Origin of the sequence: Legionella pneumophila subsp. pneumophila str. Philadelphia 1 (assembly GCF_000008485.1) — a bacterium.
GTDB classification, from domain to species: Bacteria; Pseudomonadota; Gammaproteobacteria; order Legionellales; family Legionellaceae; genus Legionella; species Legionella pneumophila.
Genome location: NC_002942.5, coordinates 2,224,803 through 2,282,473 on the forward strand (window position 1 = coordinate 2,224,803; position 57,671 = coordinate 2,282,473).

Genomic DNA, 57,671 nt, shown 5'->3' on the forward strand with positions numbered 1-57,671 from the left:
GAAAGCTCTGCCAGAGGATAGTTATTCCTGTCATCCAGGATAATCAAATCCGCCTTTTTACCTGCTTCAATGCTGCCAATTTGCTTCTCTAATCCCAGCAATTTCGCTCCTCCAAGAGTAGCATGATATAGCCAGGTTTTAGCATCAATCAAAGCTGTCTTTTTATCAAGCCTCCATAATGCTTTATTAGTAAAACTCGCTGAACGCATTTCATCAAAAAGAGAAAGACTGTCCCCTCCACCACTGTCTGAGCCCAATCCAACCTCAATCCCCAAGCCTTTAAAAAAAGAAACCGGTGCCATTCCCATAGCAAAAGAAAAATTACTGGAGGGACAATGGCTAATTCCAACTTGCTTGGCATAGTCTCCCATGCGTTTCATTTCGTGAAGTGATAACAAAGTGCCATGGGCAAACACAGTCTTATCAGCAATACATTGTGTGGATTCAAACACATCAAAATAATCATGAGCTGTACTAAACAAGCTTTGAATCAATTCATCAAACCCTTCATCCTTATCAAGATGGGTATGCAATATCAGCTTGTTTGCACGGGCGAACTCACCTGCTTGCCTCAACATAGCCGCAGAACAAGTCACTGCAAACCGGGGAGAAACAGTGATATGTATATTATTTTTACCGTGGTAACGATCTTTTAAAACAGTCAGATCTTTAAATGCCTGAGCACAATCAACAAGCAAATTATCAGGTGCGTTTCTATCCATCAAAACCAAGCCTATAAACGCTCTGATACCAAGGCGGGCTGCCACATCACAAACTATTTCTGTCGCTTGGCGACTGCTGGTTACCATCGTATTGATAGTCGTTGTGCCAGAACCCAGGCAAGCATGCATATAAAGCTCAGCGTGACGTTGGCATCTTTGCAGATTACTCGAGAAAGCGGTTTCAGCGGGAAAAACCAAAGTGTTTAACCAATCCATCAATGGCAAATCACCAGCTCCACAAATAGCGTATTGGGAAAGATGGCTGTGTGTATCAATTAAACCAGGAAGGATTAAATGATCAGGATAATTTGACACCGTATAGGATATTTCTTTATTGAAATGAGCCTGCTCGCCCACCTCAATAATGCTATCACCATTGATCAAGACATAGCCTTTCTTGATAAGAAGACTCTGCCCAGCTTGTGTAGGAGTGATAATATCCCCTAAAATCAGATGAGGAATGCTATTCAATTCATATCCTGAGATTTATTTCTTACTATCAAAAAGTATAGACAACCTCCTGGATTAACTGAAATTCGGATTAAAAATACGATAGTGAAAAGAACTCCTTCTTTTCAATTTAGATATGAAGGAGCTCTTTTGTAAGATAAATAACCTGAATTATTCATCCAATGAACTTTATTGGCCTCTCATAGGTAAAATCAAGCTCTCTCGTTCAGCTGTTCTTGCTTTTGAAATTTCATCAATACGCTGATGAGCTACCGCTTCATTTCCTTTGCTAGCCTGTGAAAAACGCAGTGAAACGCCACCCGGGATTAAACTACGATTAAAGAACAATCCACGGTAATCTGTTGCTGAGTAGGCATTAGGCCTATTGACATTGAACTCCAAAGTCAAGTTTTGCAATGCTTTAACAACCATTGATTTAGCAGCATTAACCAAGTGCTCTTGCATTTCCGAAGTAAAATTCTCACTGTACCAATTCAAAGGTTTCGGCACATCAATATCAATAAATTTTTCGGGATGAGATTGGGATTTTAATTCTGCAATCATATTTTTCAAGACAAAATCATGCTTGGAGACAATTTTTTGCTGACAAAAATTGCGTTGAAACAACCCTGGACCTGTACCATCATTTGTTTTACGCTCAATAATAGTTAGTCCTTTTTCCCGTAAAGCAAGGCCATCAAATTCCTGTCTTTCACCACTTTCTGGAGAAATAACCTCAAAAGATTTGTAAAGACTCACTGCCAACCGCTCGGAAAAATCCTTGATAGTCAAATACAACTGCAGATCACTGGTTTTCAGGCTGGAAGGTTGAACAGATTGCATCAAACCCTCAGCAAGGTGACTTGGGCCACTCATAACCTGCGGATTAGAATCACCTGCTTTTCCTTCCAGTTTTGCCTTTCCTTTCTCACGATCATTGATTGGAGACTCTAGTAAACTCTCTTCATCATCAAAGATTTTCTTGCGCAAATCATCCAAGGTTTTTTCTTCATCAGAATCATAATCAATCAAATCTACCCCTTCCACGGTTGCACCCTCTTGAGGAGGATAATAAATTAATGGAGACACAGTTTTGAAATTTTCAAGATTATTCAACCAGTCTTGTAATAGTTTATCCACTCCTTCAGATTGACTCAACTCTTCCATAGCGCGTAAATATCGCTCTTGATAATTACGCGATTCAGAGGCTGAAGCTGTATTCTCTTTCTCTTGACTTTTTTTGCCGTCTATTTCCTTACTTCTCTCTTTCACAATCACTCTTAATGCTTCCAGATACTCAATCATAGGAGGAATTGCCTTTTTTCTTTCGCTGACAAAATGTTGCCTGGCTGCGTCAATTCGTTTTTTATAGTCCTCTTGTAATTCCTGCTTTCTGTTGGCCCATACACCTGTTAGCTCCTCCCGGATAGCCTTTGTTTGGGTCTTGCCTTTCATCATGATAGAGTTCGCCTCTTCGACAAACTGTTTATAGTAGTTTGCATAAGGAGTATTGCCTTTCGGATGTGCGCTTCTCAGAAGATGCAATTGTTGTTTCATTTCATGGAATTCCTGGGCATAGAGTTTTCTTTCCAGTTTCAGACTTTTTAGTTTATTTTTCAGTTGCTTAATTACGAACTCATCATCACTGCCAAATTCAGAAATTAGCTGCGGAATTCTTTTGATTTCATTATCAATATTGTTCAACCTTCTCTCATAAAACCCTAGAATTTCGCTGTGTTTTTTCAAATCAAAAACATCACTAGGATTTAAAGTTTGAAGGTGCTTAAGACAATGCCTCATAACATAAGAGTAGGCTTTAAATAAATCACCATTACTATTGGTTTGCGGATCTGTCGAAAAATCAATATCCTCATCTTCCCGTAAACTATCACGACGTCTATCTTCAAGGAATTTGAGTTCTTTTAGTGCTCGACGAAGCCCTCTTAATTGATACGGGATGTTCTTAGTTTCAGGTAAAAGTGTACGAACCCCTTCTGTAGTTCTAGCCACTTCATCAATCTCTTTAATGGTCTTGTGCAAATCATCACTCGATTGAGTTTTCTTCAATTTATCAATCAATTGCCCAATTAATTTATCCAAAAGACCATAAACAACTTGCTCTTCTGCCAATTTTTCATTCTTTAAAAGATCAGCATACAGTGTTTTGAAGTGGGGTGTTACCTTGCTATTTCTAGCAGGGGTATCCGATGCAATTAGAACAGGATTGTCAAGATTAAACTGACGAGTTAAAAGTTCTACTCCTCCCCTTACTATAACGTCGTTCCAATCATCATTAAGATTTGGAGGCTCTTTGACTATCACTTTATAACCAGCAAACACTAATGCTTTGCAAGCCTTTTCAAATTCTAAATTAGCCAGAGGATTCGCTACAGGATCATCATGATCTTTCAGTAAAACAACCGTTGACCCGGGAGGATAATGAGTTTTGACATAAGCCAAGGTGGCGGGTAGTTGAGATACACCCATTGACGCCAATACCGAATAGTTATTTCTGACCTCATCCAGACTCGCCACACTGGCCGCTGTTTCAACTCCTTCGGCAATAAAAACAACATCGACGTTATCTGTTTTATTAATAACAGCTGCTTTGCCTTCTCGCAGAGGATTGGTCTGTCCTAAATATCTCTTGCAAAAAAAATGTGAATTTTCAGGGTTTGTTGCTTTGTTGCCATCGGGGTCAATTTGTATTATCTGTAGACCAACGAGTTCATCATCCAGATTATAAACAGGGGCAACCACATAATCTTTATAAGGTTTGTTTTTATCAAACTCTGGAATACCAATAGGGCCTTTTAAGCTTCGTATCTGTAATTTTTCGGCCACGTCTATCGGGATTTTTCGAGTTCCTACGATATACCTTTCAGCAGGAGTGCCTTTTAAAGGAACACTTCTTGCCCATAAATCATTGGCTAATTTAATGCTTTTTTTATCGATGACATATTTATTCAACTGATTAATTTCTGGAGTTGTTGTCTTGCCCATACTGATTACCTCACTTAAATGAAGTGAAAATTTTGGCATATTTAGCTTAAGGAAATATTAAAAAAACAACACAAAATGAATATAAATTAATCAAATAATTTGCAATTGCTGGTAAAAAATAGAAGTAACTTATCTAATATCAAATTATAATTGTCTCTGATGTAAATCATGGATAAAACATAGGCAGCGAGCTATGAAGATGAGAACAGTATTCTTCATTCTCTTAATAACTCAGGACAAATCATCCAGGCAATACACCAATCAATCCCGTCTGCTTTATCGAGGCAAACAAGACTGCCAGGTTTAAATGAAACCAAAATGCGATGTTCCTCTTCCACAACAAGTTGGCTGACCAGTTTATTCATAAATGGCAAATGCCCTACAAACATCATGTTTTGTTTTAATTGATTAATCTCTTTTGCCAATGGTATGACATCATCAAGCGGCTCAAGCCCTGCCCTGGACTCAACGCCATTTTTGCTGAAAATATGACCAGACAAACTCTCTGCTGTTTGTTGTGCTCTTAATTTTCCACTGTGGTATACACAGGACACTTCGATTTTAAGCAGGGAAAGGAAGTTACTTAACAATTGAATATCTTTCTGACCCTGATCACTCAAAGGTCTTTCAGGATCAATATCTTTATCCAAACTGTCACCATGTTGAACAAGATAAATTTTCATCTCACCCTTTTAATTCATTAGCTAATTTATTAAAGTGTAGACTCATTTGAAATAACAGATAAGAAAAGCTTGTAATGAAACCTAAAATTTCAGTATTTATTGCAACAAGTCTCGACGGTTATATTGCAAGGAATGATGGCTCAATCGATTGGCTTATAGAAGCAAATTCTCTCGCCTCTCCTGGAGAGGATTGTGGATATCGATCATTTATTGCCACCATAGATACGATAATTATGGGTCGATATTCCTATGAAAAAGTTATTACATTTGATGAATGGCCATATGCTTCCATACCGGTAATAGTACTGAGCTCAAAACCCATACAGATACCAGAACATTTGAGACATATCATTTCAGTTTCTAACCAGAGCCCTATAGAATTAGCTAGCGAATTGGCTCATTATGGCATTCAACACGTATACCTTGATGGCGGGATTACTATCCAGAGATTCCTTCAAAATAATCTGATTGATGAGATAACCATCACTATGATACCTGTTTTGATCGGTTCTGGCCGCCCTTTATTTGGTTTTCTTGAGAATGATATTAAACTCAAACACTTGTCAACCACTAGCTATCCAGGTGGTTTTGTCCAAATTAAATACCATATTGGTGAATAGCCAGATACTTTAGTCCTGTTTACTCTGTAATTGTAATGCAGCATGCAATTGCTATGTTATGATGATATAGTGCCAATTTATCAGTAACAGGATACGAAATGGACATTCGCTATTTGATCTATGCTTGGGGCAGCAGTATTTTATTCTTTATTTATCTTTATTTAAGTTATTTGGTTATTATTCAACGTCGTAAATATCATGTGCTCTATTTAACCAATGATGATAAAGCATTTATTGCCCGCTTTCGCGCGCATGCCAACTTTGCTGAATACGTACCATTTACTTTAATTCTGATGGGAATATCTATTATACTTAAGATTCCCCCTTTATTATTAACTGTTTTAATGTTTTCTCTGATTATAGCACGCTTGGGACATGCCTATGGTCTAATCAAAAAGGAAGCAGAAAAACAATTTAAACCCCGCATTTATTCGGTTGCAACAACTTTCATTATCATGGGTATTTTAGCGCTCTTCAACATATTTAAAGCAACCATACTGTATATAGCTATATAAGTATTTAGATTATTTTGCTTGAGATTTTTTGACGATTTGACCTCTATGATTTATGAGCGAACCTATGAAGATACTCATAAAAAGTAATGAACAAGTATAAATTGGCTTACACTTATTTCAGAAGCACTGCCTTACTAAAACAACCCCTATTAAGTTGGAGCATGACAGATTAGTTCATTAGGGAATCGTATTATTAAATGAAATAACAGGCTCATCATACTCCTCATCATCCCCGCTACTGCAATTGTCATAGCTCCAATCTTCCCATACATCGCCTATAGAAAGCTCATCTTTAAACTCATCATATCGATTACTTAATAAAGAATACGTTTGCTCAAACCATTCATACATCGCAGAGGGTAAGTCACTATAAATATCAATTTCAATACCTTTCATCAGACCTATCTTATCATTGAGATCTTCGAGTTGATTATGTAAATGCTTAACCACCAGTTTGTAGTGCTCAAGGTTGTATTTATCAGGATTTAACAAGACATGGCTTATCATAAATTTTGTTTTTAATCTCAATATATCTACTTTGAACTGACAAATTTCTTTGTTCAAACCTTGCTTATCCTTTTTGAATAAGAAGAACCAATTAAAAAGGACATACTTTAACCTGAACTCCAGTTCTTTCATTTCTACTTGCAACGCCGAATTGAAATCTTTATCTTTGAGTAGTTCACTATAAGAGGACTCGATATGGTTTAAATCCTTCTCGAATTCTTTCTTAACCGATTGGTAAATACTCATACTTTTCTTATCATACGGATTGATAGCAAAAAATTTTGTGTAAGCCACTAAAACTCCAAACATTAAAGAATTAAAAATGTCCTGATAATATAATACAAACACCAGATTGGCACTTAATTTTTCAATTTGATTCTTTAAAGCAATTATTTTATTTAGCAAATTGGTTTATATAATTCATAAGTAATTCTTTTAATAAAGACTACAAGAGTAGTAAAAAAGTATTTAACTTGATGAACACTTTTTATGTTATCTGAATAATAAATTCATCAACCCCCTTTTTCATATAATCTGACCAGACCAAAAGTTAATAAGAATTGAGCTACGTAATAGGTAAACATAACAAAAATCCTTACATCAGCCTGAGTATAAATAAACAAGTTAAGTGCCAAAGTTAAATCAGAAATCAAAAAGAACAAGGCTCCACTGCTAATCGTTAAAGTTTCCTTTTTTACCTGAAAAGCACTAAATACCATAAGCATCAAGACACAGAAATAAATCATTACTGGAATTAATAAATTGCCAAGATATGGAATCATGGTAAATGCGGCAAACCCCATGAATAAAAAAATAGGAAGATAGTAAAATAAATGTAACCTATTGAATTCAAATGATTTTAAAAACAAAGTGATATAAAAACAATGAGCTAACAAGAAGCAAGCGATACCTAATTCCAACTGCAATGAAAAGGGTAAAGTCAATACCACATCCCCTGCCAAGGAAAATACAAGTGCCAAGATCAGGAGAATTTTAGCCGATGAGGAGAGAGATGTTCTGAATACCCCAACAATTAAACAAACTATTGGAATAGGTTTTAAAACAGTAGTGGCAGGATATTGGATAAACGAAAGACTGACCAAATAAATGACTGCGGTAAACAAAAACACCCAAGACACTGGTTTGGAAAAAGAATAAGTCATAAATAGTCCTTTATTTTAAAATCAAAGTAATTGATTTAAGCTGCTTTATATCTCAACCCTGTTAGCCTTTTTATTATATTCAATCAATCTTAGGGCTTGTTATTGATGTTGGTTTGGCTGATCCATCCCCATATAAATAGGAGTTGATTAAAATTAAAGCGCTTTCGGTTAACGTTAACGCCACCCCACTTAGTTTTACCACATTGAGCAAGGGGCTTGTTTCTCCAGTATCTGTAAACACCTCAAATGCCTGTAATGCCAACAGTGTGAATCCGGCAGTAAATTGCACCGCACCAACAATTTGTCCCATATAAGTATACGCGGAATCATCACCCTTGTTTCGATAAAAACGATTACCAAAAAAACCTACCGCCCCAACAACCATGCCACCAACCGCCGTTACAACATTTCCATTAGTTACTTGCTCACTGGCTTTACCTAATGCATACAGTATGGCAGGCCCTCTTGTTGCCAATTGAATATTTAGCTTTCTTGCATTCTCATAAACATCCGGGCCTAAAGTACCATGTTCTTCTGAATTTGATGGTGAATTTCCTGATTCAGATTTTTCTTTTGTCATTATCAACTCCTGTTTAACAAAATTCCGGGTAAGGCAGTATCCTTTCAATTTCTCAGATTATATCCACGGCCTTGTCTTATTGTTTGACATGATCAGCCCTAATTTCATGTGAGTTATGGATAAGATCAGCCGTTATCTTGAATCGCTCACGCTGAGGAGACATTTATGCCATCTCGAAGCCTAGTATGGAATGTAATATTTCATGCTTAGGCTTTGAGAGGATGCTTACACATCTCCCTGCCCCAAACGGACCCGGGATATCGAGTGCTCCTTATATAACCCTTATGCATAACTCAAATTAATTTAAGTAATTCTCTATTTGTCACTTTAATAAATTATCCAATAGCCGAAAAATCGAAGTATTTATTGTACCTAAACCCTCTCAAAATACATACATATTTTCAAACAGGTGGAAATTTAATTTATCGTCTATAGTTAAATTAAATGCCTAAAATAATAAGAAATTTTCCAAATTGAAAAGAGGGGAAAATATGTTAAAACGTCTACTCGGTGTAGCATCATTATTTTTAATATTGAACCACCAATGCTTCGCTGAAGATCATGAAATTGCCATTACTATTGACGATTTACCTTTTGTGGGCTCTGGAACAAATACTCCAGGAAATCTGAAGCGAACCCAGGAAAGATTTATGGCCATAGTGAACACTTTGGTTGACAATCAGGTTCCTGCCACAGGTTTTGCCATAGGAGGGGCTATAGCGAAAAATGAATGGGAGCTTCTGGAAATTTTTCGTAATCAAGGTTTTTCAATTGGCAATCATACCTATAAGCATCGAAGTTTAAATTCAATGACTGCAGAAAATTATATTGCTGATATCGAAAAAGCGGATACCGTTCTATCCCCTGTTATGACTGAGCCAAAATATTTCCGTTATCCTTATCTTGCTGAAGGCAGTGGAGAAAAGAAGCAAAAAGTGCATGAGTGGCTGGCTGCCCATCAATACACGATTGCTCCTGTCACTATAGATAGCAAAGATTATGAATTCAATGCGCAATTTTATAGAATACCATATAGACAAAGACCACAACGTTTAGCTCAATTTAAAAAACGCTATCTTGCTTTTATCTGGCAACAGACCCTGAGAGCAGAAAAAAAAGTCAAGAAAGTAGAAGGACAACCTGTTAAACATATTTTACTCATCCATGCGAATCTGATTAATAGTTTGTGTTTGGCGGATATCATTGAAATGTATAGAAGCAACGGTTATAAATTCATTACTCTGCAAGAGGCTCTAAAAGGGAATACAGCTACTCCAGTTAATGATTCATCACCAACTGAAGCTTTGAAATCGGAAACCGAAAAGAAAGAAATTAATGAGCCTCAATCTTAAAAACATAGAGTTATTTCTTGAAACAAATGATTTACAATGCTATCCGGGATTCATTGTCACAGGACTGGTGAATCCCAATAGCCAAATAAAAAATTGCAAAGACAGGACTTACGCCCCTACTTCAACTGTGCCAAGCGCGATAATGCATGTGCCGGCAGAAGAAGCCAATAATGACCCTCGTTCTTCATATGGCCAGCAATCAAAGTAGCTTTGTCACCACCACCCCAAAATACATCACCTCTTACTTTACCACGAATAGCCCCACCAGTGTCTTGAGCTATCATCAAACGTTGCATAGGTTTATTGACGTCAGGATTTTTACTATCTGGTCTTGTAGTGTTTAACCACAGAGGCGCTCCCATTGGTATCCATTGTTTATCAATAGCAAGAGAATAACCGGGTGTTAATGCCACACCCTGTGAACCTAAAGCCGCTTCTAATGACAACTTGCGGAAAAAAACAAATGATTTATTTTGATTGATTATTTTATCCATTTGTTTGGGATGAGCTTCCAGATACTTTTTAATCCTTTGCATGGAGGCATTGTGCTTGGTCATAATACCTTTTTTTATCAGTACACCAGCAATAGCAGTATAAGGAGCACCATTTTGGCCATCATAGCCTATAAAAATTCGTTTACCATCCTCAAGCTCAATGATTCCTGAGCCCTGAATTTCTAAAAATAACCTGTCAACAGGACTATTGATCCAGACCAAAACACGAGCTGTGTCTTTAATTGCCCCTTTATTAATTTGCTCTCGAGTGTAAAATGGTACGACTTTATTACCTGCAATTCGTCCAATGATTTTCTTGTTTTTTAAATTAGGAAGAAATAAACCCAAATCAACAGTTACCAGATTACTAGGTAATTCATAAATAGGAACACTAAATTCCTTTGATTTGGTATAACTGCCTTTAATCAAAGGCATATAATAGCCCGTAAATAAACCTTTCACTGGTTTATCATCATAGAATTCCACAGGGGCAAACCACTTCTCAAAAAATACTTTTGCTGATTGTTCATCAACAGGATTTATTTTTAAAGCAGCACGACAGGCTGGATGCCAATCTTTTGCTTGTAAATCAATCTGCTCTGTGCCAACAACACGTTCAGGATTTTGTTTTAGAAAGGCTCGACAAGATGTTTGAAAAGTTTCTAACGATTTTTTAAGTTGTGCATTCTCCCACCCAGGTAAATGCTTAAAGCTTACCTGCCTGAAAGTTGGTTTGGGAGATTGCAACCACCACACTGCTGCGCTTAAGATAATTGCAGCCAAGGCTACTGTCAGATAAATTAATTTCGATTTCATAGGAGGTCAATTTTTACACGTGATGGAGAAAAATGCAACTAAAAATTATTGTTATTAGTCCATCTTACTACAAAAAACATCCGGTTATAATAGCTTTTTTTCAATAATTTCAACCAGTTAATATTTCAAAATTTTTATAATCTGGCAAGTATCTCCAGCTGCTTACCCCTTCCTTCACCTGTATTTCCCCCTCTGGACAAGAGGACAAATTGCTACCCAATTTGATAAACCTTAATTGCATGACAGTAGATTCGCCATGCTCCTCGTCTTGTAATACGGTGAATCTAAAATGGTGAGAAGCATATTTTTGCCCATCCTTATTAAGAACCAAACAAGAAAATTCATTCAGGTCCTCAATAAAATATCTGTATTTTTTCTGATTTAATATGAGCACACATCCTTTATTGTTAACTAACTCGTTTGCTATTTTATTAGCTCCATAATCCTTTTGCAGATAACAATCCATACCTGCATACAATAACGGTGAACGAGCGAGTTGCATCATCCAATGTTCCAACTGATAGAAATTTTGATGAAATGTCTCCTGTGAATTGAGTGCTTTGAATTGCAAGAATATCTGCTGGAGGCTTGCCAAAACCAATAAGCTCATCAAGAAAGTTATACAGAGCGTCATTAAAAGAATGAAACCGGAATCGGTTTTTTTCATAAATTTCGTACCGAAACACTAATTTTGCGTAGCGTTTCCTTATCGCTACCAATTGAAAAATCCAATACTGACCTCTGTTTAATAAGACGTCTGGTAACATAAAATTCATGAATGAATGGACTTAATTCTTCTGTTTGAAACAGTTTGTAATGTAATGTCTTTTCACCCTTTTCATTTTGTTTAGTAAACCATGTTTCTTCAAGCCACTCTCCCAAGTAAGTAATTTCGTCGTATCGAAACTGCATTGGTTTTTTTAAAGTAATTTGATATCCATTACTTAGTTTATCTATTTTTGAAACCGTATGTACTTCTCCTTGCCGGCAATCAGAAATAATTAATGGGTGTTTTATATTTGATATTACTGATTCTTCAATCACTATTTGTGTTGGGCTCATAAAATTCGCCACTTCGGTATAAACATCACTCATTCTGTTAATACGAAGTTGAACTTGTGGCATATTTTCAATTTGAAAATTAATTATTTTCCTCTCTGCATGTCGAGAATCAAAAGTTTTTAATTTTTCGACACTTACGCATGGAGTAAATCCAGCCTTTCTAATACTGTCGCTTAGTAGATCACCAATCCACAGCAAATCAAAATTAATTTCTAACTGTTCTTGTGTTTTTAGGTATTGAGACTTGCTTCTTATATAAAACTGAGTAAGGGTTATCGTTATAATACTTGCCAGAAAAAGACTAATTAGCATCTCAGATAAACTAAATCCTGTTTGTCTTCCCATTTCAATGAGCATCCAGATCATAGGAGCGAATAATTGACTGGCTTTTTTTAAACCACGTAACATTCAAAATGATTTTCTTTTGAGATCTCCTGATATCAAAATGATAATTTGAAGGCGGCAGAGGGAGTCTATTCTCACTAATATATAATGCTTCATCTACTTGATCTAGATATTGGGAACCTTGAATTCGCCAAATAAGATGATTGATTATATCTCTGGTTTTCAACTGTTGTTCCACTAACATCAGAACTACCGTTGTCATTAGCATTAATGACACAAGTACTTCCATTAGAGTGAAACCCTGATGCTTGCTCATAATAAATCTCTTCCTGAGGTTGGACTGCCCATGAAGGTTAACTGTTCGCTTATATAAATTCAATATAACGATTTATAAATTCTAAAAAATAAATTCATTCGTGACAGCTGGCATATGCTTAGGTAATATAAAAACATTTTTCTGTCTAGGAATAGAGTTATGTCTATTGATTTTCAACAATTACCCCATGCCGGAATACGTTCTTTAATTCCTTATGTACCAGGTAAATCCATCGAAGAATTGGCAAAAGAAAAGGGAATAACTGACATTATAAAGCTGGCTAGTAATGAAAACCCATTGGGATGCAGCCCATTAGCCCTTTCCGTCATTCAGACTATGTCATCGCATTACATAGCAACCTACCCATCGCCCTGGAACCATCCTTTAATGTCCAAACTTGCAAGTTACTTAAAAGTAAAACCTGAGCAATTGTTTCTAAGCAATGGGTCTGATTACCTGTTTAATATTTTATTAAATTGTTTCGCTCTTCATACCGACAGACATATCCTTACTCATGATTACGCTTTTAGCACTTATGCCATCCAAGCCAATTCCCTGCAAATACCAATAAATAGTGTGCCTATTGGCCACAACTGGGAGGTTAATATCACTGATATCGTTAATGCTTGCAATCAACAAACAGGAATTATTTTTATAGCTAATCCAAATAATCCAACTGGGGTGCTAATCCAACAAGAAGAAATTAAATATTTATTGGAACAAATTCCGAAAAGTACTTTGTTAGTTTTAGATGAAGCCTATTATGAATTTGCTGCTAGCCAATTAACTGTCAATAGTTTGGATTGGCTTGAAGAACATCCTAATTTGGTTGTTACTCGTACGTTTTCAAAAATCTATGGTATGGCAGGTTTGCGTTTAGGTTATGCTATTGCCAACCCATCCATTATTAATATTTTAAAACGAGTACAATTGCCATTTATAGTCAATCAAGTTGCTCTTGCAGCAGCCTATGCTGCCATCGATGACGATGACTTCATCCAGTCTAGCCTCAAAATGAATAATGAAGGGATGTTGCAGCTACAGGCGGGCTTTAATGAATTAAACATAAAATACTTACCCTCTTCCTGTAATTTCCTTACTTTTGACTGCGAAGAGGATAGTATGGCTCTTTATAATTATCTATTGGATAATGGCATAATAGTAAGGCCTCTGCATGCTTATAAGATGAATAATTTCATCAGGGTTACTATTGGGACCAAAGAACAAAATTCCAGATTTCTAACAGCACTGAAAAATTTTTATTTGTAACTCTTTTTAAATTAAAAATAAAATTAAGGAATCAAAATGACTAGTGATTTAAGTAGTAAGCATTGTGAATCTTGCGAGGGAATTGGCGCTGCGCTCAACTCTGAGCAAATCAAAAATTTACTACCTCAATTAAACACAAAATGGGAAGTAACAGAGGACAACCGAATTATCAAGCGTGCTTTTTCATTTAAAAATTTTTATGAAACGATGGCTTTTGTCAATGCGATTGCCTGGATAGCAAATATTGAAAATCACCACCCTGATTTAGAAGTCGGCTACAATTATTGCCGTGTTCACTTTATGACGCATGCACTTAATGGTTTAACTCATAATGATTTTATTTGCGCAGCAAAAATAGATAAGTTACTGGTTGATTAAAAGTTATTGACTCTTTTTAAGAGGATACATTTTAACAAAATTTTGTAATTGTTTATTATCCGCTCCCTGATGGTCGCGGCTCCGATTATGGCTGACTTTGAATTTCGTCGAATTGGGCAAAGCCGAGCCGCGACTGTCAGGAAGCGGATACTACGCGGATAATAATTCGACCTCAGGGCCTATCATCCACCTCCCTGCGATGACTGGGTAGAAAATCCTTGTTATCCAAACCCATGGCTACTGCTAAAGCGCCAGCAACATAAATTGAAGAGTAAGTACCTATCACTATTCCTATAATCAATGCCAATGAAAACCCATATATCGCCTCACCCCCATAGACAAAAAGCGCAACCACAACAAACAGCGTCAACACAGATGTCATGATCGTTCTTGAGAGAGTTTGATTGATTGAAATATTCATAATATCTATTGGACTTGTTCGGCGAATTTTTACAAAATTTTCTCGAACACGATCAAAGACAACAATGGTATCATTCAAGGAATAACCAATAACGGCCAACAACCCAGCAAGGGCCTTCAGATCAAATTCAATTCCGAACAAAGCAAAAACGCCCAGAATCAATACCGGATCATGAATCAAAGCCACTGCTGAACTTACAGCGAGTTTATATTCAAACCGCATAGCGATATAGATCATCGTGGCTAACAAGGACACAATAATCGCAAGAGCCCCTTTCGTTGCTAATTCTTGTCCAACTTGCGGACCAACAAAATCAACTCGTTGTTTTACTGCTCCAGGCAGTACTTCCATCACCTGATCTACCAGCATGCTCTGCTGTTTATCCGCTCTCGGTGCAATGCTGATAAGTACATCTTTTGATGTACCATAACTAACCACTTGAGCTTCTTTAAAACCCGCTTTATTCAGATTTTCTCTAATTAAAGGTAAATCAGCCGCTTTGGAGTAACTGATTTCAATTTGCGTTCCACCAGTAAAATCTAATCCCCATTTCAAACCATTAATCATCAATGCGCCAATAGACACTACAAAAATCAATATAGAAAACAATGCAGTCCAACGGCGCGCGCCCATAAAATCTATTTTTGAATTTGGATTAAAAAATTCCATCTGAGTATCGCCTTATATGCCTATAGATAATTTTTTGACATTACGCCCACCATAATACCAATTCACAATAGCCCTAGTGTAAGTAATACCAGTTAACATAGAAGTTAACAAACCTAGAGAAAGGACAACCGCAAACCCGCGCACCGGTCCTGTGCCCACCGCGAATAGAATGATAGCTACAATTAAAGTAGTCACGTTGGCATCCAATATAGTTGAAAATGCTCGCTCATATCCTGCATGAATAGCAGCTTGAGGAGACAATCCATTACGCAACTCCTCTCTAATCCGCTCATAAATCAGGACATTGGCATCAACAGCCATGCCCACGGTCAAAACAATCCCCGCAATTCCCGGTAAAGTCAGAGTCGCATCAATTATGGATAACAATGCGCAAAGAAAAACTAAATTCAGCATCAATGCAATATCAGCAATTAAACCAAAAAAATGATAATACACGAGCATTAGTACCAAAATTAAACCCATACCAACTTCCAGGGAAATAAGTCCTCGGCGAATATTTTCCTTTCCAAGAGTTGGGCCAACGGTACGCTCTTCAACAGGATAGATTGCAGCGGGTAAAGCGCCAGCTCTTAATAATAAAGCCAGATTACTTGCTTCTTTACTATCGGTCAGTCCGGTAATCTGGAAATTGCTACCTAAAGCATTTTGAATCACTGGCGCACTAATAACTCGCTCTTCTTTCTTTGTTACTCGTTTTTCCTCGCCATTAATTGTTTGTGTAGTCGTTTTGGTTTCCACAAAAACGATCGCCATGCGCTTACCGATATTTTCACGCGTAACTTTAGTAAACAAGCTCTCGCCCCCACCACCCAACTGAATTTGAACAGATGGAGAAGCCGTTTGTTGATCAAAACTGGACACTGCTGACGTAATAGAGTCACCACTTAAAACAACCTGTCTCTTTAATAAGATAGGATGACCATCCATCATATACAGCTTATCATTGACAGGAACTACGCCAGTTTGCTTTGCAATGAAAGGGTCATTTTCCTGATCAACCAAATGAAATTCCAAAGTAGCAGTACCACCAAGTATTTGTTTTGCTCTGGCCGCGTCTTGAATGCCTGGCAAATCAACGGCGACTCGAGTCGCCCCTTGTTGTTGTACGACAGCTTCACCAACTCCGAGCTCGTTGACACGATTTCTCAAGATACTCATTGTCTGCTCAATAGTATTTTGTCTTATGGAATTTAATTCTGCTGGAGAAATGGCGCCTAAAATTGAATTTTGTGTTTTAGTTTTAACAAAAACCACATCAGATATTTTTTGTCTTAACTCAACTAAAGCATTTTCCATTGAGTCAGAATCTCTGAAACGCAATTCAATCCCTTTATCTGATAAATAACGTATGCCTGAATAACGAATACCTGCTTCACGTAATTCTTGGCCAATATTTTTCATTATTCCTTCATAACGCCGACTTATAACACTCTCGACATCCACTTCAAGAAGAAAATGAACACCGCCTCTTAAGTCCAATCCTTGTTTCATAGGATCAGCATGAATTGCTTCAAGCCAAGCTGGTGTGGAAGGCGCTAAATTCAAAGCCACTGTGTAATCAGATCCCAGGCTATTCTTGATAACATCACGAGCTAATAATTGAGAATCAGTAGAAGAAAATACTACCTCTACCCCATCCCTCTCCACAACCAGAGATTTATAATCCATATTGGCATTTTTTAATATGGACTCTACCTGATTTTTTATTGTCTCTGTATCTTCATCTGTACCCGCAGAAATTTGAACAACGGGATTTTCCGTATACAAATTCGGTATAGCGTAAACAAATCCAATGACTGCAATCACTATCAGCATTAGATTTTTCCATAGAGGATATTTATTTTGCATTTCTGATTCCCTATGCCTAACTTAAAGTGATTTGATTGTGCCTTTTGGTAATACTGCAGTAACTGCGCCTTTTTGCAAATTAATTTCTATACCTTCTGCTGGGCTTACTTTGATGTATTGATCATCCAGGCTCACAACTTTTGCCAAAATCCCTCCGGATGTTACTATTTCATCCCCCTTTTTTAAGCGATTTATCAATTCTCTATGCTCTTTGGCTCTTTTGCTTTGCGGCCTTATTATCATAAAATAAAACAAGACAAAAATCGCAACGATCATAATCAGTGAAAAAGTTCCATCAGTTTGAGCAGCTGGCGCATTTCCTGCTGCAGCTAATGCATCACTAATAAAAAAACTCATAAAATCTCCTCAAATCGGGTATTAATTTCCTGGTTTTCTTTCGAAGATGGTCGATAAACCAATTTCAAAAGATAGTTCTAAGAACTCTTGTATGGATTACCAGCGTGACATCATATAGCGAATTTACTCGAAGGTAAATGAATAGTTAATTACCTTGAACGTAATACGCATTATGTTGAATCAAGAATCTCTGGCATAGCAATGGGGTATTAGCTAACAAATGATGCAGATAAGCTCTTGTCAACTGTGCTGAACAAGTAGGACATGAGCAATTCTCATCAATCAGTTGAAAATTGAAAGCCTGGCTTTCATCCGTTAAATCAACATTCCCTTCGCGGCCGTATACAATGCCCCGCATAGCATTTTTTGCAGGCTCATCCGATTCGATTAAAATCGATTTCTTCCTGTTTAAATCCTCGATTAAATCAGCTCCGATAGGACCAGAGACATAAAGAGGAAATTCAGACCATTTTTGCAATTGACTCAAGAAATCATCATTATATTTTGCTTCACTGAAATTGAAATACACACCATGTTTTCCAGGCACCTGCAAGGTTTCAAGTTGCTTCGCTGACAAAAAAGGTAATATAGTATCATCCCATTGCTCCCATAGCCCGGAAAAACCATTCATAATCGTTTCAGGTAAAAGCACTGCGACAGGCTTAATATGCAAAATCAAATGCACTAACTCTGAGTTAGTTAATTTGATTCGACTTCCGTCATAAGGTGAAATCAATATCACCATCCCGTTTTTATCGGATACAAGGCGGCTTGCATTGAGGATGAGATGACCTGACCACCCTAGATATTTGGTGAAATCAGTAATATTTTTCAATAATGAATATCCTGGCTTTAATAACAATAAATCCAGATAACAAGATGCAATAGTAATCTTAATTTCTTGCCAATTGGCCGCAGTAAGACATAGTCCTGCTTCAGTATTTAAAACAGGAACAAAATTTTGATTTGTACTCAACATCCACTACCCTCTAACTGTAGCCAAAATTATTATATTCCAGAGCACTTTATAACAATAAACTGGCATCTCCATAACTAAAAAAACGATACCTTTTATCGATTGCTTCTTGATAAAGAGCCATACACTCCTGGTGCCCAATAAAAGCCGACACCAACATCACCAGAGTTGATTCAGGCAAATGAAAATTAGTTATTAATCCATCACAAACTTTAAACTGGTAGCCAGGATAAATGAAAATATCGGTATCACGACTACATGGAATTAGCTCTCCTCCCATAGCAGCGCTTTCAAGGCTGCGCAATGCAGTAGTCCCAACAGCAATTACTCTATTTCCCATAGATTTGGCAGCCTTCACTGCAGTGCACAGATCAGGACTAACCGTAAACCACTCACTATGCATTTTATGATCCTGAATGCGTTCACAGCGAACTGGCCTGAATGTTCCTGCCCCTACATGGAGAGTGACATAAGCAATATTAACTCCTCGCGCTCTAATACTGGATAAAACAGCATCATCAAAATGCAATCCTGCTGTAGGCGCAGCAACAGACCCCGCGCACTTGGCATAGACGGTTTGATATCTCTCCTTATCCAGTGATTCATCTTCTCTGGCGATATAAGGTGGTAAAGGAATATGCCCAAGATCATTTAAAAGATCTAAAATATTTTCGCACGCCTTACAAAGAAATAAATCATCCTGCCTTTGTAATACTTCAAGCCGCTTACCAGCATCAAGATAAATGAGATCGTTTGATTTTAATGATTTGCTCGCTTTGATATGGGCCAGGAAAGTAAAATCGCCAGTTATCCTCTCTACTAACAGTTCAACCTTACCGCCAGTGGCTTTGTGGCCGTATAAGCGTGCTGGTATCACTTTGCTGTCATTCATTACCAATAAGTCCCCTGGCTGTAAGAAATCTGCAATTTCCCGGAATTGATAATGGCCATATTCTTCTGTCTGTCGATTATAAATTAAAAGCCGTGAATCACTTCTATTCGCCAGAGGATATTGGGCTATTAATTCGGAAGGCAAATCAAAATAAAAATCTTGCTTATTCATAGAACAACCTAAAAACAAATTGGTGCAATTATACACCGAACTTTAGTCTTAAAATCAATTATCAGGAATTTATTCATTTTATTAGAAAATTAACATCATTTGTTTTTTTTATCTGTTTAAGAGACTACGAGCAAGATCAGCGTACAGAAAATTAAAATCAGTGTGCTTGTTAAATAGGGATAAGCATAACCCTTGTAAGTTCGTTTGCGGTAGATTAGGTCCAGTAATAATACAGGTCCCACTGAAACAGTAGTGAGTAGTATAATAAGTGCTATCGATGTGGAATATGGCTTAAAAGGCATAATCCGCGTCAAAAAAGCTAACACAGCTTGCAATACTTCTCGAATATAATAAATTACCCAGATAAATAAATAATCAAAATTATAAATTAGCCAGGAAGCGATGCCTAAGGGAATGAGTAACTTAGCCCCTCTGATTGCCAAAATTTTTTTAAAGGTTCTAATGAATTCTTGAGAGAAGAAAACCATAATTGTTGCAAATAAAATAACCAAAGCCAAGGTTAAAAGCATTTTAAATCCTATTTTTAATTTTATTTAAAGATATCTTTTTATTGTTTTTCACTTTAACTTATCAATTAACCAAATACTTTTTTATTTTTTCTCTTCCAGCTCTTCCCATCGAGCAAAATATTGATTTAACAATGCCTCTTCCTTGGCTAACAGCTGAGTTACCTCTGAAATAAGCTTGGCATCTTGCTGATAAAATTCAGGTGAGGCCATTTGCGAATGCAGTGCTTCAATTTTTTTCTCTACGGCTTCAATCTGTTGCGGCAACTTCGATAACTCACGTTGTTCATTAAAAGATAAATTTTTGGCTTTCTCTGGGCTGCTCCGTTTTGAAACTGGAGATTTCGTTTGCTGCTCATTTCGTGTTAATTGATGTTTTTTATAATCGTCATAACCACCAACAAATTCATTAAACTTACCATTTCCTTCATAAACCAACACACTGGTTACTACTTGATTAATAAACGCTCTATCATGACTGATTAGTATTAAAGTACCAGGATAATCAGCTAATACAGCTTCAAGAAGTTCCAGAGTTTCTATATCCAAATCATTAGTTGGTTCATCCATTACGAGTAAATTAACCGGTTTGGCAAAAAGTTTTGCCAGTAATAATCTGTTTCTTTCCCCTCCAGACAAGGAAGATACTGGCTGATTAAATCGATCAGAGGAAAATAAAAACTCTTTCAAATAACTGGCAACATGTTTTTGCTTACCATTAATTGTTACATAATCAGCCCCTTCCCCCACATTAAACATGACTGTTTGATCTTCAAGCAAATGTCGGCGTAACTGATCAAAATAGGCTACCTGAAGCCCTGTCCCTAATTTTATAGTTCCAGCATCAGGCTTAATTTCTCCCAGAAGTAATCGAACTAAAGTGGTTTTGCCACAACCATTGGGGCCGATAATCCCAAGCTTGTCTCCTCTTGTCATTAATAAAGAAAAATCTTTTATAATGGGCTTGTCATTAATTGTATAACTCACTTTGTTTGCTTCTACTACAAGAGCACCAGAACGGCTTACATCCAAATTTAAGGATTTCACTGTTCCTAATTGATTACGACGTGCTTTGTACTGCTCTCTCATTGCCTTTAAGGCCCTGACTCTGCCCTCATTACGTGTGCGTCTTGCCTTGATACCTGTACGTATCCAGGCTTCTTCTTCTGCAAGCCGTTTGTCAAACAAATCATTTTGTTTTTGTTCGCTAAGCCTTATCGATTCACGCCTGTCAAGGTAAGCTTCATAATTACAATGGTGTAGATACAATTTTCCACGATCGATTTCAAGGATGCTTGTTGCTATCTGGCTTAAGAATTCCCTGTCGTGAGTTACTACTATTACAGCACCAGAAAAGGATTTTAAATAATTCTCTAGCCATTCAATTGCTTCGACATCCAAGTGGTTGGTAGGTTCATCCAGTAACAATAAATCAGGCTTGGCAAGCAGTGCCGCACCTAATAATACGCGTCGTTTCATACCGCCTGAGAGATTAGACATCTGCTCATGAATATCTATTCCCAATCGGCTTGCCATCGTTTCAATTTCAGGTAATAAATGCCATGCATTCAAGTTGTCCATTCGCTGCTGACATTTGGCCAATTTGTCCATATCTCCTTGTTTCGTAAACTCATGAAACTGGGACAATACTTCCCCTGTTTCACCTAAGCTTTTAACAAGAAAATGGTACACTGACTCTCCCTCAGCACTTGGGACTTCCTGAACTAAACCAGCAATACGCAAGCCGGATGAGCGTTGAATTTGTCCACCATCAAGCACCAACTCGCCTTGTAGTATTTTCAGCAATGTTGATTTTCCAGCGCCATTGCGTCCAACAAGAGCAATTCTATCCTGTGGCTGAATCTGTAAATCTGCACGGTCCAGAATACAATTGCCAGCCAAGATTAAAGAGGCACCGTTAAGGGAAACTATACTCATCAAAACTCTCTATTTAAATAAATCTGTTTGATCTCATTTTATTGAAAACATACAGTCAGTTCACTGTCTTTTTAATATCAATTGTTTGCCCTGCTGAATCATATGAAATTGTGATAGGACATTCATTCCTAATAACACCGTATTATCATCATTTTGCGGGATTATGACCGCTTTGACATTCTGTAAGTGAAACTCTCCAAATGACAAATGTTGCAAACGAGTTAAAAATCCAGTTACCTTGCCATTGGCGGTTTCTATGGTAACAGGATATCGCCCGGTAATTTTTAAATCCTTAGCCAGGCCTTGCGGTATTGCTACCAAAGTAGCGCCAGTATCCACTAAAAACTCTACAGGATATTCATTAATCTTACCTTTTATCCAATAATGTCCTTCATTATCAGCGCTTAATACATACTCGGTACGACTAGCTACAAAAATGGTACTTTCTGGCTTATCGTAATAGTAAAAGAATAAAAACAACCCTATAAAAAATATAATCCAAACAAATAAGAACATCAGACGCCCTGTGCGAGCGTATTGATCATCACTCATGATTATGCGGATTCAGACAAAACCAGAATCCCATCCATTTCAACCTTGGCACCCTTTGGTAATGCGGAGACTTCGATTGCCGCTCTTGCAGGATAAGGCTCTGAAAAATATCGACTCATCGCTTCGTTAATTAAGGGAAAATGACTTAAATCAGTGAGATAGACGTTTAATTTGACAATATTGGCCAGACTACCACCAGCCTCTTCACATACAGCTGATAAATTTTCCAGGACTTGAGTAATTTGTAATTTAATATCATCGCTGCAGATTTGCATTGTTTCAGGATCTAATGGGATCTGCCCTGAAAGAAAAACGATCTCACCACTTTTTATCGCTTGACTGTACGTGCCTATCGCTTTTGGCGCCAATTTTGTATTGATTGGTTGCATTAAATCTCCCCTTGTTTTTTTCGATATAACCGCATAACTACTTTATTTGCCCTTAATCGACGCATGACTCGAGCCAAATGGGTTCTGTCGCGAACACTGATGGAAAAAGTGACCGCATTATGACGACCATCTCTGGGATCCACATTAATATTCCCTATATTAGAGTCTGCTTCTGAAATAGCAGTTGCTAAAGCAGCCAATACACCTCTTTCGTTGGCTACATCTACAGTAATGTCTACCCAATATTCACCCTGAACCTGCTCATCCCAACGCAAAGCAATAAACTGTTCCGGATTACTACGAGTTGTTTTTAGTGTAGTGCAGTCACTGGCATGAACAATAATGCCTCTGCCTTGTTGAAATTTACCAACTATATTATCTCCAGGTATTGGTTGGCAGCATTCACCAAAATGCACAACCATCCCTTCAGTGCCTTTAATAGCCAAAGGTTTTTTATTGCCCTTATCCGATTCATTGGCGTCTTGCGAAACCACCAACCGCTTGGCAATAACCATTGCCATCTGATTACCTATTCCTATGGCATACAATAAGTCATCAACCGTTTTATAGTGTAAATCGCTGAGCAATGCCTGTAATGTTTCCGGAGGCACTTTGGCGTAATCACTGGATAATTCAGCCAAAGATTGCTCCAATAATCGTTTGCCTAAAACAATAGACTCAGCGTGTTGTTGGCTTTTCAGAAAATGACGAATATTTGATCTTGCCTTTCCAGTCACAACAAAATTCAGCCAAGCCGGGTTGGGGTGTGCTCCCGGGGCTGTAATAATCTCTACGGTTTGACCATTGGATAAAGGAATGCTTAAAGGAACCAAACGCCTGTTCACTTTCGCTGCAACACAACTATTTCCCACTCCAGAGTGTACCGTGTAAGCAAAATCCACAGGAGTGGCTCCTTTCGGCAACTCCATAATGTGCCCTTTAGGAGTAAAAACATATACTTCATCAGGAAATAAATCTATTTTAACGTTTTCGATAAATTCAAGAGAACTGCCTGTGCTCCTTTGCATTTCAAGCAAACTTTGAACCCACTCTCTGGCACGAAGTTGAGCTTCATTGACTTCCAATCCGGAAGATTTATAGATCCAGTGCGCTGCTACACCATTATCAGCTACTTTATCCATCTCTCTTGTGCGTATTTGAACCTCAAGAGGAACACCAAAAGGCCCAAACAAAGTGGTATGCAATGACTGATAGCCATTGGCTTTGGGAATTCCGATATAGTCTTTAAAGCGTTGTGGTACAGGCTTATAAGTACAGTGCAAAGCTCCCAAAATTCTATAACAGGAGTCAATGTCTTCTGTAATGATGCGAAATGCAAACACATCCGTAATTTCTGTAAAGGATGCTTTCTTTTGCTTCATTTTTCTATAAATACTATATAAATGCTTTTGCCTGCCAAATACTTGCTCATAGGGAATGTTCAACTGCGATAAGGCGTGTTGCAAATCTTTCTCTATGGTCTGTGTCAACTCTCTTCGATTACCCCGAGATTTTTCAACAGCAGATTTAATTGCCCTGTAACGCATAGGATATAAAGCTTGAAACCCTAAATCCTCAAGGCCGATATAAATAGAATGCATACCCAAACGATTGGCAATAGGGGCATAAATCTCGAGCGTTTCAATTGCAATTCGTCTGCGCTTGGCTGCGGGCATTGATCCTAAAGTGCGCATATTATGTAAGCGATCAGCCAATTTAACGATAATAACGCGAATGTCCTTAACCATAGCCAAAACCATCTTGCGAAAATTTTCCGCTTGAGCTTCGGCCTTTGATTCAAATTTAATTTTGGTGAGTTTGGTGACGCCATCAACAAGGGCAGTGACTTCTTCACCAAATTGATTAACCAGTTCTTCTTTACTTATGGAGGTATCTTCAACGACGTCATGAAGCAGAGTAGCCATGATAGTTTGATAGTCCAGTCTCATTCTTGCCAGAATGAGGGCTGCTGCTACAGGGTGTGTAATATAAGGCTCACCTGAACGACGCATTTGGCCATGGTGTGCTTTTTCAGCCACCAAATAAGCTTGATAACATTTCTCTATTTGCGCCTGCTCAAGGTAGCATTTAAGCTCTTCATCGAGCTCTTTAAAGTAGCTCACGCAGTACTCCCTAGTATCCAACATGGCTATTTATACCTCACATTACTCAAAATACGGTTTTATGCCTCGCCCTTGTTCCCTTTGCTTTGCTTAAATACCATAACTTGATTACCAAGAGGTATATTTTAGAATGGCTAATATTCCCAAGGCAAAGTCAATAACTCATTTTAATCTTCATCCAAAATGTCCGCTGTAACATAACCTTCGGCAATTTCCCTAAGTGCTACTACAGTAGGCTTATCATTTTCCCATTCAACCATGGGTTGATCGCCACGAACTGCAATTTGCCTTGCTCGTTTGGTAGCAACCATAACCAGCTCAAACCGGTTTTTAACATGTTCTAAACAATCTTCAACTGTTACTCGTGCCATAAAATCCACCTCTAGGTTATTAGAACAAATACTAACTCAAATCTTTTATTTTACTGCGATGACAAGAGGAAAGAAAGCAATTTGGCTTGTTTATTTACCTGTTTTTCAATTCGAAGCCTATTGGCAATTACTATCGACTGTAATTCCATTGCCGCCTTTTCAAAATCATCATTAACAATCAGATAATCAAATTCAGGATAATGGCCAAGTTCATCCTGTGCTTTTGTCATTCTCTCACTAATCACATGATCTTTATCTTGTCGCCTGTTCATCAAGCGTTCTTTTAATGCGTCTAAAGAAGGAGGAATGATAAATACACTCACTGCATCCGGATAGGCATGTCTAATTTGCTCCGCTCCTTGCCAATCAATATCAAGAACGACGTCAATTCCAAATTGTAACCGTTTGTTAATTTGAGCAACTGAGGTACCATACCAATGATTAAATACTTTGGCATGCTCAATAAACGCCCCCTCATTCACCATAGAAATAAATTGTTTCTCATCAATGAAAAAATAATCCACCCCTTCTTTTTCTCCAGGTCTCATAGGTCTGGTCGTATGAGAAACTGACACTTCAATCTCACCCACCATTTCAATGAGTTTTTTCACCAAACTTGTTTTCCCTCCTCCGGAGGGTGCTGCAACAATGTATAAATTTCCTGAATTATCACTAACCATATCATTTACTCAAAATTCTGAATTTGTTCACGCATCTGCTCAATCAATACTTTCATTTCAACAGCACATAAAGTTAACTCTGCTGAATCCGATTTTGAGCTTAGGGTATTCGCCTCTCTATTTAATTCTTGCATTAAAAAATCCAGTCTTCTACCCGTCACCTTTTCTGCATTCAAAGTGCGGCTTACTTCCGCTATATGAGTCTCTAACCTGTCCAACTCTTCACTCACATCAAGTTTGGCTAGTAGCAAGGCAATTTCTTGCTCTACACGCGCCTCTGGAACGTCCATTTGCAATTCATGCAAACGCGTAAGTAATTTATCTTTAGTCTTGGCACTCATTGAAACCACAATGCTTTTGGATTTCATTACTTCTTGGCGCAAAGCCTGCAATCGGTCTTCAACATATGCCTTTAATGACCTGCCTTCCCCAGCTCTGACTTCACACAATTTATCGATACTTTTCTGAAATAACTCCAAAGCAATTTGAGACAATTCCTCCATATCCAGCAGATTAGCCTCCACAACGCCTGGCCATGAAAGCACTTGACTGACAGTCATATCATTAGCCAGATGATGAGAAGCAGATAATTTACTGCTTAAATCAAGTAATGCATTAATCGTACCTATATTTATAAGCATAGACCGATTATCACAACTTGTATCCTTGTACTTTAGATGGCACTCCAGTTTACCCCGATGTATCTTATCCCGAAGCAAAGTTCTTAATTCTGCTTCAAGAAATCGAAAGGACTCCGGCAAACGAAAAGAGACATCGAGATAGCGATGGTTAACAGACCTGATTTCCCAACAAAAATCACCTACATCAAACTGCTTTTGTATTCGAGAAAAAGCCGTCATACTATGAATCATAAAGAATACCTACTTTTTAACCTTGCGCGAATATACCTGAAATTAAAAGAATTGCACAGGGATTGCCCATCAATTAATTGCAACAAACTTCTGTATCAGGTCCTGAAAGTCAGGCCTTAAATCAAACTTGAAACTTAAAACAAACTGTTTCTAACGTAAAGAATGGAAACAAATCGAATGGTTTGATTAAAAATATTTTTCAGCAAAAATAGAGAGGAACGTACAAATAGCGTATGTATTTAGGGTGCAACTCAAGTATTAAAGAGTTATACTTGGGCATTTTACAGAGGAGTATCTCTAATGCGTCCCAGTAATCGTGAACATGATCAACTTCGTCCCGTTACAATAACACGTAATTTTACCAATTATGCCGAAGGCTCTGTATTAGTCGAATTTGGTCAGACAAAAGTGATTTGTAACGCATCAATCGTCGAAGGAGTTCCCCGGTTTTTAAAAGGTAAAAACCAAGGGTGGATAACAGCTGAATATGGCATGCTCCCACGTGCAACTCATAGCCGTACCGAAAGGGAAGCCAGTAAAGGTAAGCAAGGTGGCAGAACATTGGAAATTCAACGTCTCATAGGGCGTTCATTGAGAGCATGTATCGATTTAAAGGTTTTGGGCGAAAATACTATTACTCTTGATTGTGATGTTATTCAAGCGGATGGAGGAACCAGAACAGCAGCTATAACTGGCAGTTGTGTGGCTATGCGAGATGCAATTCACTGGATGGTTCAACGTGAAAAAATAAAGAAGATGCCTGCTTTTAATTATGTAGCTGCCGTATCTGTAGGTATTTACAGGGGTCAACCCGTGCTGGATTTGGATTATGCAGAAGATGTTCTTGCTGAAACAGATATGAATGTGGTTATGAATGAACAAGGACATTTTATTGAAGTTCAAGGCACTGCTGAAGATAACTCCTTTAACCGGGAACAACTGAACAGCATGTTGTCATTGGCTGAAATTGGTATTCCTCAATTGATTGAAATCCAAAAAAATGCCTGAGAACAATAGCCCGGCATAAACAGTCGCCCGCTATAGAAATTAATACTTCAAACCTGAGCAAAAGATCTCTGCAGGAATGCTTTGAGCTAACTGAAGAGATCTCATTGCAGTTATTGGCATTGCTATCTCCAAAGTTTTTTGAGGAGTTCTGGAACTTGCCTGTACTCAATTCCTGTAAATACCAACACCGTATTGAAATCTATCTGGACTTGCGCCCCTAATCTCTTTGTTAAATAATGTTTTAAATTTAGTCATTTAATTTATATAAACTTCCTCATTAAAAACATTTTTTGTCTCGACCTTGGGTCTTTTTCACAAGTCATGTGTATTTAAAATAATGACTTGTTCAGGGCAGCCTCATGAGCAGTGTGTTTCGAAATAATATTTTTATTAACCAATTCAGTCAAATGTTGATCCAATGTTTGCATTCCTTTGGCTTGACCAGTTTGAATTGACGAATACATTTGCGCTATCTTATCCTCACGAATTAAATTACGAATAGCCCCCGTACACATCATAATTTCAAGCGCCGCAACCCGACCACCTTTATTCTTTTTTAATAAACTTTGAGCAACGACAGCTTGCAATGATTCAGAAAGCATGGAGCGTACCATCGATTTTTCTTCAGCGGGAAATACATCAATTATCCTGTTTATTGTTTTTGTTGCAGAATTGGTATGCAATGTTCCAAAAACCAAATGCCCGGTTTCTGCTGCAGTCATCGCCAAGCGTATAGTTTCCAAATCGCGTAATTCACCCACCAATATAATATCCGGATCTTCACGTAACGCTGATCTCAAAGCGGCATTAAAGCTCAATGTGTCTTTGTGTACTTCGCGTTGGTTGACCAGACATTTTTTGCTTTGATGAACAAACTCAATGGGATCTTCAACTGTCAAAATATGCTCATAACGACTTGAATTAATATAATCGATGACTGCTGCAAGCGTGGTACTTTTTCCTGATCCAGTTGGGCCAGTAACCAGAACCAGACCCCTGGAAAAACTAGCCATTTCTTTAAAAATTGGGGGCAATCCTAAATCTTCCATGCTAAGAATTTCAGAAGGAATAGTTCTGAAAACAGCAGCGGCACCGCGCGATTGATTGAAAGCATTAACCCTGAACCGTGCCAGATTGGCTATTTCAAAGGAAAAATCTGTTTCAAAAAATTCTTCATATTCTTTTCTTTGCCTGTCATTCATTATGTCATAAATAATCTTAATGACGTCTTTATGCTCTAATGGAGGTAAATTAATTTTGCGTAAATCACCATCAACACGAATCATAGGAGGCATGCCAGCTGAAATATGCAAATCTGATGATTTGTTTTTAACTGAAAATGCCAATAATTCCGCGATATCCATACTCTATAATTCCCGCCAATTTTTTCATTATATATTGTAGATTAACTCATGAAATGATTACCAGCAATCATGGATATCTTTTTGTAGTACCATTACACTTCATGCATAATTAATATTTCTTTTTATAATAAAGCGCCTCATCTTTTGATTAGCCGGGATTAATATGAGCATTAGTCAGAACATAAACAAAGTAAGAGAACTGATAACCCAGACAGAATCATCCAGTAACAGGCAACCGAACAGCGTCTTATTATTGGCTGTTAGTAAAGAACAAAGCCCCGAATTAATCAGAGAAGCATTCCAACAAGGGATAAGACACTTTGGTGAAAACTATTTTCAAGAAGCCCAGGAAAAAATATTGGCATTAAGAGATCTGCCTATCTGTTGGCATTTTATAGGGCCTATCCAAAGTAATAAAACCAAAGGAATAGCGAAATATTTTAATTGGGTTCACAGCATTGACCGAAATAAAACAGCCAAACTTCTTAACCAGTTCAGATCTGAGCAACTACCACCGCTCAATGTCTGTTTACAAATTAATTTGACTGGAGAAACTACAAAATCAGGCATTCCTCCAGAACATGCCATCGACCTTGCTCTCGAAGTAAAGCAATTGCCTAATTTGCAGCTAAGGGGACTGATGACAATCCCTCCTCAGCAAAACAACATGCAAACACAGTACAATTTATTCCTTAAACTCAATCAACTCAAGGAATCCATCAATAAGGCACTTCATTTAAAAATGGATACTTTATCAATGGGTATGAGTGATGATTTGGTTCCGGCAATTAAAGCAGGTTCGACCATAGTTCGAATTGGACGAGCAATTTTTGGCGAACGAAAAGGTAAATTATTATGAATATCAGTTTTATTGGTTATGGGAATATGGCGAAAGCAATTGCCTGCCACTTACAAAAGCAAAATAAATACTCATTGTCAGCTGCCTCACCATCCTTATCTGCGGGCATTAGTAAAGAAAATATTCGCACTCATTACGATAATAAAGAAGTGGCTAAAGACGCAGACGTCATTATATTGGCAGTAAAACCCGCACAAATGCGTGAGGTAGTCAATGAGATTAACCCTTTTATTTCATCAGGTTGCCTTCTAATCTCAGTGGCAGCCGGATTGTCCCTGACCTGGTTTGCCAAATATTGTAAAAAAGGACAAGCGGTCGTAAGAACCATGCCTAATACCCCGGCTATAGTTGGATTTGCAGCAACATCAATGATTGCAAATGAATTTGTAAACGAGAAACAAAAAAAATGGGCAGAACAATTATTTTCAAGCATTGGGATTACTGATTGGGTTAAAGATGAAGAAGACATGGACACCCTGACAGCCCTTTCTGGCAGTGGCCCTGCTTACGTATTTTTGTTTCTTGAAGCGATGATTAATGCAGGGGTCCAATTGGGCCTGGAAGAAACGGTTGCCAAACACTTTGCCATACAGACATTTTCAGGATCGCTTCAATTAGCTCAACATAGCCAGTTAAGTTTGACTGAACTGAGAAAAAAAGTAACTTCTCCGGGAGGTACAACAGCCGCAGCTTTGGAAATCCTGCATGGAGATTTGGATGAGCTCATTTTTTCTGCTATGAAAGCTGCGAAACAAAAAGCTCATGAATTAGGAAAAGTTGAATAACACTTTTGAGTTAACAAAAATTCTATCGCAAGAAGTCCTCTGTTGATTTCTTTTATTTTAATGTCAGTCAGGATTTACAAAAACCCCAAGGTCAAGGCAAAAAATGTTTTTAATGAGGGAATTAAGATAAACTAAACAACTGAACTAAAAATACTTTTTGAGAAAGATATTGGGAACATTCTGTTAGTATTAATTCTTGAACTGTTCAAGCAAACAATCATTGTGGAACAAGGTTTGCTCGCGTTATGATAGAAGGTTAATAAACTGCTTAAGCAATTCATTTCTAAATCATATGAATAAATTTGCTGGCTTTATTGATGAATACAATCTAAAGAGGTAAAACAATGGCTGGTTTAACTGCTGTCGGGTATTTTTTATTATCCTTATTATTTACTATCGTTATTTTCAGTTTGTGGCTTAGAATCGCTATACGTTTTTTTCGTATCAGTACTATTAATCCATTCTCTCAATTAATCCATACCATTACTGATCCTCTAGTGAAACCCTTGTATTGGATTATAAAAAAGCCATTGCAACCAGGACAAAAATACGACTGGATAGCATTTGGAGTTTTAATCCTGGTGGAATTTTTTAAAATAATTTCACTGAGTTTACTGATGTATCATGCAATCATTCCATTTCTCTTTATTTTTCTCTACATACTTGTTGATTTGATAATTCAACCTTGCGAAATATTATTTTTTGCTGTTCTGATTCGAGTAATAATGAGTTATGTTAATCCCAAATGGCAACATCCGCTTGGTGATTTCTTGCGCGTAATAACAACACCAATTTTACGACTAGGCAGAATTATAGTCCCGGACATTTCAGGTTTTGATTTCTCACCCTTTATTATCATGGTGATATTAAAAATTATTACCCTGTTTCTAAGCGCTTCTTTGCCCTGGAAGTTATTATAAAAGCAAAAATAAACAAACAGAACTATACTATTAGTTGATACGGATTAATGGAAAAAGCTATGAAATCGATATTACTTATGAGTTTATTATTGCTAATTATGCCATTCCGTTTAATGAGCGCACAATCTTTGTATTGCCCTCAGAATCATGGTTATATCAATATCGGTATGTCCATGGATCAGGTCATTGCTGCGTGCGGGCAACCACTGAGTAAACAAGAGTCCAATCAGCCTATTTTGCAGAAAATCCCTGTGCAGCAACTAATTTATAATAATCTGGGAAACTCCGATGGCCTGTATTCAGGATCATTAAATGTACCGGAAGGTACCGCTTTTTATGGCGTATGGAATATACCTACAGGTAGTAGCGGCGTGCAATTGGAAGTCGATATTCTCAATAATAAAGTCCAGGATATTCGAGTGAATGGCGGCAATACTAACGCTTTTTCCTTGTGTGGCAACGCAAGCATTCAAATCGGAGATCCTGCCACTAAAGTTTATGGCGCTTGCGGCAGTCCGAACCTGGTCAATAACACGTACATTAACCAAGTGGTTCCTACAGAGACAAAACCACAAATCTGGATTTATAAACCAGGTCCATATCAACCAGCCTTTTCCTTGACTTTTGTCGACGGCAAATTACAATCCATCGGAAATAATTGAGGAAGTATGACAAATGGCTGAAACCATAGATGATATAACAATTGCTTTTAACGAAAATGGAGTGGAAACAACCAGGGAGCTCGATAAACAAATCCTATCCAAAGGAGCATGGACTACTATTATGTTTAAATACCAGGATTGGGATAACACAAAAAATGATTACGGTCCTGTAAAATATTCTATACGGCGTTATCAGAAACGTAACAATCAATATTGGCAAAAATCCAAATTCAATATTTCGAGTACTGAACAAGCCAAAAAAATTGTTGATATATTAAATAATTGGCTTGAGTAATTTTCTGATGTCTTTGTTAAAATTTTAATACCTGCGCGAATGCAGGGATTTTAATTTGATGAGAGAAGGATTCCATACGTAACCAATAAATTGGCTCTGAATACTTCCCTCATCAAAACGTCTTAAAACTGAGAATCAAGTTTCATTTGATATTATAAGTAACAGCCTACGCCATCATATCCAACGACACGACATTCTTTATAAGCCGATTGATCCAATTCATAGCTTACGGAACCATAATAAGCATAAATCTTTCCATCCTTGGCTTTTTCAATACGTGGCTTCTGATAGCTTACACCAGTTTCACAGCTTGACTTAGCTTGAATCCAGGTCGCAGTACTGTCATTAATGATGTTTTTACCAGGTTTTAATCTATTCTCTCCACATTCATGCGTTGCCAGAGCAATCATTTTAGGCGCTGAGAATAAGACATCATAAGCATTTAATGCTGCCTGCACAGCATTATCCGCATCCAATATTCCATGTCCACAAGGTTTTTTGCCGACACAAGATTTATTGGTGTCGTTGCTTTGCCCAAACTCATGCGTAGTAACATATAAAATTTGTTCAACTTGTTCAGGTTTCAAAGCCTTATTACTGACAGCAAAAATTAAACCTGCTACCCCGGCTACATGAGGCGAAGCCATACTCGTCCCTTGATAAAAATCAAAGCCTGATGAATTGTATCCACCTCCCGGGTTTACGGTAGATAAAATACCTCCCGAAGTGCCATAACGCTTATCACCTCCCGGTGCTGCAAGGGTTATACTGGGCCCATAATTTGAAAAGTACGAACGCAATCCTTCTGGTCCGGTGGAAGCAACCTTGATCGTTCCATTGCACACTGCAGGAGCATTATAGTGTTCCCAAACATTATCATTTCCGGCAGCAACCGCGACTACAGCCCCTTTCTTGCGAGCAAAGAATAAAGCCTCTTGTAAAGCTTCGTCGCAATAATCAATTTCTTTTCCAGGCTCTAAATCGACACCAAAACTCATATTTAATACCTTGGCTGGATGTATATTTTTAGGAACTCCCGGAACATCACCTCCAACAGCCCAATAGATACTATTCACCACAGCACTTTCATAAAACATACCATTTTCGGCAGGAATTTTAACAGTCAGAATTTTTAAATCCTCACCAACTCCGTTCATGACATCGCCATAACCGGCAATGGTACCGGCAACATGGGTGCCATGGTAAGATCTGGTTTCATCAGATAAATCATTGTTATTCCCGGCAAAATTCCATCCAAATACATTACCTTCGTTATCTTTTACAAGGTTATTCACCAAACTGTCATTCAATGCAATCCCAGTATCTAAAACCGCAACAACTATCGGCTTCCTAGACTTTCCTGTAGTATATGCCCATGCGCCATCTCTTAAACCAGGCCTGGACTCCAAACGAATTCCCGCTGGCCTTTCGAATTCATCCCATTGACTCTCATGGGATAACAATTGACTTAACTCCTGGTTTATTACTGGATCAGGGAGAGGCTTAAAATGTCCTATTCTGTCTTTAACTGCATAAAGTACATTGGGATTTTTGCGCAAACGTTCTAAAACTTTGGCTGTAACATCTTCTTCTTTAGACTTGACAATAGCATGGGAATTCGATGTATCAAAAATAAGCGAATAAGCGCCATTGGCCATAGGCTTCATTTCTTTAACGGGTATTTGAACAGATTTAATGACTTGTGATTTCAGTGAAGCAATAGTGGCGGGTTGCTGTTTATATTTAATGATAACCCTGATTGTTTCAGTTTCAGTCATAGCAAAACTGCCACAAGCAAGCGATAAAAGACTTAATCCCAATATTCCTGATTTCAAACCCATACTTCAATCTCCTTTTTAAAGTCAATCCGTAGCCTTGACCAATTTTTAAAAATAAAACCACCTCAGTATGCAGGAGAATAAATATCAACTCAAGAATCAATAAGCCATGAGATTAAATTAAAATCGAGCAATCATTGGACTTCATGTTTTTCCCTATATTCTGTGGGAGTGATTCCTGTCCATCGTTTGAATGCTTTTGAAAAATTGGATGTATCTTGAAAACCCAATAAAAAACAGATCTCGGTCATGGAAATATTATTATTGAGCAAAAATGTCTTTGCTTTTTGTTCTCTTACCTCATCAAGCAACTCTTGGTAAGTCACATCCAATCTCTGCAAATGACGTCTTAGAGTACGAGAAGTCATACATAATCGACTGGCTATCTCATCCATGCTGACGTGATTTAAATTCTGATTGATTAAAATAGATTTAATCTTGCTTGCCATATCCTCTTTTAATGACATTTTTTTTTCAAGTTCTTGCAATTGCCTTTTTGCCAGTTGATAACTGACATCGTCAGCAAAATGGATGGGATAATTCAGTTCCTCCGCTTTAAACCAAACGCGAGTAGCCTCTGTATTAAAAATAATTTTAGTCTGAAAAATTGTTTGATAATATTTTGCATAAGGAGGTTCATCGTAATTTAACTCAATCTTGAGCAATGGGTCATTACAACTAATCAAAAAATTTCTCATTTTAATAAGATGAGTAATTGCCAATTCAGTTATAAAACGTGATAAAACCATTTCTTTTGTGTGTGGTAATAACTTGATATAAGCACTGTTTTCAGTATTAAACTGGCGTAACTCCAGAGACAACAAATTGGTTCGTGTATTAAGGTAACTGAGCACAGTTTGTATAGCAGTTCCAAATGTAGGACTGCTCATTGCTGCATACCCAAGAAAACCGTGATTGACTATAGATAAGTTTTGACCAAAAACCAAACCCAATTCCGGACAATTGCTTAATTTATAAGCTTCCAAAATAACCTGGTTAAATTCATCCTGAGTTAAGTAGGCATCAGGATCATGTACTCTTATCAGATCAAAGCCAATTTTTTCTAAAAAATGGTTAATCCCAAATTGTTCAAGACATTTTTCCAGAGTAGAAAGATAATTTGCCGCTATAACCAGATCCATCAACAGGCTTTTCTTTTTTAAGTGATAAGTGAATTAATTCTAATCTATATTAGAGTATAAGATCCAATAATGTATAAAAATTCAAGATTTAGTTATCTTGACTAAATCTTGAATAAAATTAGTTTAATAACGATAATGATCCGGCTTGTAAGGTCCATTTTTATCAACGCCGATATAATCAGCCTGCTCATTACTTAATTGAGTTAATTTTGCACCAATACGTCCCAAATGCAAACGGGCTACTTTTTCATCCAAAACTTTTGGAAGTACATATACTTGATTCTGGTATTGGCTAGAGTTTTGGAACAGCTCAATCTGCGCTAATACTTGATTGGTAAAGGAAGCAGACATGACAAAGCTCGGATGGCCTGTAGCGCAGCCCAAATTCACTAAACGCCCTTCAGCCAGGATAATAATCCGCTTTCCATCAGGAAAAATCACATGATCAACCTGCGGCTTGATATTTTCCCATTGATACTGTTTTAAGCTTTGAATATCAATTTCGGAATCAAAATGGCCTATGTTGCACAATATCGCCTGATTACGCATACGTTTCATGTGATCGTGAGTTACAACATGGTAATTGCCAGTAGCTGTAACTACGATATCCACTTGTTCAGCAACATCATCCAGAGTGACTACTCTGTAGCCTTCCATTGCTGCCTGAAGTGCGCAAATAGGATCAATTTCTGCGACAAGTACAGTGGCTCCCTGTCCGCGCAAGGCCTGAGCGCAACCTTTCCCTACGTCACCATAGCCTAGAATCAAGGCAACCTTACCAGCTATCATAACATCTGTTGCACGTTTTAACCCATCAAGCAGGGATTCCCGACATCCATACAAATTATCAAATTTGGATTTGGTCACCGCATTATTAACATTAATGGCTGGAATTTTTAATTGTCCATGTTTCGCCATTTCGTACAGCCTGGCTACACCTGTAGTGGTTTCCTCAGATACTCCCTTAATTGCAGTCAGTAATTTGGGATGTTTCTGGTGAACAACTTGTGTCAGATCCCCGCCATCATCTAATAATAAATTAGGTGTCCAACCATTGGGGCCACTTAAAGTTTGCTCAACACACCACCAATATTCTTCTTCTGTTTCGCCCTTCCAGGCAAAAACAGGGATTCCTTTTGCAGCAATAGCGGAAGCTGCATGATCCTGAGTAGAAAAAATATTGCAGGAAGACCAGCGTACTTCAGCACCCAATGCAACCAGGGTCTCAATCAATACTGCGGTTTGAATCGTCATATGCAGACAACCTGCAATCCGAGCGCCTTGAAGTGGTTTTTTCGCAGAAAATTCCTCGCGTAAAGCCATTAAACCCGGCATTTCGGTTTCAGCTATCGCTATTTCTTTTCGCCCCCAGTCCGCTAATGAAATCTCTGCTACTTTATAATCTTGTAATGTATTGATTTTCTGTACTCCTTCTTCTACCAGTTCCATTAGAGTATCCTTAAAAAATTATAATGCCTTGCTTAATTCAGCTACTTTGTCCAATCGCTCCCATGGAAAACTCTCCCTGCCATAGTGCCCATAAGTTGCCGTCTGCCTATAAATAGGACGAAGCAAATCGTGTTGGTCGATAATACCTTGCGGTGTTAAATCAAAATGCGTATGAATTAAATCAATTATTTCGCTGTTTTTTAGTCGTCCAGTACCAAAAGTATCAACAAAAATAGATGTAGGTTCAGCAACACCAATAGCATAGGAAATCTGTAACTCGCATTTATCCGCCAAACCAGCCGCCACAATATTCTTGGCAACATGTCTTGCGGCGTATGCTGCGGAGCGATCTACCTTCGAAGGATCTTTACCTGAAAAACAGCCTCCGCCATGTCTTGCCATACCACCATAAGTATCAACAATGATTTTACGGCCGGTTAAGCCACAATCGCCCAAAGGACCACCAATTACGAAGCGTCCTGTCGGATTAATGAAATACCGGGTCTTATCATTGAGCCATTCAGCAGGAAGAACTGATTTAATAATTTCTTCACGGATCGCCTCAACCAAATCTTTATGCTCAATATCAGGTGAATGCTGCGTAGAAAAAACAACAGTATCCACTTCAACCGGCATCCCTTGTTCATATTTCAAAGTAAGTTGACATTTTGCATCAGGTCTTAACCAGGGTAATTGGCCTGATTTACGAGCTTTAGCTAATTTCTCCATCAAACGATGCGCATAGGCAATAGGGGCAGGCATAAAAACATCTGTTTCACGGCTGGCATAACCAAACATAAGTCCCTGATCGCCAGCACCCAGAATTTTAGTTTGCTGATTATCGACACCTTGAGCTATGTCTGGTGATTGCTTGCCAATCGCTGAAAGCACAGCACAAGATTCCCAATCAAACCCCATCTGGGAACTATTATAGCCAATGTCCTTGATAACATGACGAGTTATTTCTTCAACATCAACCCAAGCTTTCGTCGTAATTTCTCCACCAACCAAAACCATGCCGGTTTTAACCAATACCTCACAAGCCACTCGTGCTTTTGGATCTTGGGCTAAAATAGCATCTAAAATGGCATCTGAAATTTGATCAGCTATCTTATCAGGATGGCCCTCGGAAACAGACTCTGAGGTAAAAACATAGACTTCATTCATTACATATCCTCTGTATTTTCTATTTTTAGTATCCCTAATCTTTATCTCTGCTTAAAACACAAAACAAGTTAAAGTCATTGTTTTGGTAAATCCATGCCATTTTACTAATCTTTAATAGCCATGGATAGCATTTAGGGGTATTACAATCATTGTAAGCAGGCTTAAAACAAGCCACTCTTGCCAAAATAATAATTCTGAAGCTAAAAATTTATTTCATCAGATTTAAAAATTCATTAAATAAAATATCTATATCATGTGGCCCAGGGCTTGCTTCTGGATGGCCTTGAAAACCAAATGCCGGTTTTGTTTTGTGCCTTATTCCCTGTAAACTGTTATCAAATAATGAACGATGCGTAACTTCCAGGCAATTGGGCAATGAATCCTCATCTACAGCAAAACCATGATTTTGACTTGTTATAAAAACACGTTTTTTGCCAGTTGTTTCAACTACAGGATGATTGGAACCATGATGTCCAAATTTCATTTTTTTAGTAATACCACCACATGCCAAAGCCAAAATCTGAAACCCAAGGCATATACCAAATAAAGGAATATTATTGTCTAAAAACACCTGTGTTGCTTTGATGGCATAATCGCATGCTTGGGGATCACCCGGTCCATTGGATAAAAAGACACCATTAGGATTCATGGCTAAAACCTCTTCTGCAGAAGTTTTAGCAGGGACTATAGTAATATGGCATCCCTTATCATGTAAGATACGTAAAATATTATGTTTTACACCAAAATCATAGGCAACAACATGAAGCTGTTGAGGCTGTTTGTCTAGACTCCACATTCCCCGACCTTCATGCCAACGCTCTATCGTTTGTCTTGTAACCTCTAAAGCCAAATCTGCACCCTGAAGCCCTGCAAAGGATTTAGCCTTTGCCACAACAATTTCAGGTTTCTCCACATTGGTGCTAATACAGGCTCCGATAGAACCCTTCTCACGCAATTTCAGTGTAAGCGCGCGCGTATCAATGCCAGAAATTGCAACTACTCCATTTTTACTTAACCAGTCTGGGAAGGATTGTTCAGCTCTGTAATTGCTAGGGATTGCAGTGCAGTTTCTCATGACGAGGCCGGCTGCCCAGACTTTTGTGGACTCCATGTCCTCCATGTTACAACCGGTATTTCCCACATGAGCAGTAGTTAAGGTAATTATTTGTCTGGCATACGAAGGATCAGTAAGCATTTCCTGATAGCCAGTCATTGACGTGTTAAAAACCAACTCACCAACAGAATCACCACTGGCCCCTACTGACAGGCCCTCATAAACAGTGCCATCAGCTAAAGCTAAAATTGCTGATTTATTAATCATGAATATACTCAATTATGTTCAAAGTATGCTTATCCAGCGTAAAATAGGCAATCCATGCTGAAAACGACAAATCTTCCAATTGTAACTTAATTAAGTCAAAATTTCATGTCTTCGAAGAATTTTTTCACACCGGCAAACCAGGAGCTTGTTTTAGGTGAGTGCGTTCCCTTGGCATTCTCTAATGAATCCTGTAACTTATTTAACAGTTCTTTTTGCTCTCGAGATAAATTGACCGGTGTTTCTACAACTACCTTGCATAGCAAATCGCCTTGTCCATATCCTCTGACAGATTTCATCCCTTTACTTCTCAAGCGAAATACTTTGCCTGTTTGAGTTTCCGCCGGAATTTTTAAAGTGACTCGGCCTTCCAAAGTGGGTACTTCGATCGAGCCTCCTAACGCCGCAGTTGCAAAACTAATAGGTACTTCACAATGCAAATCATTTTCATGGCGCTCAAAAATAGCATGTTTTTTCAAGCTAATTTGAACATATAAATCTCCTGAACCACCACCATGCACCCCTGCTTCACCTTCTCCGCTTAAACGGACTCGATCACCATTATCGACTCCAGCCGGGATTTTGACATTTATTTTTTTACTTTCTCTAACTCTTCCTTGACCATGACAACTGGCACAAGGATCAGAAATTATTTTTCCCTCACCATGACAAGTGGGGCAGGTTTGTTGTATGGAAAAAAAACCTTGTTGAATTCTGACTTGCCCCATGCCCTGGCATGTTTCACAAGTTTTTGGGCTTGTGCCTTTTTTAGCCCCCGATCCCTCACAAACAGTACAAGTACCATGTCTTGGAACGGTAATTTCAACTTCTTTTCCTATAGCCGCTTCTTCAAGGGTCAATTGCACATTAAATTGCAAATCAGCGCCTCTTTGTCCACGTGATTGACGCCCATGCCCACGCCCCCCTGAAAAAATATTCTCAAAAATATCTTCAAAAACGTCACCAAATCCTCCAAATCCGCCAAAACCACCTGGGCCTCCACCCATTGAAGGATCCACTCCGGCATGGCCGAATTGATCATAAGCGGCGCGTTTTTGCTTATCGGACAAGATGTTATAGGCTTTTTGAATTTCTTTAAATTTTTCTTCGGCAGAGGTATCACCTGGATTCCGATCGGGATGGTATTTCATTGCCAGCCTGCGATATGCTTTTTTAATCTCTGCATCACTCGCATTTCGACTTACTTCTAAAAGTTCATAATAATCCCGCTGTTCCATAACTGCTCACAATTTATAACAATCACTTAATTTTAATTCTCTCAGTCGTATGAAGACTCTAAATTAGCTTAAGTGCTATTTCAATAGACAAACGGGACGATAATATCGCCCCGACCCAAAATTTATTTATTATAACCCGATGAATCCTTCTTCCGCCCTCTTAAATCAGAGGGCGAGAGTAATATTAAATTACTTTTTATCCTCTTCTTTAACTTCTTCAAACTCAGCATCAACAACTCCCTCTTCCGCAGGTTTTGTAGATTCCTGAGATTGTGTTTGCCCCTGAGCTGCCTGACCTTCAGACGATTTTTTAGCATAAATACGTTCAGCCATTTTTGCGGAAGCGTCTGTCAATACTTTCAGCTTGTCTTCAATACGAGCCTTGTCAGTTCCTTGCACCGCCTCTTTCAGCTCAGAAATTGCTGTTTCGATGCCTCTTTTCTCATCCTCAGACAACTCATCAGCCAAATCTTTCATAGATTTTTCACAGCTATGAATCAAACTATCTGCCTGATTGCGCAGTTCTGCCATTTCCTTGAATTTCTTATCTTCTTCAGCATGCGATTGGGCATCTTTCACCATAGCAGCAACCTCTTCTTCACTTAAACCACTGGAAGCTTTGATGACAATGGATTGTGCCTTGCCAGTTGCCTTGTCTTTGGCAGAAACATTCAAGATACCATTGGCATCAATATCAAAAGTTACTTCAATTTGAGGAACACCACGAGGAGCAGGAGGGATGTCACGCAAATCAAACCGTCCCAGTGACTTGTTTGCTGAAGCCTGTTCTCTTTCACCCTGCAATACATGCACAGTCACTGCTGTCTGATTATCATCGGCTGTTGAAAACACTTGTGTAGCCTTTGTAGGAATAGTTGTGTTTTTTTCAATGAGTTTGGTCATTACACCACCCATGGTTTCTATACCGAGAGACAAAGGAGTGACATCGAGTAAAAGAATGTCTTTCACTTCACCGGACAATACTGCTGCCTGAATTGCAGCACCTACTGCCACAGCCTCATCAGGGTTTACATCCTTACGAGGTTCTTTGCCAAAGAATTCTTCCACAGTTTTTTGTACCAGAGGCATACGAGTTTGCCCACCGACCAGAATAACTTCGTTGATTTGTGAGACAGTAAGCCCTGCATCTTTTAAAGCTGTTTTACATGGCTCAATAGTTCTCTCAACCAGTTTCTCCACTAAAGATTCCAGTTTTGCGCGAGTCAATTTGATATTTAAATGTTTTGGCCCAGAAGCATCTGCTGTAATGTAAGGCAAATTGACATCAGTTTGTTGTGCAGATGACAATTCAATTTTTGCTTTCTCGGCAGCCTCTTTCAAGCGTTGCAGAGCAAGAGGATCATTATGCAAATCAATACCAGTGTCTTTCTTGAACTCAGAAGCCAAATACTCAATTAAAGCCAAATCAAAATCTTCTCCACCGAGGAAGGTATCACCATTGGTTGCAAGTACTTCAAATTGATGTTCACCATCCACTTCGGCAATTTCAATAATTGAAATATCAAAAGTTCCTCCCCCTAAATCATATACCGCAATAACAGAGTCACCGCGTTTTTTATCCATACCATAAGCCAGTGCAGCAGCGGTAGGCTCATTAATGATTCGTTTTACTTCCAGGCCAGCAATACGACCAGCATCTTTGGTTGCCTGGCGTTGCGAATCGTTGAAATAGGCAGGTACAGTAATCACTGCTTCTTTTACTTCTTCACCCAAATAATCTTCTGCTGTTTTTTTCATTTTTCTTAACACTTCAGCAGAAATTTGTGGTGGTGCCTTATCTTGATCTTTGACTCTAACCCAAGCATCCCCATTGTCCGCTTTCATAATTTTGTAGGGAACCATCTTAATATCTTTTTGCACGATAGGATCATCAAATCGACGCCCAATTAATCGTTTAATCGCAAACAGCGTTTTCTCTGGGTTAGTCACGGATTGACGCTTGGCTGATTGGCCTACCAATATTTCATTATCATCAGTAAATGCTACGATAGAAGGAGTTGTTCTGTGACCTTCACTATTTTCAATTACCTTCGGTTTGTCACCTTCCATGACAGCAACACAAGAGTTCGTAGTACCCAGGTCTATACCTATTATTTTAGCCATTCTATTTTGCTCCAAATTAATATTTTCTCATGCAATATTCCACATATGGGGTGCATCATGACGATTTCAAGCTATCACCCTAAAAAAAGCTGAATACACTGCATCTAAAAATTTGTTTAAAAATACCTCAACTGAAACACCAGATTATTTGGTGGAAACTATCACCCGAGCTGGTCGAATTACTCGATCGCTCAATTTGTAACCTTTTTGGAATACAGTAATTACAGAATTCGGTGGCGCTCCTGGGGCAGGTTGCATTGACATTGCCTCATGTTGTTGAGGGTCAAATGTCTGTCCAAGAGGATCAATTTGTTCCACATCAAACTTCTGTAATGCGTCAAGAAAGAGTTTCATAGTTAACTCAAGTCCTTCATGCATAGATGGATCACTGTTCTTGTCCGCTAATTGTAATGCTTGCTCAAGACTGTCCACTACTGGCAATAAAGCTGAAATCAGTTTTTCTACGCCATATTTATGAGCATTGGCAACTTCTCGTTCCATACGACGACGAACGTTCTCCAATTCAGCAAGGGCGCGTACAGACTTTTCCCAATTTTCATGTGCTTTTTGTTCCGCCAATGTCAGTTGCTCTTCCAAGGCAGTATAGCTGGGATGTCCTAAAGCAGGTTCTTGATGTTGTGATTCTTCATCAGTTTCTTCTTCCAGAATCTCATTCTCTACCTTGTGTTCTTCTTTGTGTTCGTCTTTAAATTTTTTCCAATCTTTTTTATTTTGTTTACTCATCAAAATCGCTCCTGACTAACTCGATTCCTACAAATGGGGATTGTATTTGCAATTTTCAAGCCCCTGTTAGGATTTTAAATCTTGGTTTAAAATTCAGGTCATTAACTGATTGAAACTTTTCAAATCATGGCTTGCAGTAATTGTCCATTTATTCCATACTTAGATAGCTAAAAAATCTGTCTTAATTCTCATTTAGGTAAAAAAATCAAAGTATTTAATAATCCTTTGAGTTAAATTAAGTCTAAACGACAACTAAAGCAAAAATAACTTGGGTAAATTATGCAAGAATGGTCGCCAACTACATGGCAGAAATATTCGTATTTGCAGGCAGCTTCATACGCTGATGAAGAGCAATTAAATAAAGTGGTAGAACAATTAAGTTTGCTGCCCCCATTAGTTACCAGCGGTGAAATCAAACATTTAAAAAATGAAATTGCCCAGGCTGGCCGGGGTAATGCTTTTATTCTGCAGGGTGGTGATTGTGCTGAATCTTTTAATGACTGTCGTTCAGAAGTTATAAGTAACAAATTAAAAATCATTCTTCAAATGAGCCTAATCTTATTATATGGCTTGCGTAAACCAATTATTCGTATCGGAAGAATAGCTGGGCAATATGCAAAACCACGCTCCTCAGATTACGAAACCATAAATGGAGTTACTTTACCCAGTTATCGTGGAGATATCGTTAATTCACCTGAATTTACTACCACTGCCAGGGAGCCTAATCCTAAATTATTACTTCAGGCATACAGTTGTTCTGCCATGACTTTAAATTTTATCCGAGCGCTGCTGGATGGCGGTTTTGCTGACCTGCATCATCCTCAACGCTGGGATTTAGGTTTTGTTGAACACTCCCCTCAGAAGAACGAATACCAACATATTGTAGACTCTATTGAAGACGCCCTGGATTTTTTGAATGCCATAGATGGAATACGTTCGAGTAGCATAAGTAAAGTTGATTTTTACACCTCTCATGAAGCGTTGCATTTACATTATGAGCAAGCATTAACAAGACAGTTGAAAGATGGAAAATGGTACAATCTTTCAACTCATTTACCCTGGATTGGAATGCGTACGGCACAAACGGACAGTGCACATCTTGAGTTTCTACGAGGGGTACAAAATCCAATAGGCATTAAGATAGGCCCAGCAGCTACACCTGAATGGTTATCAGAGGTATTAAGCATAGCCAATCCGCAAAAAGAAGAAGGACGAGTTTTACTTTATACTCGCCTGGGAGCAAAACTTATCGACCGGTTGTTACCTCCACTGATTGACACAGTAAGGAAAAGCAAAATTCCAGTCACGTGGTCATGTGACCCTATGCATGGCAATACCGAAACAACAGAAGACGGTACTAAAACACGTCACTTCGATAACATTTTATCGGAATTAAAACAAGCTTTGGAAATTCATCGCAGCATGGGTAGCTACCTTGGAGGTGTCCATTTTGAGCTAACTGGTGACAATGTAACAGAGTGTATCGGGGGCGCTCGTGGATTAGCTCCTCATGATCTCAAAACTGCCTATCACAGCCTGGTTGATCCAAGATTAAACTATGAACAATCTCTGGAAATGGCCATCCAATTAAGCCATCAATTCAGAAATGAATCTTAATGAAATTCATGACGTCTTGAATGAAGGCCAGTATCTATGCCAAAAGCTGATTATCTGTAACTGTTCATGCAATGGCGTGTACGGTTACGATTGTCTGATTCTTGAGGCATTTCACTATTTTGAAACAATAATTTTTGCCTCGCACAAACTACAAATGATATTGAGGACTTATCTCATGTACCGCCTCAATCATTATTGCAACATTCTCAGGGGGTACATCCGGAGTAATGCCATGGCCCAAATTAAAGATATGCCCTGTTCCATAACCATAAGATGCCAGTACACTCCCAACCTCACTTCGTATACAATTTTTTGTAGTTAGTAAAACAGCAGGATCCAGATTTCCTTGTAAAGCGACCTTTCCGCCTACTCTCTTGCGCGCGGAAGCCAAATCACACGTCCAGTCAACTCCTAATGCATCACAACCAGTTTCTGCCATCCATTCTAACCATTGCCCACCATTCTTGGTAAATAAAATTACAGGGATATCAGGGTATTCTTTTTTCAATTGCTGAACAATTTGATGCATATATGCCAAAGAAAAATCCTTATAATTTTGTGGAGTTAAAACTCCCCCCCACGTATCAAAGATCATAACCGCATTAACCCCCGCCTTTATTTGCTCAATTAAATAGGCAGTCACAGAGACAGCCAATTTATTCAATAACAGGTGCGCTGCTTCTTTTTCAGTGTATATTAAATTTAAAATTCGCTTAAAATCTCTACTGCTCCCGCCCTCAACCATGTAACAAGCTAAAGTCCATGGGCTACCAGAAAATCCGATCAAAGGTAATTCTTTAGGCATTTCCTGGCGGATTAAGCGCGCAGCATCAAAGACATAGGATAAAGATTCAGGAATGGAAGGAATTTTCAGGGTATGAATTGCCTTGGTATCTTGTAAAGGATTTGTGAAACGAGGTCCTTCTCCTTCGGCAAAATAGAGCCCTAGCCCCATAGCATCAGGTATTGTTAAAATATCGGAAAATAAAATAGCTGCATCCAAAGCATAGCGACGCAACGGTTGCAAGGTTACTTCACAGGCGAGTTCCGGATTCTTGCAAAGATTTAAAAAATCACCGGCATGCTCTCTTACTTTTCTATATTCAGGCAAATAACGCCCAGCCTGGCGCATAATCCAGATTGGAGTTCTCTCCACAGGTTGTCTTCTCAAAGCTCGAAGAAAAAGGGATTGGTTCAAATCAAACATCATTTAATCACTATCACAATAAAAAGTGTTTATAGTATCATGTTAAGGTAATCAATACAGTGGTATAAATAGCAATCGATACTTAACAATATAAACAGGACACACGAAAAACCCCAAGGTCAAAGCAAACAATGTTTTCATGAGAAAATTTAGATAAATTAAATGGATGATTTTAAAAATTTTAAACAAAAAGATTGAGGATTTTTCGTAGGTCCTGATAAATTATTAATGGATATCAAATGGATACTTTAAATATTACAGCTCTCAGTGTTGAAACAAAAATTGGTGTTTATGGGTGGGAGCAGCGTATTAATCAACGATTATTAATTGATATATCCATTCCCTTTGACTTTAAAGATTGCAAGGATAATTTGTCCAATACACTGGATTACGCTGCTTTGTGCCAGACAGTAACCCAATTTGTAGAGTCAACTTCGTTTCAATTAATTGAAACGGTAGCGGAACAAATTGCACAATTAATCAAGCAAAAGTACCCTGTTACTAAGGTTTCCGTCGCTGTTACAAAGCCCCATGCTGTAAAAAACGCTGCGGGAATCCAAGTAGTTGTAAACAGATAATCTGAAAGGAGCAATCTTCTTTGATTAAATGATTACCCTTTATCCGCCAACGCTGCGCACCATGCCGTTCAGGTGCTCTGTTTTGGCAAGGTTCATTTGAGCTTTTTGAGCCAAGGCCTTATTTGGATAAGGGCCCACCACTACTCTGAACCAATTTCCCTGTGCTTGGGTGACTGGAACCACGCTGACATCAAAACCCTTAAGGATTAGCATCCCTTTCATTTGTTCTGCATCCTGACGCGCTTTAAAAGATGCGACTTGAACCAAATATGCTCCTTTATTAGGTTGTTGCATGGTTGTTGGTTTTGCCTCCGCTACCTTCACTGGGGTTTGCGGTGTTGGATTAGCTATCGTTGATTTCACTGAGTTATTTACAGCAGCAGTGACAGTATTTGCAGTCTTTTGTATTGGAGTTGATGTCTTATCTGCCGCATGATTGTCTGTATTTTGCTGACTAGATGCCTGAGATGCCGGCCCCCTTTCATTCGCTAATAATGTATAAAACTCAAATTTAGGCTTAGGAGGCACTTGTTTATGTTCTTGCGCCACTTTAGTTGGCGCTTTTTCATCATCATGTTGAGCTAAAACCTGTGTATTCACCCATTGACTTATCGTTTGTACATCGAGAAACGAAGCAGTTATATATCCAAACAAAAAGGTCACAATAATAACCAAAAACTGGTGCGGTCCTCTGTTGCGACGTGCAGCACGTCTATTTCCATAATCTTTTGCCATCACATACTCTCAGGAGCTGATACGCCTAGTATAGCCAAACCATTATTTAAAACCTGTCGAACCGACTCCAGCAAACACAAACGGGCACATCGCAATTGTTCTTGCTCACATAATAGCTGGATCGCATTATAATAACTGTGTAACCCATTGGCTAGCTCTCTTAAATAGTAAGCAAGCTGATGCGGCTCGCAAGAAGCGGCGGCAGATTGAATGACTTCGGGATATCGGGCAATCAGAGAAATTAATGTGGCCTCATGTTGTTGCTCCAATAAATCAAGGTTTTTAAGTCCCATATCCTTATCCCACTTCAAACCCCTTTCTTTTAACTGTCTCAATACACTACAGATACGGGCATGTGCATATTGAATATAATACACAGGATTGTCACTGGATTCGGACTTTGCCAGATCCAGGTCAAAATCCATGTGTTGTTCAGGTTTTCTTGCCACATAAAAATAACGAGCCGCATCATTTCCTACTTCTTCTCTTAGCTCTCTCAAAGTAACAAATGAACCACTGCGAGTAGACATTTGCACCCTGTCACCACCTCGATACAGAATGGCAAACTGCACCAAAATGACATCCAATGCACTTTCATCATGTCCTAATGCCTTAACAGCTGTTTTGATTCTCGTGACATAACCATGATGATCAGCACCAAAAATATCAATTACTCGATCAAAACCTCTATCATATTTATTCCAGTGATAAGCTACATCAGAAGCGAAATATGTCGTTTGCCCATTAGCCCGGACTAATACTCTATCTTTTTCATCACCAAAATCAGTTGCCCTAAACCATAAAGCACCTTCTCTTTCATAAGTGTGGCCTCTATCTTTCAAGGCCTGAATACCTTTCTCAATAGAACCATCTTCAAATAACGATTGCTCAGAAAACCAACTGTCAAAACGAACACCAAACGCCTGCAAATCATCTTTTATATCATCCAATACCGTTTTTAAAGCATGTTGATGGAAATTAGCAAACCCATCCTTGCCCAGTAAGGATTGCGCTCGCGCGATGATCGCATCGATATAAGTCTCTTTATCTCCACCTTCGGGTTCATCAGCAGGTAAATTTTCTACTACCGAAATCCATGGATGCACGAATTGATTACCCTGCTCTGACCAAATCTCTTGTGCAATCTCATAAACATATTGACCTTTATAGCCATTCGCCGGAAAAACAATTGGCTCACCTGCCAATTCCAGGTAGCGCAGCCACACACTCACAGCGAGAATATTCATTTGCCTGCCTGCATCATTGACATAATATTCCAAAGTCACATCGTAACCAGCGGCTTTTAAAACATTACCCAAAGTTGCTCCGAAAGCAGCCCCTCTTCCATGTCCTACATGTAAAGGCCCTGTTGGATTGGCAGAAACAAATTCAATCAATACTTTTTGGCTCTGTCCTAAATTACCTCGGCCAAACTCCTTGCCTTTATTCAAAATTTCAGAAATGATGAGCGAGCGTGCCGTGCTGCGCATGAAAAAATTAATAAATCCTGCCCCAGCTATCTCAATTTTCTCTACAGACGGATCTACGGGGATTACTGCAACCAATCGCTCGGCTAATACTTTAGGTGCTTGTCGGCATGGTTTAGCTAATACCAGAGCCAAATTAGTCGCATAATCACCATGAGCTGGATCTTTGGCATTCTCAACTTTTATTTCAATCTCCAAATCAATTGGCATTTCGCCTGATTGTTGCAGATTAATTAATGCCTGTTTCAAAAGATATTCGATTATAGCTTTCATACTTCTCATTTATCCGTCAAAAATACCGATATTATGCTCTTTTTCATACCATATGGAAAGGCTCTCAACCCCGCAGCACCATCATTACAACAATAGAAACAGCAATAGCTCATTAATTTTCAAGAGATTCATAGGATTTGTGAATATATCCATCTTGAGACAGCAGAATTGCTATGGGTCTTGTCACATCAAAGTGCGCAAAAATAATCATCATCATTACAGTGATAGGCACAGACAAAAACATGCCTAGTACCCCCCAAATGGCACCCCATAGCGCTAAGGCAAACAATATCACTAAAGGACTTAAGTTTAGTGATTTACCTAATAGACGAGGCTCTAGAAAATTCCCCACGAAAAACTGTATAGCCACTATCCCGGAAGTCACTTCCAAAAACGGCCACCAGCTTTCAAATTGGATCAAAGCAAGCGCAGCTGGAAAAGCTGTTGCTACAATAGCTCCTATATTGGGGATATAATTTAAAAAGAAAATTAATAATGCCCAAAACTCGGCAAAATCCAATCCAACCCATTTCATAATAAACCAACTCAACGTGGCAGTGAGCAGGCTCAACAAAGTTTTAATACCCAGATAAGTTTGAGTATCTTTTGTAATATGGGAGATAATGTTTTTAACCAGCTTCCTGTGCTCTGCCTGAGGGAAAAAGGCATCCATCTTTTGAGTAAAATAATGCTGCTCGACAAACAGAAACACAACATATAAGGAAATCAGTACAGCGGAACTGGTTATTGTCGTAAAAACCCCATAAATATTAACAAGCATACTCTGAATGCTTAACCCTTGAATTAAACTGTCGAAATCAAAAATACCCTTAACATGAAATCGTTGATCCAGGCTGTTAAATATGTGCAGTAAATTTTCCTGATACCTGGGAGAAGCGGCTATCACATCACTGACATTATTGGTAATGATGTTAATAAGAACCATTACGAGGCAAACAACAACAAACAAAGATAAAATCATCCTTATCCAGGATGGGAGATGTGTGCCAATGAAAGGAATTTTCTGAACACCGCTATTAATGGTATTCAACAGGTGCCAGACAAAAATGGATATAACAATTGGAATTAATAGTCCTCTTCCTGCGATTAATAAATAACCTGTTATCCAAACCAGTATCAAACCCGCTGTGAACGTTATAATACGATTCATCCAATTACACTCCATCTTTGATGAATAGATACTCGCAAGCAACAAGTAACTTAGTAATGATTTGGGCAAAATTGCCAGAATGATGACTCAAGTCGCAACGAATATATTTTCCTGTTATTATTAAATTTTTAATCTTAAATAATACCGTGCTGAGTAACTCTTGTGAATATTTAACTGGCGTCGGCCCAACCATTGCAGCAAAACTTGCTAAATGTGGGATTTTCACGATACAAGACTTGCTTTTCCACCTGCCTTATAAATACCAGGACAGAACCAGGATAACACCAATTCAGGATTTGCGCTCGAATGAATGGTGCGTTATCGCGGGGCATGTATACAAAACTGAAATAAAATACGGCAAAAGGATGATGTTGAATTGTTATGTGGAAGATAAAACAGGAGTAGTGAAGCTTCGTTTTTTTCATTTCAACAAGCAGCAAATCCAGGCTTTGAATAATAGCACCATGATTCGAGCTTTTGGCGAAGTCCGCGGATTTAACAACCACTTGGAGATGATTCATCCAGAATATCAATTAATTGATCAAGAATCAGATTTCCACGTGGAAGAAACTCTTACGCCAATTTATCCATCGACTCAAGGCTTGACTCAAACCCGATTAAGGCAGTTAGTTAAAATAGCCCTGGAACAATCTGAACACGAACTTCATCAATTGGAATGGATGAGTGAAAAACAATTACAGGAAAACAATTTTTATGATTTGGGCGAAGCCATTAAATTACTACATAACCCTCCGCCAGATATCTCCCTCTCCAACCTCGAAGCTGGCGAACATCCTGCTCTCAAGCGATTAATATTTGATGAATTACTGGCACAACAGCTCAGTATGCAATTTGCAAGGCAGTCACGCAGCAAGCTCCAGGCTCCCGCTATACTTTTCGATAATGCAATTCATAAACGTTTTATCGAATCATTGCCATTCAGTCTTACAAACGCACAACAACGGGTTTTTAAAGAAATCAGCTTTGATTTAACTCAAAGCAAACCCATGCTTCGTTTGCTGCAAGGAGATGTTGGGGCGGGTAAAACCATTATCGCGGCACTAGCCGCCCTTCAAGCCATTTCACAAGGATTTCAGGTTGCTTTTATGGCACCAACCGATTTATTAAGTGAACAACATACAAATAGCCTTAGTAAATGGTTAGAACCTATCGGTATTAATGTATTAAGACTGAGCGGTAAAATGAAAACCACAGAACGAAAAAATGCGCTTGCAGCCCTGCAGGACAATAGCTGTCAGCTCATTGTTGGAACTCATGCCTTATTTCAGGAGCAAGTCGAATTCGCTCGTTTGGGTTTGGTCATTATTGACGAACAACACCGATTTGGAGTAGAACAACGGCTCCTTCTGCAACAAAAAGGGCAATTAAACCAATTAATCCCTCATCAATTATTAATGACAGCCACCCCTATTCCAAGAACCCTGTCAATGTCCCATTTTGCCCATTTGGATATATCGGTCATCGATGAACTACCGCCTGGCCGTATGCCAATTACAACAGCAGTATTAAACCAGGATAAGCGTGAACTCATTATCGAACGTTTGCAAGCGGCAATCGCCAACGGCAAACAAGCTTACTGGGTCTGTACCCTTATAGAAGAATCTGAAAAATTACAATGCATGGCAGCAACAGATACCTCAAAAAAACTACAAGAACAGCTCTCTTTCGCGCGTGTTGGTCTTGTTCATGGGAGAATGAAAGCACTTGAAAAAGAAGCTACTATGGCAGCCTTTAAACAAGGCGAGATTGATTTATTGGTGGCAACTACTGTTATTGAAGTTGGTGTAGATGTTCCTAATGCCAGTTTAATGATCATTGAAAATGCAGAGCGACTTGGTTTGTCGCAGTTACATCAATTACGAGGGCGCGTGGGCAGAGGTAATAATCAATCTCATTGTCTATTACTTTATCAATCTCCTCTATCACAACAAGGTGCTGAACGTCTCAAGATCATGCGTTCAACAACAGACGGTTTTCTAATCTCCGAAAAGGATCTGGAGTTAAGAGGCTCAGGAGAAATATTAGGAACCAGACAGACTGGCTTTAGACAATTTAAAATAGCTAACTTACAACGCGATAAAACCCTCTTCGCTATTTTACGTCCAATTGCAAAACAACTGGTGCTGGAAAAAACAGCAATCGCCAGACAAATTACACAACGATGGCTGGGCAATTTTGAACAATTTTTGCAAAGTTAAAAAAATAATTAAAATTATTGAAGTCAAGACTGTTTTTTATTTTTTTCTTTGCTAACATAAGCGGTCCACAAGTAACATTCATTCCGTCTTATCCCTGTGGATAACTTCAAAAATCAATTGCACAAAACTCTTGCTAATTTTACTATTGAAATTTCTATAGCCCTTTCCATGTAAGGGTTACCTGGCTTTTTTAATTTAATTCCCTCAGATATATTTATCCACAAAATCTGTGGATAATCCTGTGCACAGAATGCAAAACACCTTGTAAAATCAGTCTATTTTCTAACTGATTCAGAACTTTCCAATTTGCTTTTGGGTAACATCTGCAATTATTTTTTTAACTTCTCCTAGCGTAATCGAGTAAAAACCAAAAAGAAATTATTAATACATTTAGTCGACTATAACTGACAGCACGAGATAAATAGGAACTCATGCTATAACATGGTATAGTTTCCCTTCTAATTTTTATTTACAAAAATCTAAATTATTTTTGTGATTGAAAAAGGAACAACAATGTACCCCCATGACAGGTATTGGCAAGCCAAAAAAGTGACCCTTATCGGTGCTTTTATTAATGCCTTACTCGGTGTTGTCAAAATGATTGGTGGTTTTTTATATCATTCTCATGCTCTCATCGCGGATGGAGTCCACTCCATTTCTGATTTAATTACTGATGTGACGGTTGTATTTGCTTCAAAATATGGAAGCGTTAGCGCTGATGACTCTCATCCATATGGCCATCAAAGAATTGAAACGGCAGCAACTTTATTGCTTTCCCTTTTACTAATCCTAGCAGGCTGTGGGATTGCCTGGGATGCACTTGACGAATTGCTTAAATCAGACCATACCATGCCAAACTGGTTATCTATTCCTATAGTGTGCTTCTCAATCATTGCAAACGAAGCATTATTTCACTACACCCGCCATGTAGGAAAAAAAATTAGCTCCCAATTAATCACCGCCAATGCCTGGCATCATCGATCAGATGCTGCTTCATCCATAGTCGTGCTGATTGGATTAATTGGCAGCTTGGCAGGGCTTGTTTACCTGGATGCCATTGCCGCCGTCATCGTAAGCCTGATGATTATAAAAATGGGGTGGAGCTATGGCTGGAACAGTGTCAAAGAGTTGGTAGACACAGCTGTTGACGCAGAATTATTTTCTCAAATTGAACGAGTTATACAAAGCATTGATGGAGTAAAGCGTATTCACCAATTGAGAAGCCGGTTTATGGGTAGTGATGTGCTTATTGATGTCCATATTCTGGTTTCACCCAAAATATCCGTTTCCGAGGGGCACTATATCGCTCAACATGTGCATCATACTCTGGTAAAAGAAATTGATTGCGTCAAAGATGTGATTGTCCATGTTGACCCTGAAGACGATGAAATTTCATGTCCATCCTTGCATTTACCAAACAGGGCAATACTCCAGGAAAAATTTTTTAATGACATTCGCCATGATTTTCCCCAGATTTTATTTTGGAATATACATTATTTAAATGGAAAAATGAGTTTGGATATTTTTTGCTCAAATGATTTTAATCAATGGAAAAAATTGCATAATCGAGTAATCTCAACCCTGAAATCACAAATCGATATAAAGGAAGTGCGCCTCTTTGGCTTGCATGAGGAAATGCATCATCCATCAAACTAATATCCAGAAGGCATGCAAGAATTGCTAAATTTTAACAATGTAATACTGCTGTGCACTGTAGATTCGATTAGTCATTTCAGGATAATATATACGCATTTTAAAGTAGGAAGACTTCATGTTGTCCGCAACCAGTTTAAAAATCATTTTTGCTGTTTCGATATTTATAGTCATTCTCATTGCAGGCTGGTACCCATTTAAAAAGCGACTTAAAGACGATAAACACATTGATTTTCCCATAGGTGAAACTTTGGCTACAGGTGTTTTTCTGGGTGCAGCACTCCTTCACATGTTACCTGAATCAAACACCTTATTTAAAGAAATGGGTTATAACTATCCATTTGCGTTTATTATTACCGGAGTAGTATTCCTTATTTTCTTGTGGTTTGAACATTTAGGAAAGGAACTATACCACCATCATGATGCAGAACATCCTGCTTTCGCAATACTCGCCTGGGCCATGCTTTCTGTCCACTCGCTTATGCTGGGAGCTGCTTTAGGTTTTACCCAATACAATTCCATGATCATTATGCTATTTTTAGCGATCATCACTCATAAGTGGGCGGAAAGTTTGGCTATAGCAATTCAATTAAATAAAAGCTCGATGAGCACTCGAAAAAGTATGGTATTTTTTTTCTTTTTTAGCCTTATGACACCCTTAGGCATTTATTTTGGTTGGTATTTTGGTCATGGAGTAGAAACTAACTCTTTATTCGACCCTATATTAATCGCGGCATCTGCCGGTACATTTCTCTATTTGGGAACTTTACATGGACTAGAGCGCTGTGTCATGGTAGAGCGTTGCTGTAATTTAAGTGATTTCAGCTTTGTAATCATAGGCTTTTTACTCATGGCATCGGTGGCCATCTATGTCTAAATTTTTACAACAAAAACCGATTATTCTCGCCTCATCTTCGACTATAAGACATAAACTCATGAAATCACTTGGCTTGGATTTCCTGGTTGTACCATCGAATTGTAACGAAGAAGAAATTAAAACAAGGCATAACTCCGTCGAACTAGTTGAGTTAGGGATTACCCTGGCTAAAATTAAAGCGTTGGATGTAAGCCAACATTATCCAGAGCACTATATCATTGCAGCAGATCAATTATGCGTCGCTGATAAAAGAGTATTTAACAAACCACTGAATCATCAAACAGCTGTAAGCCATTTGAGAGAGTTAAGCGGGAAGCAACATCAACAAATTGCTTGCCTGTGCATTGTTAAAGAGAGCAAAATACTTTGGCAATACCATGAAACGGCTACACTGACACTGCATCATCTAAGTGAAAAAACAATTGAAGCCTATTTACAAGCGGAAAAACCTTATCAGAGCTGTGGTGCTTATCAATATGAAGGCCTAGGCAAGTGGTTATTTAAGGAAGTACAAGGAAGCGAGGATACTATTCTTGGTTTGCCACTAATGCCATTAGTTAATGCGCTTGTAAACCTTAAGGTGGTAGGTATTTAAGTTAATAAATATAAAAAGATTAGGAAAGATCATGCACATACATAAAATTCAAGCACGTGAAATATTAGATTCTCGCGGTAATCCAACTATTGAGGCAGACGTTACTCTCACAACTGGCATTATTGGAAGAGCCAGCGTTCCTTCAGGTGCTTCCACAGGAAGCAGGGAAGCCTGTGAACTTAGAGACAATGATCCAAAACGATACGCTGGCAAGGGTGTACAAAAAGCAGTTAAACACGTTAATAACGAGATAAATCAGGCATTACAAGGATTGTCGGTTGAGGATCAGGAGAACTTGGATCGCATTTTATGCCAATTGGATAATACAGAAAACAAATCCCATCTGGGAGCTAATGCTATCCTGGCTACTTCTCTGGCATGTGCCAGAGCAAGAGCATTGTCTCTTAATCAGCCATTGTATATGACCCTTAATCAGGGTGACATGATGACCATGCCTGTTCCTATGATGAATATTCTGAATGGAGGCGCTCATGCTGATAATAATGTGGATATTCAAGAATTTATGATCATGCCAATCGGCGCTCCTGATTTTCCAGTTGCATTGCAAATGGGAACTGAAATTTTTCATGTACTGAAATCTGTGTTAAAAAAGCAAGGATTAAATACCGCTGTTGGTGATGAAGGTGGTTTTGCACCTAATATTCAATCCAATCGCCAAGCGCTGGATCTCCTTAGCGAAGCAATTGAAAAAGCAGGCTTTCGATTAGGGGAAGACATTGTATTTGCCCTGGATGTTGCGGCTTCTGAGCTTTTTAATGAGGGCTTTTATCATATGTATTCTGAAAATCAAAAATTTGATTCTCATCAACTCATAGAATACTATGCAAATCTTATTTCCAGTTATCCCATAGTCAGTATTGAAGATGGACTGGACGAAAAAGACTGGTCAGGATGGAAGCAATTAACCACCCATTTGGGAAATAAAGTTCAGCTCGTCGGAGATGATTTATTTGTAACTAATCCCAAAATTCTGCGAGAAGGAATTGCTCAGGGAATTGCTAATGCCATATTAATTAAAGTCAATCAAATAGGTACTTTAAGCGAAACCAGGCAAGCTATAAAGCTCGCATACGACAATGGATACCGATGTGTCATGTCCCATCGTTCAGGAGAAACAGAAGATACCTTCATTGCTGATCTTGCAGTAGCCAGTGGTTGTGGCCAAATAAAAACCGGATCTTTGTGTCGAACAGACAGGACTGCGAAATATAATCAACTACTAAGAATCAATGAATTGGCGTCT

Annotated in this window: 54 protein-coding genes (2 of these 54 cut by a window edge); 18 read left to right on the plus strand and 36 right to left on the minus strand. The window is 38.4% G+C overall.

The window, feature by feature from the left end; genetic code table 11:
- The 3 genes from LPG_RS09960 to sixA all read right to left on the minus strand — a co-directional run.
- Positions 1-1,193, minus strand: the 5' portion of a protein-coding gene (locus LPG_RS09960) for an amidohydrolase family protein (protein WP_010947701.1). 121 nt of this gene lie to the left of the window's left edge; only the first 1,193 of its 1,314 coding nucleotides appear in the window; it begins with the start codon at positions 1,191-1,193; the stop codon falls past the left edge of the window.
- Between the two features lie 168 nt (positions 1,194-1,361).
- Positions 1,362-4,214, minus strand: coding sequence for a lpg1986 family Dot/Icm T4SS effector (locus LPG_RS09965; RefSeq protein ID WP_010947702.1), 2,853 nt, complete (start codon positions 4,212-4,214; stop codon positions 1,362-1,364).
- A 176-nt stretch (positions 4,215-4,390) separates the two neighbouring features.
- Positions 4,391-4,858 carry a phosphohistidine phosphatase SixA gene (gene sixA / locus LPG_RS09970; RefSeq protein ID WP_010947703.1) on the minus strand — a complete coding sequence of 156 codons (468 nt, stop codon included), beginning with the start codon at positions 4,856-4,858 and terminating at the stop codon, positions 4,391-4,393.
- A gap of 74 nt (positions 4,859-4,932) precedes the next feature.
- Between sixA and LPG_RS09975 the strand changes: the two genes are divergently transcribed.
- Positions 4,933-5,478, plus strand: a complete 546-nt coding sequence (locus LPG_RS09975) for a dihydrofolate reductase family protein (RefSeq protein WP_010947704.1) — start codon at positions 4,933-4,935, stop codon at positions 5,476-5,478.
- A gap of 98 nt (positions 5,479-5,576) precedes the next feature.
- Positions 5,577-5,993, plus strand: coding sequence for an MAPEG family protein (locus tag LPG_RS09980; protein WP_010947705.1), 417 nt, complete (start codon positions 5,577-5,579; stop codon positions 5,991-5,993).
- A gap of 177 nt (positions 5,994-6,170) precedes the next feature.
- Here the strand turns inward: LPG_RS09980 and LPG_RS09985 are convergent, their stop codons facing one another.
- The 3 genes from LPG_RS09985 to LPG_RS09995 form a co-directional block, all read right to left on the minus strand.
- On the minus strand, positions 6,171-6,794 hold the full coding sequence (locus tag LPG_RS09985; protein WP_025862380.1) for a hypothetical protein: 624 nt from the start codon (positions 6,792-6,794) through the stop codon (positions 6,171-6,173).
- A 218-nt stretch (positions 6,795-7,012) separates the two neighbouring features.
- Entirely contained in the window at positions 7,013-7,663 is a 651-nt protein-coding gene (locus LPG_RS09990) for a lysoplasmalogenase (RefSeq protein ID WP_010947707.1), read from the minus strand.
- Positions 7,664-7,742: 79 nt separating this feature from the next.
- Positions 7,743-8,243, minus strand: coding sequence for a hypothetical protein (locus LPG_RS09995; protein ID WP_015444348.1), 501 nt, complete (start codon positions 8,241-8,243; stop codon positions 7,743-7,745).
- 491 nt (positions 8,244-8,734) lie between these two features.
- On the opposite strand from LPG_RS09995, the gene LPG_RS10000 reads away from it, so the two are divergent.
- Positions 8,735-9,595, plus strand: a complete 861-nt coding sequence (locus LPG_RS10000; RefSeq protein WP_015444347.1) for a polysaccharide deacetylase family protein — start codon at positions 8,735-8,737, stop codon at positions 9,593-9,595.
- Between the two features lie 116 nt (positions 9,596-9,711).
- Here the strand turns inward: LPG_RS10000 and mltA are convergent, their stop codons facing one another.
- The 4 genes from mltA to LPG_RS10020 all read right to left on the minus strand — a co-directional run bounded on the left by mltA (position 9,712) and on the right by LPG_RS10020 (position 12,628).
- Positions 9,712-10,905 (minus strand): murein transglycosylase A, encoded by a 1,194-nt coding sequence (mltA, locus tag LPG_RS10005; RefSeq protein WP_010947710.1) that lies wholly within the window; start codon positions 10,903-10,905, stop codon positions 9,712-9,714.
- 109 nt (positions 10,906-11,014) lie between these two features.
- Complete coding sequence (locus LPG_RS10010) at positions 11,015-11,572, minus strand: hypothetical protein (RefSeq protein ID WP_010947711.1); 558 nt, start codon at positions 11,570-11,572, stop codon at positions 11,015-11,017.
- The gene (locus LPG_RS10015) at positions 11,569-12,375 is read right to left on the minus strand and encodes a PilW family protein (RefSeq protein ID WP_010947712.1); all 807 of its coding nucleotides are present in this window, start codon (positions 12,373-12,375) and stop codon (positions 11,569-11,571) included. The genes LPG_RS10010 and LPG_RS10015 overlap by 4 nt, the downstream gene beginning before the upstream one ends.
- The gene (locus tag LPG_RS10020; protein ID WP_010947713.1) at positions 12,314-12,628 is read right to left on the minus strand and encodes a type IV pilus modification PilV family protein; all 315 of its coding nucleotides are present in this window, start codon (positions 12,626-12,628) and stop codon (positions 12,314-12,316) included. Before LPG_RS10020 ends, LPG_RS10015 begins: the two co-directional genes overlap by 62 nt.
- Before the next feature lie 159 nt (positions 12,629-12,787).
- Between LPG_RS10020 and hisC the strand changes: the two genes are divergently transcribed.
- Together hisC and LPG_RS10030 are read left to right on the plus strand one after the other, a co-directional pair.
- Positions 12,788-13,897 (plus strand): histidinol-phosphate transaminase, encoded by a 1,110-nt coding sequence (gene hisC, locus LPG_RS10025; RefSeq protein ID WP_015444344.1) that lies wholly within the window; start codon positions 12,788-12,790, stop codon positions 13,895-13,897.
- Positions 13,898-13,933: 36 nt separating this feature from the next.
- Positions 13,934-14,275, plus strand: coding sequence for a 4a-hydroxytetrahydrobiopterin dehydratase (locus LPG_RS10030; protein WP_010947715.1), 342 nt, complete (start codon positions 13,934-13,936; stop codon positions 14,273-14,275).
- Positions 14,276-14,447: 172 nt separating this feature from the next.
- On the opposite strand, the gene secF is transcribed toward LPG_RS10030, so the two are convergent.
- From secF to LPG_RS10095, 13 genes are all read right to left on the minus strand, one after another.
- Positions 14,448-15,365: a protein translocase subunit SecF gene (gene secF, locus LPG_RS10035; RefSeq protein ID WP_010947716.1), complete on the minus strand. Its 918-nt coding sequence runs from the start codon at positions 15,363-15,365 to the stop codon at positions 14,448-14,450.
- Between the two features lie 12 nt (positions 15,366-15,377).
- Positions 15,378-17,234 carry a protein translocase subunit SecD gene (gene secD, locus LPG_RS10040; RefSeq protein ID WP_010947717.1) on the minus strand — a complete coding sequence of 619 codons (1,857 nt, stop codon included), beginning with the start codon at positions 17,232-17,234 and terminating at the stop codon, positions 15,378-15,380.
- Between the two features lie 21 nt (positions 17,235-17,255).
- Positions 17,256-17,591, minus strand: coding sequence for a preprotein translocase subunit YajC (gene yajC, locus LPG_RS10045; RefSeq protein ID WP_010947718.1), 336 nt, complete (start codon positions 17,589-17,591; stop codon positions 17,256-17,258).
- Between the two features lie 145 nt (positions 17,592-17,736).
- Complete coding sequence (locus tag LPG_RS10050) at positions 17,737-18,570, minus strand: queuine tRNA-ribosyltransferase (protein ID WP_010947719.1); 834 nt, start codon at positions 18,568-18,570, stop codon at positions 17,737-17,739.
- A gap of 46 nt (positions 18,571-18,616) precedes the next feature.
- Positions 18,617-19,630 carry a tRNA preQ1(34) S-adenosylmethionine ribosyltransferase-isomerase QueA gene (gene queA, locus LPG_RS10055; protein WP_015444343.1) on the minus strand — a complete coding sequence of 338 codons (1,014 nt, stop codon included), beginning with the start codon at positions 19,628-19,630 and terminating at the stop codon, positions 18,617-18,619.
- Between the two features lie 116 nt (positions 19,631-19,746).
- The gene (locus tag LPG_RS10060) at positions 19,747-20,160 is read right to left on the minus strand and encodes a hypothetical protein (protein ID WP_010947721.1); all 414 of its coding nucleotides are present in this window, start codon (positions 20,158-20,160) and stop codon (positions 19,747-19,749) included.
- A gap of 81 nt (positions 20,161-20,241) precedes the next feature.
- Positions 20,242-22,095 carry an ATP-binding cassette domain-containing protein gene (locus LPG_RS10065; protein ID WP_015444342.1) on the minus strand — a complete coding sequence of 618 codons (1,854 nt, stop codon included), beginning with the start codon at positions 22,093-22,095 and terminating at the stop codon, positions 20,242-20,244.
- A 60-nt stretch (positions 22,096-22,155) separates the two neighbouring features.
- Complete coding sequence (locus LPG_RS10070) at positions 22,156-22,647, minus strand: retropepsin-like aspartic protease family protein (protein ID WP_010947723.1); 492 nt, start codon at positions 22,645-22,647, stop codon at positions 22,156-22,158.
- A gap of 2 nt (positions 22,648-22,649) precedes the next feature.
- Positions 22,650-23,036, minus strand: a complete 387-nt coding sequence (locus LPG_RS10075; protein ID WP_010947724.1) for a RidA family protein — start codon at positions 23,034-23,036, stop codon at positions 22,650-22,652.
- The gene (gene spoT, locus LPG_RS10080) at positions 23,036-25,159 is read right to left on the minus strand and encodes a bifunctional GTP diphosphokinase/guanosine-3',5'-bis pyrophosphate 3'-pyrophosphohydrolase (protein WP_011215972.1); all 2,124 of its coding nucleotides are present in this window, start codon (positions 25,157-25,159) and stop codon (positions 23,036-23,038) included. Before spoT ends, LPG_RS10075 begins: the two co-directional genes overlap by 1 nt.
- 167 nt (positions 25,160-25,326) lie before the next feature.
- Positions 25,327-25,530 (minus strand): DNA-directed RNA polymerase subunit omega, encoded by a 204-nt coding sequence (rpoZ, locus tag LPG_RS10085; protein ID WP_011214258.1) that lies wholly within the window; start codon positions 25,528-25,530, stop codon positions 25,327-25,329.
- A gap of 50 nt (positions 25,531-25,580) precedes the next feature.
- A complete protein-coding gene (gene gmk / locus LPG_RS10090; protein WP_010947726.1) occupies positions 25,581-26,210 on the minus strand; it encodes a guanylate kinase in 630 nt (209 codons plus the stop codon).
- A gap of 5 nt (positions 26,211-26,215) precedes the next feature.
- Positions 26,216-27,082 carry a YicC/YloC family endoribonuclease gene (locus tag LPG_RS10095; protein WP_010947727.1) on the minus strand — a complete coding sequence of 289 codons (867 nt, stop codon included), beginning with the start codon at positions 27,080-27,082 and terminating at the stop codon, positions 26,216-26,218.
- A gap of 300 nt (positions 27,083-27,382) precedes the next feature.
- Between LPG_RS10095 and rph the strand changes: the two genes are divergently transcribed.
- Complete coding sequence (gene rph / locus LPG_RS10100) at positions 27,383-28,090, plus strand: ribonuclease PH (RefSeq protein ID WP_010947728.1); 708 nt, start codon at positions 27,383-27,385, stop codon at positions 28,088-28,090.
- Positions 28,091-28,419: 329 nt separating this feature from the next.
- On the opposite strand, the gene LPG_RS10105 is transcribed toward rph, so the two are convergent.
- Positions 28,420-29,454 (minus strand): type IV pilus twitching motility protein PilT, encoded by a 1,035-nt coding sequence (locus tag LPG_RS10105; RefSeq protein WP_010947729.1) that lies wholly within the window; start codon positions 29,452-29,454, stop codon positions 28,420-28,422.
- Between the two features lie 163 nt (positions 29,455-29,617).
- On the opposite strand from LPG_RS10105, the gene LPG_RS10110 reads away from it, so the two are divergent.
- The 5 genes from LPG_RS10110 (at position 29,618) to LPG_RS10130 (ending at position 32,975) form a co-directional block, all read left to right on the plus strand.
- A complete protein-coding gene (locus LPG_RS10110; protein ID WP_010947730.1) occupies positions 29,618-30,313 on the plus strand; it encodes a YggS family pyridoxal phosphate-dependent enzyme in 696 nt (231 codons plus the stop codon).
- Entirely contained in the window at positions 30,310-31,098 is a 789-nt protein-coding gene (proC, locus tag LPG_RS10115; protein ID WP_010947731.1) for a pyrroline-5-carboxylate reductase, read from the plus strand. Before LPG_RS10110 ends, proC begins: the two co-directional genes overlap by 4 nt.
- A 344-nt stretch (positions 31,099-31,442) precedes the next feature.
- A complete protein-coding gene (locus tag LPG_RS10120) occupies positions 31,443-32,018 on the plus strand; it encodes a YggT family protein (protein ID WP_010947732.1) in 576 nt (191 codons plus the stop codon).
- 59 nt (positions 32,019-32,077) lie between these two features.
- Positions 32,078-32,680 (plus strand): DUF2845 domain-containing protein, encoded by a 603-nt coding sequence (locus LPG_RS10125; RefSeq protein ID WP_011946920.1) that lies wholly within the window; start codon positions 32,078-32,080, stop codon positions 32,678-32,680.
- Between the two features lie 13 nt (positions 32,681-32,693).
- Positions 32,694-32,975, plus strand: a complete 282-nt coding sequence (locus LPG_RS10130; protein WP_010947734.1) for a hypothetical protein — start codon at positions 32,694-32,696, stop codon at positions 32,973-32,975.
- Positions 32,976-33,127: 152 nt separating this feature from the next.
- Here LPG_RS10130 and LPG_RS10135 read toward each other — a convergent pair whose 3' ends face one another.
- The 8 genes from LPG_RS10135 to grpE all read right to left on the minus strand — a co-directional run bounded on the left by LPG_RS10135 (position 33,128) and on the right by grpE (position 43,995).
- Positions 33,128-34,816 (minus strand): S8 family serine peptidase, encoded by a 1,689-nt coding sequence (locus LPG_RS10135; protein ID WP_010947735.1) that lies wholly within the window; start codon positions 34,814-34,816, stop codon positions 33,128-33,130.
- Positions 34,817-34,947: 131 nt separating this feature from the next.
- Complete coding sequence (locus LPG_RS10140; protein WP_015444337.1) at positions 34,948-35,955, minus strand: AraC family transcriptional regulator; 1,008 nt, start codon at positions 35,953-35,955, stop codon at positions 34,948-34,950.
- Between the two features lie 123 nt (positions 35,956-36,078).
- Entirely contained in the window at positions 36,079-37,404 is a 1,326-nt protein-coding gene (gene ahcY / locus LPG_RS10145; protein WP_010947737.1) for an adenosylhomocysteinase, read from the minus strand.
- Between the two features lie 18 nt (positions 37,405-37,422).
- Entirely contained in the window at positions 37,423-38,571 is a 1,149-nt protein-coding gene (gene metK, locus LPG_RS10150) for a methionine adenosyltransferase (RefSeq protein ID WP_010947738.1), read from the minus strand.
- A gap of 208 nt (positions 38,572-38,779) precedes the next feature.
- A complete protein-coding gene (gene carA / locus LPG_RS10155) occupies positions 38,780-39,892 on the minus strand; it encodes a glutamine-hydrolyzing carbamoyl-phosphate synthase small subunit (RefSeq protein ID WP_015444336.1) in 1,113 nt (370 codons plus the stop codon).
- 95 nt (positions 39,893-39,987) lie between these two features.
- Positions 39,988-41,127, minus strand: coding sequence for a molecular chaperone DnaJ (gene dnaJ, locus LPG_RS10160; RefSeq protein ID WP_010947740.1), 1,140 nt, complete (start codon positions 41,125-41,127; stop codon positions 39,988-39,990).
- A 189-nt stretch (positions 41,128-41,316) separates the two neighbouring features.
- Positions 41,317-43,251: a molecular chaperone DnaK gene (gene dnaK, locus LPG_RS10165; protein ID WP_015444335.1), complete on the minus strand. Its 1,935-nt coding sequence runs from the start codon at positions 43,249-43,251 to the stop codon at positions 41,317-41,319.
- Positions 43,252-43,395: 144 nt separating this feature from the next.
- Positions 43,396-43,995, minus strand: coding sequence for a nucleotide exchange factor GrpE (gene grpE / locus LPG_RS10170; protein ID WP_015444334.1), 600 nt, complete (start codon positions 43,993-43,995; stop codon positions 43,396-43,398).
- A gap of 279 nt (positions 43,996-44,274) precedes the next feature.
- Between grpE and LPG_RS10175 the strand changes: the two genes are divergently transcribed.
- A complete protein-coding gene (locus LPG_RS10175; RefSeq protein WP_010947743.1) occupies positions 44,275-45,612 on the plus strand; it encodes a 3-deoxy-7-phosphoheptulonate synthase class II in 1,338 nt (445 codons plus the stop codon).
- A 148-nt stretch (positions 45,613-45,760) separates the two neighbouring features.
- Here the strand turns inward: LPG_RS10175 and hemE are convergent, their stop codons facing one another.
- Positions 45,761-46,819, minus strand: coding sequence for a uroporphyrinogen decarboxylase (gene hemE, locus LPG_RS10180; protein WP_015444333.1), 1,059 nt, complete (start codon positions 46,817-46,819; stop codon positions 45,761-45,763).
- Positions 46,820-47,058: 239 nt separating this feature from the next.
- On the opposite strand from hemE, the gene folB reads away from it, so the two are divergent.
- A complete protein-coding gene (folB, locus tag LPG_RS10185; protein ID WP_010947745.1) occupies positions 47,059-47,397 on the plus strand; it encodes a dihydroneopterin aldolase in 339 nt (112 codons plus the stop codon).
- 39 nt (positions 47,398-47,436) lie between these two features.
- Here folB and LPG_RS10190 read toward each other — a convergent pair whose 3' ends face one another.
- From LPG_RS10190 to LPG_RS10200, 3 genes are all read right to left on the minus strand, one after another.
- The gene (locus LPG_RS10190; protein WP_011215990.1) at positions 47,437-48,132 is read right to left on the minus strand and encodes an SPOR domain-containing protein; all 696 of its coding nucleotides are present in this window, start codon (positions 48,130-48,132) and stop codon (positions 47,437-47,439) included.
- Positions 48,132-49,901, minus strand: a complete 1,770-nt coding sequence (argS, locus tag LPG_RS10195) for an arginine--tRNA ligase (protein ID WP_010947747.1) — start codon at positions 49,899-49,901, stop codon at positions 48,132-48,134. The genes LPG_RS10190 and argS overlap by 1 nt, the downstream gene beginning before the upstream one ends.
- A gap of 103 nt (positions 49,902-50,004) precedes the next feature.
- Positions 50,005-51,063 (minus strand): AI-2E family transporter, encoded by a 1,059-nt coding sequence (locus LPG_RS10200; protein WP_011214278.1) that lies wholly within the window; start codon positions 51,061-51,063, stop codon positions 50,005-50,007.
- A gap of 146 nt (positions 51,064-51,209) precedes the next feature.
- On the opposite strand from LPG_RS10200, the gene recG reads away from it, so the two are divergent.
- From recG to eno, 5 genes are all read left to right on the plus strand, one after another.
- Positions 51,210-53,282 (plus strand): ATP-dependent DNA helicase RecG, encoded by a 2,073-nt coding sequence (recG, locus tag LPG_RS10205; RefSeq protein WP_010947749.1) that lies wholly within the window; start codon positions 51,210-51,212, stop codon positions 53,280-53,282.
- A gap of 513 nt (positions 53,283-53,795) precedes the next feature.
- Positions 53,796-54,938 (plus strand): cation diffusion facilitator family transporter, encoded by a 1,143-nt coding sequence (locus LPG_RS10210; protein ID WP_015444330.1) that lies wholly within the window; start codon positions 53,796-53,798, stop codon positions 54,936-54,938.
- A gap of 115 nt (positions 54,939-55,053) precedes the next feature.
- Positions 55,054-55,812 (plus strand): ZIP family metal transporter, encoded by a 759-nt coding sequence (locus tag LPG_RS10215; protein WP_010947751.1) that lies wholly within the window; start codon positions 55,054-55,056, stop codon positions 55,810-55,812.
- Positions 55,805-56,407, plus strand: a complete 603-nt coding sequence (locus tag LPG_RS10220; protein WP_010947752.1) for a Maf family protein — start codon at positions 55,805-55,807, stop codon at positions 56,405-56,407. The genes LPG_RS10215 and LPG_RS10220 overlap by 8 nt, the downstream gene beginning before the upstream one ends.
- A 31-nt stretch (positions 56,408-56,438) precedes the next feature.
- On the plus strand, positions 56,439-57,671 hold the 5' portion of the coding sequence (gene eno, locus LPG_RS10225; protein WP_010947753.1) for a phosphopyruvate hydratase. It continues 36 nt past the right edge of the window; 1,233 of the gene's 1,269 nt are visible here — the first part of the coding sequence; the start codon lies at positions 56,439-56,441; its stop codon lies beyond the right edge, outside the window.

Excerpts from the sequence above, each read along its gene's own strand:
- LPG_RS09975 (WP_010947704.1), top strand. The coding sequence starts at position 4,933 with ATGAAACCTAAAATTTCAGTATTTATTGCAACAAGTCTCGACGGTTAT.
- mltA (WP_010947710.1), bottom strand. The coding sequence starts at position 10,905 with ATGAAATCGAAATTAATTTATCTGACAGTAGCCTTGGCTGCAATTATC.
- secD (WP_010947717.1), bottom strand. The coding sequence starts at position 17,234 with ATGCAAAATAAATATCCTCTATGGAAAAATCTAATGCTGATAGTGATT.
- LPG_RS09995 (WP_015444348.1), bottom strand. The coding sequence starts at position 8,243 with ATGACAAAAGAAAAATCTGAATCAGGAAATTCACCATCAAATTCAGAA.
- folB (WP_010947745.1), top strand. The coding sequence starts at position 47,059 with ATGGATACTTTAAATATTACAGCTCTCAGTGTTGAAACAAAAATTGGT.
- LPG_RS10140 (WP_015444337.1), bottom strand. The coding sequence starts at position 35,955 with ATGGATCTGGTTATAGCGGCAAATTATCTTTCTACTCTGGAAAAATGT.
- secF (WP_010947716.1), bottom strand. The coding sequence starts at position 15,365 with ATGGAATTTTTTAATCCAAATTCAAAAATAGATTTTATGGGCGCGCGC.
- LPG_RS10220 (WP_010947752.1), top strand. The coding sequence starts at position 55,805 with ATGTCTAAATTTTTACAACAAAAACCGATTATTCTCGCCTCATCTTCG.
- LPG_RS10075 (WP_010947724.1), bottom strand. The coding sequence starts at position 23,036 with ATGCAACCAATCAATACAAAATTGGCGCCAAAAGCGATAGGCACGTAC.
- LPG_RS10210 (WP_015444330.1), top strand. The coding sequence starts at position 53,796 with ATGTACCCCCATGACAGGTATTGGCAAGCCAAAAAAGTGACCCTTATC.
- dnaJ (WP_010947740.1), bottom strand. The coding sequence starts at position 41,127 with ATGGAACAGCGGGATTATTATGAACTTTTAGAAGTAAGTCGAAATGCG.
- grpE (WP_015444334.1), bottom strand. The coding sequence starts at position 43,995 with ATGAGTAAACAAAATAAAAAAGATTGGAAAAAATTTAAAGACGAACAC.
- ahcY (WP_010947737.1), bottom strand. The coding sequence starts at position 37,404 with ATGGAACTGGTAGAAGAAGGAGTACAGAAAATCAATACATTACAAGAT.
- LPG_RS09965 (WP_010947702.1), bottom strand. The coding sequence starts at position 4,214 with ATGCCAAAATTTTCACTTCATTTAAGTGAGGTAATCAGTATGGGCAAG.
- queA (WP_015444343.1), bottom strand. The coding sequence starts at position 19,630 with ATGAATAAGCAAGATTTTTATTTTGATTTGCCTTCCGAATTAATAGCC.
- proC (WP_010947731.1), top strand. The coding sequence starts at position 30,310 with ATGAATATCAGTTTTATTGGTTATGGGAATATGGCGAAAGCAATTGCC.
- LPG_RS10010 (WP_010947711.1), bottom strand. The coding sequence starts at position 11,572 with ATGAAAAAAACCGATTCCGGTTTCATTCTTTTAATGACGCTCTGTATA.
- LPG_RS10135 (WP_010947735.1), bottom strand. The coding sequence starts at position 34,816 with ATGGGTTTGAAATCAGGAATATTGGGATTAAGTCTTTTATCGCTTGCT.
- hemE (WP_015444333.1), bottom strand. The coding sequence starts at position 46,819 with ATGTTTGATTTGAACCAATCCCTTTTTCTTCGAGCTTTGAGAAGACAA.
- metK (WP_010947738.1), bottom strand. The coding sequence starts at position 38,571 with ATGAATGAAGTCTATGTTTTTACCTCAGAGTCTGTTTCCGAGGGCCAT.
- sixA (WP_010947703.1), bottom strand. The coding sequence starts at position 4,858 with ATGAAAATTTATCTTGTTCAACATGGTGACAGTTTGGATAAAGATATT.
- LPG_RS10130 (WP_010947734.1), top strand. The coding sequence starts at position 32,694 with ATGGCTGAAACCATAGATGATATAACAATTGCTTTTAACGAAAATGGA.
- rpoZ (WP_011214258.1), bottom strand. The coding sequence starts at position 25,530 with ATGGCACGAGTAACAGTTGAAGATTGTTTAGAACATGTTAAAAACCGG.
- LPG_RS10065 (WP_015444342.1), bottom strand. The coding sequence starts at position 22,095 with ATGAGTATAGTTTCCCTTAACGGTGCCTCTTTAATCTTGGCTGGCAAT.
- carA (WP_015444336.1), bottom strand. The coding sequence starts at position 39,892 with ATGATTAATAAATCAGCAATTTTAGCTTTAGCTGATGGCACTGTTTAT.
- LPG_RS10070 (WP_010947723.1), bottom strand. The coding sequence starts at position 22,647 with ATGAGTGATGATCAATACGCTCGCACAGGGCGTCTGATGTTCTTATTT.
- LPG_RS10200 (WP_011214278.1), bottom strand. The coding sequence starts at position 51,063 with ATGAATCGTATTATAACGTTCACAGCGGGTTTGATACTGGTTTGGATA.
- argS (WP_010947747.1), bottom strand. The coding sequence starts at position 49,901 with ATGAGAAGTATGAAAGCTATAATCGAATATCTTTTGAAACAGGCATTA.
- LPG_RS10120 (WP_010947732.1), top strand. The coding sequence starts at position 31,443 with ATGGCTGGTTTAACTGCTGTCGGGTATTTTTTATTATCCTTATTATTT.
- LPG_RS10030 (WP_010947715.1), top strand. The coding sequence starts at position 13,934 with ATGACTAGTGATTTAAGTAGTAAGCATTGTGAATCTTGCGAGGGAATT.
- LPG_RS10095 (WP_010947727.1), bottom strand. The coding sequence starts at position 27,082 with ATGATTCATAGTATGACGGCTTTTTCTCGAATACAAAAGCAGTTTGAT.
- dnaK (WP_015444335.1), bottom strand. The coding sequence starts at position 43,251 with ATGGCTAAAATAATAGGTATAGACCTGGGTACTACGAACTCTTGTGTT.
- LPG_RS10215 (WP_010947751.1), top strand. The coding sequence starts at position 55,054 with ATGTTGTCCGCAACCAGTTTAAAAATCATTTTTGCTGTTTCGATATTT.
- rph (WP_010947728.1), top strand. The coding sequence starts at position 27,383 with ATGCGTCCCAGTAATCGTGAACATGATCAACTTCGTCCCGTTACAATA.
- LPG_RS10060 (WP_010947721.1), bottom strand. The coding sequence starts at position 20,160 with ATGCTTTTAACCTTGGCTTTGGTTATTTTATTTGCAACAATTATGGTT.
- LPG_RS10125 (WP_011946920.1), top strand. The coding sequence starts at position 32,078 with ATGAAATCGATATTACTTATGAGTTTATTATTGCTAATTATGCCATTC.
- LPG_RS09980 (WP_010947705.1), top strand. The coding sequence starts at position 5,577 with ATGGACATTCGCTATTTGATCTATGCTTGGGGCAGCAGTATTTTATTC.
- LPG_RS09990 (WP_010947707.1), bottom strand. The coding sequence starts at position 7,663 with ATGACTTATTCTTTTTCCAAACCAGTGTCTTGGGTGTTTTTGTTTACC.
- LPG_RS10020 (WP_010947713.1), bottom strand. The coding sequence starts at position 12,628 with ATGAGCAAGCATCAGGGTTTCACTCTAATGGAAGTACTTGTGTCATTA.
- yajC (WP_010947718.1), bottom strand. The coding sequence starts at position 17,591 with ATGAGTTTTTTTATTAGTGATGCATTAGCTGCAGCAGGAAATGCGCCA.
- gmk (WP_010947726.1), bottom strand. The coding sequence starts at position 26,210 with ATGGTTAGTGATAATTCAGGAAATTTATACATTGTTGCAGCACCCTCC.
- LPG_RS10000 (WP_015444347.1), top strand. The coding sequence starts at position 8,735 with ATGTTAAAACGTCTACTCGGTGTAGCATCATTATTTTTAATATTGAAC.
- LPG_RS10110 (WP_010947730.1), top strand. The coding sequence starts at position 29,618 with ATGAGCATTAGTCAGAACATAAACAAAGTAAGAGAACTGATAACCCAG.
- LPG_RS10190 (WP_011215990.1), bottom strand. The coding sequence starts at position 48,132 with ATGGCAAAAGATTATGGAAATAGACGTGCTGCACGTCGCAACAGAGGA.
- hisC (WP_015444344.1), top strand. The coding sequence starts at position 12,788 with ATGTCTATTGATTTTCAACAATTACCCCATGCCGGAATACGTTCTTTA.
- LPG_RS10050 (WP_010947719.1), bottom strand. The coding sequence starts at position 18,570 with ATGTTGAGTACAAATCAAAATTTTGTTCCTGTTTTAAATACTGAAGCA.
- LPG_RS10105 (WP_010947729.1), bottom strand. The coding sequence starts at position 29,454 with ATGGATATCGCGGAATTATTGGCATTTTCAGTTAAAAACAAATCATCA.
- LPG_RS10015 (WP_010947712.1), bottom strand. The coding sequence starts at position 12,375 with ATGTTACGTGGTTTAAAAAAAGCCAGTCAATTATTCGCTCCTATGATC.
- LPG_RS10175 (WP_010947743.1), top strand. The coding sequence starts at position 44,275 with ATGCAAGAATGGTCGCCAACTACATGGCAGAAATATTCGTATTTGCAG.